The organism is Kitasatospora sp. A2-31 (genome assembly GCF_022288725.1).
Classification (GTDB): Bacteria; Actinomycetota; Actinomycetes; order Streptomycetales; family Streptomycetaceae; genus Kitasatospora.
Map to the genome: position 1 here is coordinate 1 of NZ_JAKNTA010000023.1, position 43,477 is coordinate 43,477.

Sequence of the window (43,477 nt, forward strand, 5' to 3'; positions counted from 1 at the left end):
GGCTCACCCCCCTCTACCCGACGGCCCTGTCCCTCGACTTCCTGACCGGCCCGGCCCGTGCGCACCTCGCGGGCGGGACCCTGGCCCGGGCACTCGCGCCGACGCGCGAGGCGGTGCGCCGCTACGTACCGGACGGGGCCTTCGAGTCGGCGCTGCTGCTGCGTTGCCGGCTCACTCTGGGGATCGTCCCACCGCGTGACGCGCTGGGTGAGTTGATGGACCGTCAGGAGCGTGACGGCTCCTGGCCGGCGTCGGCCCATCTGCGGCTGACCACACCGGCCGTCCACCGGCCGTGGGCCGTCGCCGACGCCGGCCCCGTCCACCTCGACCACCACCGGGTCTTCACCACGGCAACAGCCCTGGCCGCCCTCGCCGCGGCCGCGAGCGGCGACCGGCGTATTCGCTGAGCCGCCGTGTCGTCCGGGTGCCCGCCGGCGGGACCAGGGACGGGCGGGGCTTTCGGCCGACGCGGGAGAACATCCGAGAATCGGTCGCTCGCTTCGGCGTCACCCGGGGCGTCCTGGTGCCGCGCCAGAGAATGTGTTTGCCCTGTTACGTTGTCAGGCGGGGCAGGCTCCAGGGCACGGGCGGCGCGGCGAGGAAGAGGTTCCCTAACGTGACGCTACTGTGGTGAGGGTGGCGGGAATCAAAGCCGACCGGTGGTCCGAGTCCATGTCGGCGGCCTATGAGCAGTACCTCGTGCCGGTGGTCTTCCGGCCTTTCGCCCGGGACCTGGCTGCCAGGGCGGCGGCACTCCGCCCTCGGCGAGTCCTCGAACTGGCTGCAGGGACCGGAGTCTTCACGTCTGCCCTGCTCGCGGCGGCACCGTCGGCCAAGGTGACGGCCACCGACCTGAACGAGGCCATGGTCGCTCTCGGGGCGGCTCGGTCCCCGGGCGCAGTATGGCGGCAGGCCGACGCGCAGCGGCTGCCGTTCCCGGACGAAGGCTTCGACCTGGTGGCCTGCCAGTTTGGTGTGATGTTCTTTCCTGACCGCATCGGGGCCTTCAACGAGGTCCGCCGGGTCCTCTCTCCGGGCGGCAGGTTCCTGTTCAATACCTGGGGCTCGCTTGGGGCGCACGCCTTCGAAGTCGCGCTGCAGGCCGGGCTGGAGCGGGCCCTTCCGGTCGACCCGCCGCAGTTCTTCCGGACGGTTCCGCACGGCTACGCCGACCCCGCTGTCGTGGCCGCCGATCTGGCGGCCGCCGGGTTCGCCGTCGAGGAGGAGCAGGAGCTGACACTTCAGGGCCGGGCTGCGTCGATCGCCGACCTTGCCGCCGGGTACCTCACCGGAACACCGGTGCGCGAGGCCGTTGAGGAGCGCGGCGACGGTCCGGCCGTCCGCGCCACCGTCATCGAGGAGATGATGGCCCGGCTGGGTCCGGGGCCGGTCACCGCCCCGATGACGGCGTACGTCTTCCGCGCTGCGGCCTGAACCGCGGCCCGCGCCGCCGCCAAGGATCGGGAGTAAGTCGATCTCGACGGGGTGCGCCCCCCGGAGGCCATGCTCAGCAGGCGACGTTGGCCCTGGCCGCGACATTGCGTAGCCGTTCATCGGGCTGCATGTCTGCATCCGGGTGGCGCGGGTGCCCGGGCCGCAGTGGTGATTCGAAGGTGGACGCCGCTCGGGTCCTGCTGCCGGCGGAGCGCCCGTACCCGGTCGCCGCGGCCGCAGTGGCCCAACTGCGGGCGGCGGCCGGGCGGTACCCGGACGCGCGGGACATTCGTCGCGTTCAGCGCTTGTGGCCGTTGCCGTGTCCGTCGGGATGCAGGACCACCTTGGTCCAGCCCTCGTCACGGGCGTCGAAGTGCTCGTACGCGGTGGGGGCCTCGTCCAGGCTGAGTTCGTGGGAGACGACGAAGCTCGGCGTCGCCTTCCCGCCGGCGATCAGGTCCCGCAGCGCCCGGTTGTACTTCTTCACCGGTGCCTGCCCGGTCCCCATGCGCTGGCCCTTGAACCACATCATCCCGAAGTCGATCGGGACCTTGCCCTGCGCCTCCAACTCTCCCTGGGCCTCCGCGCCGCCGGGGTCCTCGGGCAGGAACACGCCCACCACGCCGATGTCGCCCGTGAACCTGACCGAGTCGATCAGCCCGTTGAGGGTGAGGCTGGCATCCTCCTCCCCCTGGGGGTCGTGCGCCTGGTAGCCGACGCATTCACAGCCGTTGTCGGCACCGAGACCGAGGGTGGCCTCCTTGACGACCTCCGCCGGGTCCTGCTCGGCGGTGTTGATCGCGATGGCCCCGATCTCCTCCGCCTTGCGCAGCCGGTCGCCCTGGTGGTCGGCCACCCAGACACGGCCGGCACCCCTGAGGAGGGCCGAGTAGGCCGCCATCAGCCCGACGGGACCGGCTCCGAAGATGATCGTCTGGTCACCCGGCTTGACCTGAGCCATCTCGGTGGCGTGGTAGCCGGTGGGGAAGATGTCGGCGAGCATCACGTAGTCGGTCTGCCGTTCGGCGGCGTCCTCGCCCAGACGCAGGGCGTTGAAGTCGCCGTAGGGCACGCGCAGCAGTTCCGCCTGGCCGCCCTGGTAGGGACCCATGTCGGCGAATCCGTAGGCGGCTCCCGCAAGGGCGGGTTCGGGCTGCATGGTCAGGCAGTAGTTGGTCAGCCCCCGCTCGCACTGCTTGCAGAAGCCGCAGGCGATGTTGAAGGGCAGGACCACGTAATCGCCGACCTGGACCTTACGGACGGCCGAGCCGACCTCCACGACCTGGCCCATGTTCTCGTGGCCCAACGTCCTGCCGGTCTCGAACGAGGTGCGGCCCTCGTACATGTGCAGGTCCGAGCCGCAGATGTTGGTGGTGGTGATCTTGACGATGATGTCGCAGGGATGTTCGATCTCCGCGTCCGGCACGTCCTGCACTGTGACCGTCCACGGTCCTTCGTATACCGCTGCTTTCATGAGGACTTCCCTCTTGCCGTTGCATGACTGCGGTACGGCGGTGATGAGACGGCGCAAGGGTCCGCCTCGCGAAGTCGGCACGACGTCGTCCGTGCCTCCGGCGCGCCTCTACGGACCGTTCACCCGGATCGGGTGGAACGGGGGCGCCGCCACCGGCCCGCCGGGCCCAGCTTCGGCGCTCCGGCGGCGTGCCAAGCGACTTCCCGCCGGTCTGGACGCGAAACAACCACTCACCGATGGACGGGCGGCCGGATGGACGACGCGGACGACGCGGACGACGTGGACGACGCGGGCGACGCGGACGACGCGCACCTCGGCACCGCGCCCGCGAGCGGGGGCGCCCGCCCCGCGTGACGCCCGGCCGGGGTCACTCGATGGGGGTGCTTCGGCGGGCGGGGGCGGGCCGGGTGGCAGAGGCTGACGTGGACGGTGACCGCGTTGGTGAGGGTGGTGCCCCGGTGAGGGTGGTCGTTGATCTCAATCGTTGCCAGGGGTACGCACAGTGCGCGTTCCTGGCGCCCGACGTCTTCCGGATGCACGGGGACGAGGCGCTGCTCTACGTCCCGCAGGCCGGCGCCGAGCAGCGGGAGCGGCTCGCGCAGGCGGTCGCGGCCTGCCCGGTGCAGGCGATCCTGGTCGACGACGGGCAGGACGGGCGGCGCACGCTGCCCGCCGGCGCGCTCGCCGACGGCACCGGCGGCCACGGGGATGGTGGGCGGTGAACCGGGACGGCTGGCTGGAGCAATTGCGGCGCGAGGGCCGCATCGTGATCGTGGGCGCCTCCCTGGCCGGGCTGCGGGCGGCGGAGACGCTGCGGGACGGCGGCTTCACGGGGTCGCTGACGGTGGTCGGCGACGAGCCGTACGGCCCGTACGACCGGCCGCCGCTGTCCAAGCAGGTGCTGCTGGGCCTGGCGTCCGCCGAGCAGACCGCGCTGCCGCGCCGGCGGAAGGTGGACGCGCACTGGCGGCTGGGCAACGCGGCGACCGGGCTGGACATGGCCGCGCACCGGGTGCGGCTGGCCGACGGCGACGAGGTGGAGTACGACCGGCTGCTGATCGCGACCGGGGTGCGGGCCCGCCCCTGGCCGTTCGAGGCGCAGGCCGCCCTGGACGGCGTGTTCGTGCTGCGCGGGCGCGACGACGCGGCCGCGCTGGAGCGCCGGCTGCAGGCGGGGCCGCGCCGGGTGCTGGTGATCGGGGCCGGGTTCACCGGTTCGGAGATCGCCTCCGCGTGCCGGGAGCGCGGCCTGCCCGTCACCGTCGCCGAGCGCGGGTCGGCGCCGCTGGTGGGCGCGCTGGGCGGGGTGATCGGCGAGGTGGCGTCGCGGATGCACCTCGACGCCGGGGTCGACCTGCGGTGCTCGGTCACCGTCACGGCCCTGGAGGGGGACGCGTCGGGCCGGGTCCGCTCCGCGGCCCTGTCGGACGGCACGACCGTGGAGGCGGACGTCGTGGTCGTCTCGCTCGGGGCGATCCGCAACACCGACTGGCTCGCCGGTTCGGGGCTGGGCGCCGGCCCGCGCGGGATCGCCTGCGACGCCGGCTGCCGGGCGTTCGACGTGCGCGGCATCGTCACCGACGACGTGTTCGTGGCCGGGGACGTGGCGCGTTCGCCGCACCCGCTGTTCGGCTACCAGTTCCTCTCCCTGGAGCACTGGGGCAACGCCGTCGCGCAGGCGGAGATCGCCGCGCACAACATGATCAGCACCGCGTCGCAGCGGCTGCCGCACCTGTGGGTGCCGGCGTTCTGGTCCTCCCAGTTCGGGGTGAACATCAAGTCGGTCGGGGTGCCGTCGATGGGCGAGGAGATCGTGGTCACCCAGGGGTCGCTCGCCGAGCGGCGCTTCACCGCCGTGTACGGGCACCAGGGGCGGGTGATCGGCGCGGTCACCTTCGACCACGGCCGCTGGCTCCAGTTCTACGAGGACCTGATCGAACGCACCGCGCCGTTCCCGCCCGCGTTCCCGACCATGGACCGGCCCCGGGAGGGCGGCGAGCCGCGGCCGGCCGGCTTCCCCGACCCGTCCGTGCCCACGCACGGCCCCACGGTCACCGTCAGCGGCTACTCCCCGGCCGACCGGACCGTGGGCTTCACCCCCGGCCGGGCCTGACCGGCGTGCCCGGCGCCCACGCGACGCACCCAGCCCACGGCGCACCCGCCCACGCGGCGCACCCGGCCCCCGCGGCGCACCCGGCGACCAGCGCCCACGCGGAGCGCGGGGTGCCCCACGAACCCGAGGACCCCCGATGACCGACCTCACGCTGCTGCAGCAGATCACCGACTACTCCAACCGCCACGACCCGTACCCCCTGTACGCGCGGCTGCGCGAGAAGCCGGTCCACCACGACGAGACCGGCCCGTACGTGATCGGCGGCTACCACGCGGTGCGCGCGCTGCTGCACGATCCGCGGATCAGCTCCGAGCGCCGCAACCGGACGGCGACCACGGAGCTGCCCGGGCAGGAGGACGGCGACGAGGGCGGCACGCTGCCGCCCAACTTCCTGCGCCTGGACCCGCCCGAGCACGACCGGCTGCGGGCCATCACCAACCGGCCCTTCGGCCCCCCGCACAGCCCCCACCGCATCGACGGCATGCGCGGCGAGCTGCAGACCATCGTCACCGACCTGACCGACGCCCTGGACGGCGACGAGATCGACCTCGTCGAGCGCTTCTCCTACCCGTTCCCGGTGACCGTGATCTGCCGCCTGCTGGGCGTCCCCCGCGAGGACGAGAGCCGCTTCCACGGCTGGGCCGACACCCTCGTCGCAACCCTCGACCCCCAGCCCGGCCAGGACGTCACCGAGCGCGACCGCATCGCCCAACAGGCCCGGATCGAGCTCGGCCTCTACCTCAACGGCCTGATCGAGGAACGCCGCAAGTCGCCCGGCGACGACATGCTCTCCCAACTCGCTTCCGGCGACGCCCCCGAGAGCCGGATGAGCAACATGGAGGTGCTCAGCACCGCCGCGCTGCTGCTCATCGCCGGCCACGAGACGACCGTCAACCTGATCACCAACGGCATGCTCACCCTGCTGCGCCACCCGCAGGTGCTGGAGCGGCTGCGTGCCGACGCGCGGCTGGCGGTGCCGCTGGTGGAGGAACTGCTGCGGTACGAGCCGCCGGTGCAGATGCTGCCCAACCGCACGCCGATCACCGACATCGAGTTCGCCGGCACGACCATCCCCAAGGGGTCCTCGATCTGGCTGATGCTGGCCGCCGCCAACCGGGACCCGAAGCGGTTCGCGGACCCGGACCGCTTCGACCCGGACCGGGTGGACATCCAGCACCTGGGTCTGGGCAGCGGCATCCACAGCTGTTTCGGGGCGCCGCTGGCCCGGCTGGAGGCGCAGCTGGCGCTGTCCGAGCTGGCCCGCCGGCTGGAGCGGCCGCGGCTGGTGGAGGATCCGCCGCCGTACCGCACCAACGCGGTGCTACGCGGGCCCCGGCAGCTGCGGATCGCGATCGACGGCGTGCGGCCGTAGGCGCCGGCGGCCTGGGCGGCCGGGCCGCCGGGCCGGTGGGCCGGTGGGCCGGTGGGCCGGTGGGCCGGTGGGCCTGCCCTGGGGCTGTTCGCCGGCGCTGCGACTGATTTTGACCGTGCGTCAGGCACGGTGAGGCGGTGGGCCAGGGGGCGGGCCGTGGCGCCCGGTCGGGGGTGACGGCGGTCAGGACCGCGGAGGCGCGGACGGGGGGTCCGCCGCTTCGACGGCCTTGACCATGGGGGCCAGCTCGGGGTTGCGGGCGGCGTCGTCGAGCGCCTCCCGCAGGGCGGCGTCGTTGGTGGGCCGGGCCTGCTCCAGCAGCTCCAGGCCCGCCGGGCTCACGTCGGTGTAGATGCCGCGGCGGTCGGTGGGGCACAGGTAGCGGGCGAGCAGGCCGCGGTCCTCCAGGCGGGTGACCAGGCGGGTGGTGGCGCTCTTGCTGAGGACGACCGCGTCGGCGACCTGGTTCATCTGCAGGTGCCCGCCCACGCCGTCGTGCTGGCGGCTGAGCACGTCGAGCAGCGAGTACTCGCGCACGCTCAGGTCGTGCCGGGACTGCAGGGCCCGCTCGATGTGCGCCTCGATCCGGCCGTGCAGGAGGGAGAGGGCGGCCCAGCCGTTGGCGAGGGCGGTCAGCGCGGGATCCGTGGCGGCCATGGGCGCGGGCCTCCTTCCGGGGACGACGTCGGGACGGCAGGAGTCCAGGATACGCCCAATCCAGAAATAACCGCGGTGGACAATATGGAGCGCATGCAACTATTGTCGAAGCACGTAAGACGCAGTAGCAATCGTATGGAAGGTCGCGTCATGCCCCTCGCGCTCCTCGCCCTGGCCATCGGAGCCTTCGGGATCGGCACCACCGAGTTCGTCATCATGGGCCTGCTGCCCGAGATCGCCGGCGACTACGGCGTGTCCATCCCCAGCGCCGGTCTCCTCGTCACCGGCTACGCCGTCGGCGTCGTCCTCGGCGCGCCGCTGATGACCGTGCTCGGCACCAGAATCGGCCGCAAGACGATGCTGATGCTGCTGATGGGCCTGTTCACCGTCGGCAACCTGCTCTCCGCGCTCGCCCCGAGCCTCGGCGTGATGCTCGCCGGGCGCATCGTGGCCTCACTCGCCCACGGCGCGTTCTTCGGCATCGGTTCGGTCGTCGCCGCCGACCTGGTCGCCCCGCAGAAGAAGGCCGGCGCCATCGCCACCATGTTCACCGGCCTCACCGTCGCCAACATCGTCGGCGTGCCGCTGGGTACCTTCCTCGGCCAGACCTTCGGCTGGCGCACCACCTTCGCCGGCGTCGCCGCGCTCGGCGTGGTGGGCCTGCTCGGCGTCGCCAGGCTGGTACCCGCCGTGCCGCGCCCGCAGGGCGCCCACCTGCGCCGGGAACTGGGCGCGTTCCGCAACCCGCAGGTGCTGCTCGCGATGGCGATGACCGTCCTGGGCTTCGGCGGCGTCTTCGCCGCGATCACCTACATCGCCCCGATGATGACCCACGTCGCCGGCTACTCCGACGGCGCGGTGACCTGGCTGCTGGTGCTGTTCGGCGTCGGCATGTTCCTGGGCAACCTGATCGGCGGCAGGTTCGCCGACCGCAAGCTGATGCCGCTGCTGTACGTCACGCTCGGCGGACTCGCCCTCGTGCTGGCGCTGTTCACCCTCACCGCCCACCACAAGGCCCTCGCCGCGGTGACCGTGCTGCTGGTGGGCGGGCTCGGCTTCGCCACCGTCCCGCCGCTGCAGAAGCGCGTCCTCGACCAGGCGCACGGCGCCCCCACCCTGGCCTCGGCCGTCAACATCGGCGCGTTCAACCTCGGCAACGCACTGGCGGCCTGGCTCGGCGGGACCGTCATCTCCGCCGGCCTCGGCTACACCGCCCCGAACTGGGTCGGCGCCCTGCTCGCCGCCTCCGCCCTCGCCCTCGCCCTCTGGTCCGCCGCCCTGGAGCGCCGCACCCCCGCCGGCCAGACCACGGACGCGGCGGCGGCGACGGCGTCCGGGCAGACGGCGTCCGGGCGTGAGGCCGTCGCTCGTCCTGCTGCGATCCCCGTCCACCACTGAGCCCCCTTCCCCCTTCCCCCTCCCCTCTCCCGGAAAGCACAAGCCATGAGCACCACCACCGCCACCCCGCACACCGCCGCCGCCGTCGTCCCGCTCACCACCGCCGACGCCGAGACGCTGCTCGCCGCCGCCCGCACCGCCGCCGAGGCGGCCGGAGTCCCGGTCAGCATCACCGTCCTGGACGCCGGCGGGCACCTGCTCGCCTTCCGCCGCGACGACCGCGCCGTGCTGATCTCCGGCGAGACCAGCACCCGCAAGGCCTACACCGCCCTCCAGCTCGACGCCCCGACCGCCGACCTGACCGCCGCCGTCCAGCCCGGCGCCCCGTTCCACACCCTGCCCACCGCCCTGGATCGCCCGCTGCTGTTCATCGCCGGCGGCCTGCCCGTCCACCGCGACGGCCGCCTGATCGGCGCCCTCGGCATCGGCGGCGGCGCCCCCCGAACAGGACCACGCCTTCGCCACCACCGCCCTGCGGGCACTCGCCTGACCCCGCCCCCGCACGCCGGCCGGGCACCGTGGATGAACGGTGCCCGGCCGACCGCGGTCCGGGACAGGGGTGGGGGGCGGGGCCGGATCGCACTCGCGCGGGCCCTCGGCAACCCGGCCATCGCCGCGCCCGCCTCGACGACGCGGCCACCGTGGACGTCGGGCTCGCCGAGGCCGCAACCGCCGCCCTGGAGCGGCACCACTCCCCCGGCGGGACACCGGCGTTCCGACGTTCACCAGCCGGGCCTTCCGGCTGTCCGGGCCGGGTCGGCCGGTCAGCCGATCCGGCCGAGGTGGATCACGACGATCGTGACGGTGGTCCCGGTGATCTCGTACAGCACGCGGTAGCGTCCGATGTGCATCCTGCGCAGGTCGGGCGAGCCGTACTCCGCAGTGCCTGCCGGGCGCGGGGAGTCGGCGAGCAGGTCGACGGAGTCCATGACCTGCCGCAGGCCCTCGGGGTCGTCGTTGAGGAACCGGGCGGCGGCGTTGATGGCCGGCTCGTCCCAGATGATCGTGTAGCTCAAGTGGAGGGCCCCAGGCCGAGCCGGGCGCGGACCTGCTCGTGCGGCACGCCCGTCGTCTCGCCCGCCGCCTGGCGCACCCGGTACTGGGCCAGGGCGAGGGCGTCCTCCAGCTCAGCGAGCTCCTGGGGGTTGATGAGAACCGCGGCGGGCTGGCCGTGGTCGGTGATGGTGATGCGCTCGCGGGCGTGGGAAGCACGCCGCACCAGCGACCCCAGGCAGGCCCGGGCCTCCGTGATCGGCAGGGTGTCACTCATGTACAGAACTGTACACTTCCCGCTTCTTCTGTACGGGAGATCGCCGGGTGGAGGCGCGGGCGGCAGGGTGGCGGCGGACGCCGGCGGAGCTCGGGCCGTAGGACACGGCGACGTGGTCGGCGGCCAACAGGGGTGAGCAGGAGCACCGTGGCCCGGCTCGCGGCCGGCGCCGCCCCGAACCGCCTTTTCAGCGGGATCTTGCGAGGAACCCCGGCCCATTAGGACTCCGTCGGGAAATTCGCAAACCGGGTAGACGATCAAGCTGCCAGGTCGAGCGTGGCCAGGTGTGAAGTGCGGGTCATGCCGAGTGGGGTGTCGGTGAGCCAGGCGTTGAGCCGGATGAGGTTGATCGCGGTGGCGGCGAGTACGTTGCCGAGGTGGGTCTTGGGCAGTCCGGTGTAACGGGTGCGGCGGATGCCGGTCCGGCGGACAGCCTGCGAGATCGTGCCCTCGACACCGGCCCGGACGTCGTACCGCTTCTTCCAGCCCTCGGTCTGCTGCTCTTGGCGGCGCCGCCAAAGGACTTGTTGCTGTTCGCGGGGCAGGAGCGTCAGCTGGCGGCCATACTTGCCATTCATGAAGATCGTGACGCAGGTGAAGCTGATGCCGGAGGCCGACCAGGCCGCCGCGCTGCGCTCCACCCTGCGCACGCTCAACGAGGCCGCGTGCTGGGTGTCCGGCATCGCCTTCGAGCACGATGTCCCGCGTGAGTACGAGCTGCGCAAGCACACCTACGCAAAGTTGAAGGCCCGTGGAATCGGGGCGCAGGCCGCGCAGCACGTGATCAAGAAGACTCGTGACGCCTACACCACGTTGAAGGCGAACATGCGGGCCGGGAACCTTGGCAAGCCCGGCAGCAAGCGCCGGACCAAGGCCGAGACCAAGCCGATCGCCTTCCGCCCCGAGGCCGCGCAGCCCTACGACGACCGCTGTTTGAGCTGGCAGTACGACCAGCAGACCGTGTCCATCTGGACCATGTCCGGGCGACTCAAGGGCGTGCGGTTCGCGTGCTCGCCGGACGCTCTCAAGACTCTGCGCGACCACCGCAAGGGCGAGAGTGACCTGATCGAGCGCGACGGCGCGTTCTACCTGATCGCCGTCTGCGACGTGCCCGAGAAGCCGCTCAACGAGAACCCGGATGGGTTCCTCGGAGTCGATCTCGGCATCGTCAACATCGCCACCACCAGCGACGGCACCCGCCACGCCGGGCGCGGCCTGAACCGCCACCGCAAGCGTCAGCTCGACCTGCGGAAGACGTTGCAGGCCAAGGGCACCAAGTCCGCAAAGCGACTGCTCAAGAAGCGCGCCCGTAAGGAAGCCCGCTACGCGGCGGACGTCAACCACTGCATCTCCAAGACCATCGTCACCACCGCTGAACGCACCTCACGCGGTGTCGCTCTGGAAGACCTGAGCGGCATCCGCCAGAGGGTACGGCTCCGCAAGGACCAGCGGACCTCTCTGCACTCGTGGAGCTTCCACCAGCTCGGCCAGTACATCGAGTACAAGGCCAAGCGCGCTGGCGTGCCGCTGGTGTACGTCGATCCGGCGTACACCAGCCAGACATGCTCCGAGTGCGGACACATCGACCGGAAGAACCGGGCGAACCAATGCGAGTTCGCGTGCCGCGCCTGCGGCGTCATGATGCACGCGGACCTCAACGGCTCCCGCAACATCGCCGCTCGCGGCGCTGCTGCGTGGACAGCGGGGCGTCAGTCATGCGTCCCAGAGCCAGCCTGACGGCAGCTCTCAGACGTGGGAGGCCACGCGACAGCCAGTCGCGCCCTACTCACAAACCCGATCCTTTAGGGCCGGGTCAAGTTGACAACGGAGGACGACACCCTGCACAGTGCCGATCTCGCCGAGAGGCTCCTGTACGCCGCCCTCACCCGGCTCGGTCCACCCGACCTCCCACCGGCAGGTTGAGCGCAGGACGGCGCTGCGGGCCGCTGCGCCACCCTGGGCCGACGGCCGACGGTTGCCTTGCCCGGTGCGGGGGCGAACCGGGCCGGCGGCCGGCGGGGGGCGGGGTGGTCAGGGTGAGGGGCGTGGCGGTGCGGGCCGGTGGGGTGTGTGCCCGGGGCGGCGCAGTTCGGTGTAGACCGACCAGAGGACGGAGACGGCGGGGACGGCGACCACGGCGCCGATCACGCCGGCGGCGATGCTGCCCGCGAGGACGGAGATCGCGACCACGACCGGGTGGAGGCTGACCGCCCAGCTCATCACCAGCGGGTGGAGCAGGTGGCCCTCGATCTGGCCGATCACCACGATCAGCAGCAGGACGACGATCGCGATCACCGGGCCGCGGGCGGCCAGGGCGACGAGGGAGGCGATCAGCATCGCGATCGGCGAGCCGACCAGGGGGACGAAGGAGGCGAGGAACTCGAGGACGGTCAGCGGCAGGGCGAGCGGCACGCCGAGGAAGAACAGGGAGATGCCGACCATGATCGCGTTGGTGGCGGCGACGATGAAGATGCCGCGGGTGTAGCCGGCGAAGGTCCGCCACCCCGCGCGGCCGCCCCGGTCGAGGTGGTCGCGGGCGGCGGGCGGCAGTTGGAGGGCGACCCACTGCCACATCCGCTCCCCCGAGTGCAGGAAGAACACCGACATGAAGAGGGCGAGCGCGGCGCCGGTCGCGATCTCGAACACCCGGCCGGCACCGCTGACGGCCGTGCTGATCAGCGTCGAGCGGTGCTCGGTGACGAAGTCGGAGACCTTGCGCTGGAGGTCGTCGAAGGTCGACGGTGCGAGGCGGAAGGGTGCGCCCTCCAGCAGTTTCTCCAGCCGGTCCAGGCCGCCCTGGAACTCCTTGGCCAGGCGGGACACGTCGTCCGCGACGCTCTCGCCGATCAGGGCCAGCAGCCCGGCCGGGACCAGGATCGCCACGGCCAGCCCGACCAGGACGGCGAGCGGGCGGGGCAGGACGCGCGCCGCCAGGTCGACCAGCGGGCGGACCACCGAGGTGATCACCAGGGCGAGGAACCCGGCCAGGGTGATCAGGTGGAAGCGCCCCAGCACCATCAGCACCAGGTACCCGACCGCGGCGACGACGAGCAGCCGCCACGCGTAGTCGGACAGGCGGCGCAGCACCGGGCCCGCGCCGCGTGCGGACGCCGCCGTGGGGCGGGGCGTCCGCACCGGGCCGGGGCGCACGGAGCGGGGGCGGGGGGATCCCGGGCGCCTCACCGGCATGCCGCAGGGCCGTGCGCGGCGCGTCGCCGGGTGGTGCGGCGGGCGGCCGGTCCCGCGGGGCGGCTGTGGGGGTGGGGGGTGCTGGGGTGTGAAAGCGGCATGTGCCCTGGATAGCGGGCGGGGCGCCGCGCGGGCTGTTCCCGCGCCGACACACCGGCTCTCCGGGTGATCCGCGGGCGGTGCGGCTGGAGCACTGCGGGGGCGCTTTCGGGCGGGGTACCGGTGCGGGCGGGCGGCCGTTGCGGTGTCAGTCGACCAGTCGGGGTGCGAAGTAGTCGCGCAGGCGGGCGATCCGCCCGTCGCGGATGCGGAAGATCTGCACCAGCGAGACGACCTCGTCGTCACCGTTCCCGGTCCCGTTCCCCGGTCCGTCGAAGACGGTGTCGATCTCGGCGATGAACACGTCGGGGTCGGCGGTGGTGTGCAGCACGTACCCGGACTTCGCCGGGTTCGGGGTGCGGCCGCCGCCGTCCTGCGCCTGCTTCGCGTAGTAGTCCGCCATCGCGCTGCGGATCTCCTCCCGGCCCACCAGCCGCCTGGGGAAGGCGGCGCCGGGCGGCACGAGCGGGGCCTCGAAGACGGCGTCCTCGGTGAAGTTCGCGGCGAGCGCGTCGGCGTCGCGGCTCATGGCCCCGGCCATGACGTAGCTCTGGAAGATCTCCTGCGGCGTTCGGGACACGGCGGTCTCCCTGGACTGGCTCGGGCTCGGACTCAGGTGGCCACATCATCACACCGGCGCGGGTGGGTGGGCGGTTTCCGGCGACGCCGCGGACTGCGGGCCGCGGCGGTGCCGGCGCCGTGCCACCGGCGGTGCCGCGTCCGTGGCGGCACCGCCGGTGGGTGCTCCCCGCCGTCCCGGCGGCGACGTCCGGGGTCAGGCGGCGAGGCCGAGGCCGAGGGTGACGGCGACCGGGACGAGGTACAGGAGCGGGAAGGGCACGGTCTTGTACGAGCGGGCCCGCACGTTGGTGATGACGGCGCCGAGGAAGTAGAGGATCAGGCCGACTGCGGCGGCGATGCCGATGGCGGGGATCGCGAGGCCGACCAGCAGGCCGGCGGCGCCGGCGAGCTTGGCCAGCGCGAGCGGGGTCCACCACGAGCGGGGCACGCCGTACTCGACGAGCGGCTGGGTGACGAACTCGGCGCGGCGGGCCAGCGAGAAGCCGGAGAAGCCGACCCAGAGGGCACTGACGACGGCGAGGACGACGTAGGCGACAGACACGGTGATACCCCTGATTCCTGAGGACGGAAGCCGGCGGAAGAGCCCCGTCCCGCTTCGCTGCACTTGCTCGAACACTCCTTTGACCCGCCGCCCGCACCGGATGTGACAGCCCGCCGGAAGAAGTTTTCGCGGGCCTGTGCGGCGGGGCTCTCGCACGGCCGGCGCCGGGGTGGCGCGGGAGGTCGATGGGGCCGACTTCCCACGCCACACCCGTGCGGTCGCGGGGCCCGTGCGGTGGTCACGGCCGGACGGGGCTCTGGGATCATGGGCGGGTGAGTGGACCGGTGGAGGTGTGGCGACTGCCCGCGCGGGAGTTCGCGGCAGGGCGCAGGGTGTTCGCCTGGACGGTCGGGCCGGACGGTCGGCTGGCCGTGTTGCTGGGGTCCGAGGAGGACCTGACCGTCCGGCAGGGGATCGGCTACGTGACCTTGCCCTGTGACGTCGAGCTGGTGACGGTCGAGGGCGGGAGCGAGTGGCGCACGGCGCTGCCCGGGGTCACGGTCCATCCGCACCACGTCGCCCTGCTGCCCGGCGGCCGGACCCTGCTGGCCGCCGCCTGCGCCGACGAGCTGCCCGACGGGTGGGAGCGCAACGCCGTCGTGTACGGCCCCGACGGGTGGCCGGTGCGGGAGTTCACCCTCGGCGAGGACGTCCAGGCGATGGTGACCGACCAGGCCGGGCGGATCTGGATCGCCTACGGGGAGGAGGGCGTCTACGGCCACCACCCCGCTTCGCAGGACGGCCTGCAGGGCCTGGACAGCGCCGGCCGCTCGCTGTGGCGGCCCCGGCGGGCGGAGCTCCCCGACTACCCGCAGGACGGGATCGCGGCCGCCACCGAGGGCCGGGCCGTCTGGCTGGCCTGGCTCGCCCAGGAGAAGGGGAGCTTCCTCACCCGGGTCGACCCCTTCGACGGCACCTCGTCGACGGTGGCGCTGCCCGTACGCCTGCCGACCGGGTTCGCGGTCACGGGTGACCGGGCGCTCTTCCTGCGCCACCCCGGCGAGCTGGTGCGGTGCCACCGCGTCGACGGGGCGTGGCGGGAAGTGCGGCGGGAACGGCTCGACCTGCCCGGCGAGCTGGACGGCACCCGGGCGTTCGGGCGCAGCGGTGTGCTGTGGTTCCGGATGGGCAACGGCTGGTACCGGGTGGAGGCGTAGCGGCCGGTCGGGTCGGTGGGCGCAAGCGTGCACCCCCCGACGGAAAGGCCTGGGCTCGGTGCGGTCCCGAAGGCCCTTGACGGCCCGTCGCGGTAGGGCGGGCCGTCAAGGCTGGTGCGTGGGGACGGGCGGGGATGCCGTTCCGCGGCGCTGCGGAGCGGTCAGTCGAGTCGCTTGAGCCACCAGAACAGCAGGCCGATGGTTCCCGCGCCGAGGCCGTAGGCCGCTCCGCCGGCGGCCTTCAGCGCCAGCAGCCTTCGGTAGCGGCGGCCGGTGGTTCGGGGGACACGCGGCTTGCCTTCCGCGGGTGCTTCGGGTGTCGGCTTATCCTTCGTCATGAGACCTTCCTGTCGCTGAGCAGGGGTGTCCTGGACGAGGCCCCCGCCCCCTTCTCTCCAAGATCCGGGCGGGGGCCTCATCTATTTCGCACGCTAGATATGCATCTACGAACTTTCAATTACCAAACGCGCGAATCACCCTAGTGTCGCAATGGATTTGCGCAGCTCCGGGAAGCGGTCGCCAGCGAGGCTCTGTGACGTCACTTCCTGTGCCAGGCGGTCATGTTCGGGGCGAAGTCAGCCAGCACCGTCCAGCACTCCAGGCGAACCTTCCTTCGAATTCCGGGGGCATTGCTTCGCCAATTCCGGCACGCCGTACGAGAGGCGCCGGGGCCAGGGAACACCGAATGACATTTCAACGCAAGGGGGCAATTGATCGGCAATTCCGCATTTCGGGGCAATAGGGGCGCGCGATCTGGCCGGCGCCCGGCCTGGCCACCCGGCCCGTAGGCACCCAGCGCAGTCGAAAGGTCACAAGACGCTACGGTAGGGGTGTGCGGGGCCGGCCGGTGGCCGGGGTCGCCGTCTTGGGGCGCCGTGGTCGGCCTGCCCCGTCCTCCGCCCGACCCATCGAAGGAGCGATCCTGCCGTGGCCGTCCCGACCCTCGCTCCGTTCCTCGCGCCGGCCGAGTTCGCGGCCACGCTGCCGCCGCACGCCGTCTCGGCCTCCGTGCTGCTGAGCGACGGCGCCGGCCGCATCCTGATGCTGCACCAGGCCCGCGGCTACCCCGGTCATCCCGCGTGGTGGCAGCTGCCGGGCGGCCTCGGGGATCCGGGTGAGGACCCGGTGGCCACCGCGCGGCGTGAGACGGCCGAGGAGACCGGCATCCGTCTGAGTGCGGTGCTGCGCCCGCTCGTGGTCGACTACCGCTCCGCCGCGGACGGCTGGCCCCCCGTCATCGACTTCGCGTTCGACGCCGGTGCGGTGGCGGCCGGCCGGGAGGTGCGGCTCAGCGCGGAGCACGACGCCTGGGCCTGGCGGACCTACGACGAGTGGCTGCCGGAGCTGCAGCCGGAGCAGACGGCCTGGTTCGCCTCGCTGCGGCGGGCCTGCCGCACGGCCTCCACCGCGGTGCTCGTCGACGGCCGGGACGTCACCGCCGGGCCGGGCTGAGCGGGTGCCGCGCGGGCGGCGGCGCACCGTCGGTCAGTGCCACGGGGGTGTCGGCGTTCCGTCCGGGTCCAGTCCGTACGGCCACCTCCTCGTGCGGAAGGAGGTGAGCAGGCCGGCGCCGGTGCGGTGGCGGGCGTCGGCGCCGTCCAGGTCCCCGGCGTCGGTGACCTGCCGGGCGAGGGCTTCCGCCGCGTCGCCGTCGCCCGCCCGTGCGCGGATCAGGGCCAGCTCGGCGAGGGCGTCGAAGCTGCCGGCTTCGGCGGCGTGGCGGGCCAGTGCCTCGGCGGCTTCGTGATCGCCGTCCTTCTCCCGCATCAGGGCCAGGCAGGTCAGGGCGTAGGTCTCGCCGGCGTCGGCTGCCTGCCGGTAGAGGGCCTTGGCGGCGTCCCGGTGGCCGGCCTGGCCGCGCAGGCGTGCCAGGTTGACCAGGGCGACGATGCTGCCGGCGTCGGCGGCCTGGCGGAACAGGGCCTGGGCCCCGTCCCCGTCGCCGGTCATCTCCCGCATCCGCGCCAGGCTGGTCAGGGCGCCGGTGTGGCCGGCGTCCACGGCCCGGCGGAAGAGGGCCTGGGCGCCCTGCCCGTCGCCGGCCGCCGCCCGTTCCTGTGCCAGCTCGGCGAGGGCACGGCCGCCGCCGTCCTGTGCCACCTGCCGGTAGAGGGAGTCGGCGCCTTCCTGGTCCCCGGCCTTCTCCCGCAGCCACGCCAGGCCGGCCAGGGCGCCGGCGGAGGCCGTACTGCCCGTCGTGCGTCCGGGAGCGCCCCCGGTGGCGCCCGTGGTGGCGGCGACCTGCCGGAAGAGGGCCTCCGCGCCTTCGGGGTCCCCGGTGCCGGCGCGGCGCCAGGCCAGGCCGGTCAGGGCCTGGGCGTGGCCGGCGTCGAGGGCCTGCCGGTAGTAGGCCTCGGCGCCCGCCCGGTCCCCCGCCCTTTCCCGTAGTCGCGCCAGGTCGATCAGGGCGGCGCTGTCCCCGGCGTCAACGGTCTGCCGGAGGAAGGCCTCCGCGCCCTCCCGGTCGCCGGCCGCTTCCCGGATGCGCGCCAGATGGGTCAGGGTGCCGAGGTGGCCGGCTTCGGCGGCCCGGCCGGCCAGCGCCTCGGCGCCCGCCCGGTCCCCGGCCTCCTCCCGCAGCAGTGCCAGATCGGTCAGTGCGCCGAGGTGGCCGGCTTCGGCGGCCCGGCGGTAGAAGGCCTCGGCGCCTTCCCGGTCCCCGGCCTTTCCCCGCAGCCGCGCCAGGCTCATCAGGGCGCTGATGTCGCCGGCGTCGAGGGCCTGGTGGTGGAGGGTCTCCGCGCCCTCCCGGTCGCCGGCCGCTTCCCGGATGCGCGCCAGATGGGTCAGGGTGCCGGTGTCGCCGGCCTCGGCGGCCCGGCGGGCCAGCGCCTCGGCGCCCGCCCGGTCCCCGGCCTCCTCCCGCAGCAGCACCAGGTCGGTCACCGTACCGAGGTGGCCGGCTTCGGCGGCCCGGCGGGCCAGCGCCTCGGCGCCCTCCCGGTCCCCGGCCTCCTCCCGCAGCAGCGCCAGGGCGACCAGGGCGCCGGTGTGGCCGGCCTCGGCGGCCCGGCGGTAGAAGGCCTCGGCGCCCTCCCGGTCCCCGGCCGCCTTCCGCTGCCGCGCCAGGTCGATCAGAGTGCCGGTGTGGCCGAACTCGGCGGCCCGGTGGCGCAGATGGTGGGCCCATTGCAGGCGGTGCCTGGCCTCGGCGGCATCGGCGAGGCTGTGGAGGTCCTCCGGGTGGGCGAGGTGGGTGTGGGCGGCGTGCCAGAAGGAGGCGGGCGGGCACAGCATGCGGCGAGTGGTGCGGCCGTGCTGTTCGAGGTAGTCGGCGAGGCGGAACAGCGGGCCGGCCGTCACCGCGGGCGCGGCCGGCACGGCCGGCGCAGCCGGGGCGCCCGCGGGCCTGCGCGCCGCGCGGGCGTTGGTGCGCCGCAGCAACGCCTGCTTGCCGTGGACGGGACGGGCGAGGTCGGCGAAGGCGGCTTCGGCCCAGTCCTCGGTGAGCTGTTCCCAGTCGTGCTCGGCGAGGTAGTCGACAGCGGCGTCGGTGAGGAAGCCCTGGGGCAGGAACGGCCCGACGCCCAGGCGGCGGGCGTCCATCGCCGCCTCCAGCAGGGCCCGGGCCGCAGGGGTTCCGTGGTCGTAGCGGCGCAGCAGTTCGGGGGCGCCGGCGAGGTCCTGGGCGAGGCGGCCGTGGGTACGGGCGCGGGTGAGGGCGTCCTGCAGCAGGCGGTCGCCGGCGTCGGCGAGGGCGGCGGCGGTGCGCAGGGCCCGGTCGTCGAAGGTGTCGGGGACGGTGACGGTCCGTCCGGCGAGGAGTTCGCGCACGCGGGTGTGCGGGTCGGGTTCACGGGGGTCGGGCAGGTGGGTGTACCGCTGTGCGTACTCGGGCCACAGGGTGCCGAGGACCAGGACGGGTGCGCGGGCGGGCTCGGTGAGGAGGGTGTGGAGGGCGGCGGCGATCCGCTCCCCCGTCTCCGGGTGGCCGAGGTAGTGCTGGGCCTCGTTCAGCCAGACCACGGTGCGCGGGGTGACGCGTTCGAGGTCGGCGAGTGCGGCCTCGGCCCGGGTCGGGTCGAAGGGGTGCCACAGCCGCCAGCCCTGTGCGGCGAGCGGCTGGACGGCCTCCCAGCAGGCCCTCGTCTTGCCCGTCGAGGACGAGCCGACCAGGACCAGCAGGGCGCTGCGGCCGTCCTGGGCCGCCCGGACGGCGTCGGCGAGGACGCGGTCGTGGGCGCGCGGCACGTAGCCGGGCAGGACCCGCAGCCGCTGGCGTCCGGCGAGGGGGCCGGCGGAGGTGGCGGGGTGGACCTCCAGGTCGTGGGGGTCCCAGGCGTGGATCGGCCGTCCGAGGGCGGGCGGGGTGTCGTCGTCGCCGGGTCCGGTGCGCGGGGCGGTCGCGGTGCTCCCGGCCGCGGTCCCGACCGTGGTCGGCGCGTTCAGGGAGACGTGGACGGTACTGCCCTGGACGACGGGGGCGAGGAAGGTGCCCCCGGTCATGCGGTTGTCGACCTGGGTGCCGGCGCCGACGGCGGCCGGTGGCGCGGTCCACGGCGGACTTGCGGCGATCGCCGCGCTGCGGTGCCCGACCAGCTCGGCGACCCTCCGGTTCGGCTTGGCGGCGAGCCTCGCGGCGGCGATGCGTACCGCCAGCGGCAGGAAGCCGCAGGCGGTGACCACCTCCATGGCGGCCTTTGGCTCGGCCTCGACCCGGTACCGGCCGGCGACGGCGGCGAACAGGTCGACGGCCTCGTGCGGGGTCAGCTCCTCGACGTCCAGGAGGTGCGCGCCGGGCAGTTGCGCGAGCCGGGGGCGGCCGGTGACCAGCACGGCGTTGCCGGGGGCCCCGGGGACGAGGGGTATCACCTGGTGGGCGTCGGCGGCGTTGTCCAGGAGGATGAGCATGCGCCGGTCGGCCAGCAGCGAGCGGTAGAGCGCGACGCGCTGCTCGAAGGAGTCGGGGGGCTCGGCCACCCCCAGCGCGTACAGGAAGTCGCCCAGCACGGCGCCCGGGTCGGCCTGGTCGCGGCTCGCGCCGCGCAGGTCGACGTACAGCTGGCCGTCGGGGAAGTCAGCGCGGAGGCCGTGCGCGACGTGCACGGCCAGCGTCGTCTTGCCGACGCCGCCGATGCCGGCGAGCGCCGCCACCACCGGGGCCTGCCCGGATCCGCCGCGCAGGATCGCGCGCAGTTCGCGGACCAGGTCGGCGCGCCCGGTGAAGTCCGCGATGTCCGGGGGCAGTTGGGCCGGTGGCGGGACGGTGGCGGGCTCGTCGCGGTCGACGTCACCCGGCCACGCCGGGAGAAGGGCGGGGTCGCCCGCGAGGATGCGGGTGTGCATCGAAGCCAGCCCGGCGCCCGGCTCGAGGCCGAGTTCCTCGATCAGCAGCTTGCGGGCGTCGGCGTAGACGCCCAGGGCCTCGGCCTGGCGGCCGGCGCGGTAGAGCGCGAGCATCAGCAGTTCGCGCAGGCGCTCGCGCAGCGGATGCTGCCCCGTCAGCTCGTTCAGCTCCGCGATCACCTCCGCACCGTGCCCCAGCTCGATCCGGGCCGCCAGCAGGAGTTCGGACGCGTCGATCCGCTGCTTCGCCAGTTTGATCCGCAGCGTGTCGGCGTGGAATCCGGGCAGGGCCGCCAGGGCTTCGTCGCCGTGCCAGAGCGCGAGTGCGTCGGAGACCGCCTCGGCGGTGGCGGCGTGGTCGCCCGCCGCAGCGGCTGCCCCCGCCTCGGCGAGCAGGCTCTCGAAGACGTGGAGGTCGACGGCCGTGCGCGGCAGTTGCAGCTCGTAGCCGTCGCTGACGCTGACCAGGACGGCGTCCGCCCCCGGTGCCGATCGGCCGGGCACCAGAACTTTGCGCAGCCGCGAGACGTACGTGCGGACGGCGGCCACGGCCTGGGACGGGGCCGGGTAGTCCCACAGGCTGTCGACGATGTCCTGCATCGACATGCGCCTGCCGGCGCGCGCCGCCAGCATGGCGAGGACGGCCCGCTGTTGGGGGGAGCCGAGCGGCAGCTCGGTGGTCCCGCGCCAGGCGCGGACCGGGCCCAGGAGGGAGATGCGCAGTTCGTCGGGCGCGGGCGCGGGGCGGGTCTTCGGGCCTGGCTCCGGGGACGGCTCCGGGGCCGGCTCGGCGGACGGCTCCACGCCGGCCTCCCCCGTCGGGGCAGGCCGGGCGCGTCGCAGTTCCCAGGCCTGGGTGCCGCGGCCGGAGCGTTCCAGGGCTTCGGCCAGTTGCAGCCGGAACCGCTCATGTGCGGGGAACTCGGCGGTGAGGGAGCGCAGTTCGGGGATCACCGCGGCGGGCCGGTCAAGGCGCAGGTCGGCGTCGATCCGCAGTCCCAGCGTCTCCAGTCGCAGGGCCTCCAGCGCCTGCCGTTCCTCCTCCAGCCGCCCGTGGGTACGCACGCCGCTCAGTGCGGGGCCGCTCCAGCAGGCCAGGGCCCGGTCGAGGAGCTCGCGGGCCGGTTCCGGGTGGTCCTCGGCGAGGGCCTGGCGTCCCTGCTCGGCCAGCGCGCGGAACCGGGTGCCGTCCACGCGGGCGGGATCGACGGCGAGCAGGTAGCCCTTGTGCTGCGCCTGCAGGAGCGCGGGCGCGTCGGCGTGCGCGGCCCGCAGGTGGGTGCGCAGCCGGCTCACCAGGGAGTGCAGTTGCGCGTGCGAGCGTGAGGGTTTGAGAGCCGCGTCGCCCCAGATGTCGGTGATGAGCCGGTGGACGGCGACGGGTTGTCCGGGGGTGAGCAGCAGGGACGCGAGCAGGGCCCGGCCGTTCGCGCTGCCGATGGCCACGTCGGTGCCCTCGACGGTCAGTACCACGGGCCCCAGCAGCCGGGCCTCGGTGCGCATCGTGTCGTCGCTCACCGGGAGTCCTCCGGTTCGCCGGAGAGGATCCGCTCGCGCTGGCGCAGCAGTTGTTCGGGCCGGTGCGCGTACTGCCGCTGCCAGGTGCGCAGTTCCTCGTCGAGCAGTTCGAGTGCGCGGCGGCGGGCGCCGGCCCGCACCAGCGCCGTCGATAGCAGGAGCACGATCCCGTCGTCGCCGGGGTGTTCCAGGTGCAGCTGTTGGAGGTCGGCGACCGCTTCGGAGACCGCGCCGAGTTCCAGGCGGGCGCGGGCGGCGCGGGTGCGCAGGTCCCGGCGGACGTCGAGCAGGCCCTGGCGGACCGCCCGCACGTAGGGCGTGGGCTGCAGGTCTGCCAGCGGCTGTCCGCGCCACAGGGACTGTGCGGCAAGGCACATGTTCAGTACTTCCCTGGCGCTTCCCTCGGCCTCCAGTTCCCGCCCGCGGTCGGCCAGTCGGTGGAAGGCGAGGATGTCCAGCGCTTCGGCTCCCATGTGGAGTGCGTAGCTCGCCTGTTCGGGCGAGTGGCCCGGGTAGCTCGCGAGGTGCGGGTCGGAGGCGTCGGCCGGAGTGTGCTGGCGCAGGTGCCGGCGCAGGTGGTGGACGTGGCCCTGGATCACGTTGACGGCGGTCGTCGGCGCGCCCGCCGGCGGCCACAGCCGCTCGCGGATCACCGCGACCGGGACGGCCTGCGAGCGGGCGAGCAGCAGGACGGCCAGCAGGGCCCGGCGCTGCGGGGGGCCGAGGGTGATCGTGAGTGGGCCCCGGCGGGCGGTCACCGGCCCCAACAGGGCGAACTGAAGGTCTGCCACCACGCCTGGCACAGTAACAGCTTGCTCAGTATCCGTTAAGTGCGCGGGCAGTCGCGACGTTTCGCGAACGTTTAGCGGTTGGCGCGATGCTTGATGCAGACGTGTGGTGACTTGCCCAGTCCTCCGTCGTTGCAGGTGAGGACCCTCGGGGGTGGTAGCCCGGGGGGTCTCGCCCCCTTCGGCATGCCCCGGTGTTGCCGGCGCCGCTGTCGCCGCCCCTGCCGCGTGGGCTAGCGTCGGCCGCAACGTCAGTGTGCGGCACGGCGGTTGGCCCCTCCTACCAGGGGGCCGCGCCACCGGTTCCGCCTTCGCCCCGCACTGCCGGACCGGACTGGGCTCGTCACAACAAAAGGGGTCTCCACATGCAGGTCCAGATGTCCGCTGTGCTCGTGGCCGGGGTCGTCGCCCTGGCGTTCTTCGCCCTGGTGGGCTTCCTCGTGTCGGCGTCGCGCGGTGCGCGGCGCCAGGTGGCCGTGCTGGCGGTGGTCGTCACGCTGCTCGGGGTGCTGCCGACGATCCTGTACGCGTTCTCGGTGATCGCCGCCCCGGTGGGCGCCGCCGGCTGACGTGCGTGCCCGGCGCGTGCCCGGCCCCGCAGGCGTGCGGGGCCGGGCAGGCGTGCGGGGCGGGCAGGCGTGCGGGGCCGGGCACCGCGTTCGGCTCAACGTCCTTGGTGATGATCTGTGTTGGGGATCCATGGAGGCTCGGGCATGGTCGCGCCTAGGATCGAGGTCATGGCCGATGATCCCTACCCTCCCCGCAGTCCCTTCGACCACGGGTTCCTCGACACGGGGGACGGCAACCGCATCTACTACGAGCAGTTCGGCAGCCCCGACGGCAAGCCGGCCCTGAGCGTGCACGGCGGCCCGGGCTCGGGCGCGTGGCGCAAGCCGCCGACGGCCTGGGATCCCGAGCGCTACCGGCTGATCCGCTTCGACCAGCGCAACTGCGGCCGCAGCACCCCGCACGCCAGTGACCCGGCCGCGGACATGGGCCTGAACACCACGCAGCACCTGATCGACGACATCGAGCGGCTGCGCGCGCACCTGGGCGTCGAGCGCTGGCTGCTGTACGGCTCCTCCTGGGGCTCGACGCTCGCTCTGGCCTACGCGCAGCAACACCCCGGGCGGGTCAGCGAGATGATCATCCCGGCGGTGACGACGACCCGCCGGGCCGAGATCGACTGGCTGTACCGGGGCGCGGGACGCTTCAAGCCGGAGGCGTGGGACCGGTTCCGCGACGGCGTCCCGAAGGGCGAGCGGGACGGCGACCTGCTGGCGGCCTACGCGCGGCTGATGGAGAACCCCGACCGGGCCGTGCGGGAGGAGGCCGCCGCGAACTGGTTGGCCTGGGAGGACGCGGTCATCTCGAACGAGCCCAACGGCGTGCCCGGGATGTACAGCGCCCGCGAGGCCGACGAGCGGATCGCGTTCGTGCGGATCTGCGCCCACTTCCTCAGCCACGGCGCGTGGTTGGAGGAGGACCAGTTGCTGCGGGGCGCCCCCACGTTGGCCGGGATCCCCGGGGTGCTGGTCCACGGCCGGCACGACATGGGCAGCCCGGTGCAGACGGCGTGGGAGCTGGCGAAGGCGTGGCCGGGCGCGCGGCTGCACATCATCGAGGACTCCGGACACGCCGGCAGCAACGCCCTGCGCGACGTGGTCCGGGCGGCCATCGAGGAGTTCAAGACCCGCTGAGCGCCGGCCGCCGCGGTCGGGCCCGCGGGCCGGCAGGAGGGGCAGCCCCCGGGCGGTGGGCGGGAGACGGCGTCGGACAGAGGCCCGGGTGGTGGCGGTGGTGGGGCGGGCTGCGCGGAACCGTCAGTCCGGTCTGCGCTGCGGCGGGGGCGGGCCGGCCATCGCCCAGCGGATGAGGCGCACCACGGCCCGGCCCGCCGGCCGGACGAGCGCGGGCTCCAGCAGCGGCACGGTGGGCGGCAGGCCCAGGAGCCGGCGGGACTCGGGCGGGAGCAGCGAGACGGCCGCGCCGGCGAGGGCGGTGTAGGCGGGGCGGGCCGGCAGCGGCAGGGGCGGGTGGAGCAGGAGGAACCGGGCGGTGTCCCGCGCCTGCGCCGTGGCGTCGAGCTCCGGCCCGTACGCGCGCAGGCGGGCGGCGAGTTCGGCGCGGTTGCGTGGCGGGTCGACCACGCCCAGTGCCGAGGCGACGCGGGCGGTGTCGGCGAGGTAGCCGTCGCAGCCGGCCGGGTCGAGGGGCGCGACCCCGAAGGCCTGGTGGGCCCGGAGGAAGCTGTCGACCTCGGCGGCGTGGACCCATCCGAGCAGGTGCGGGTCGCCCGCCCGGTAGCTCTGCCCGGCCGCGGTGGTGCCGCTGATCCGGGCGTGGACGGCGCGGACGCGTTTCACCGCGTCCTGCGCGTCCTCGGCGGTGCCGAAGGTGGTGACGGCCAGGAACGTGCTGGTGCGCTGGAGGCGGCCCCACGGGTCGCTGCGGAAGCCGGAGTGGGCGGCGACGGCCGCCATGGCCAGCGGGTGGAGGGACTGCAGGAGCAGTGCGCGCAGCCCGCCGACGAACATGGCCGCGTCGCCGTGGACGGTGCGGATCGGCCGTTCCGGGCCGAACCAGCGTGGTCCGGGCCGCCCGTGTATGCGCTGTCGCACGGCGGGACCGTCCGGGCCGGCCACCCGCGCGAACAGCTCGGCTCCCAGCCGCTCCCGCAGCCCTTGCGTCGATCCGCCGCTCCGGGCGGCTTCCGCATCGTCCACACGGGTCTCCTGCCCCGTGGCGGCCCTCTTCCCCCGCGCGGGCGGCGTGTTTCTCGTCCGCCCGGCTGCTCGGCCGCCCGCCGCCCGCCGCCGGCTGCCGGCTGCCCGGCCGCCTGGGCGAGCAGCCGGCGGAGGGCGACCGGGCGACCGGACGGCGCCGAGGGGGTCAGGGGCGGGGCGAGGAGGACGGCGAGGCGGGGCCTGCCGACGCGCCGCCGCCGGGGGCGGCGAGGGCGGAGGCCGCGACCGCCTGGGTGCGGGCGGCGGCCTGGTCCAGCGGGAGGTGCTCGCCGCCGGCGGGGAAGAAGTCGATCGAACCGACCGCGCCGTAGTTCGCCCAGAAGCAGGTGGTCATCGGGAACGTCGCGGCGACGTTGTGCTGGCACTTCACCACCAGGGCGCGGGTGGTGAACAGCCGCGCCTCGCCGACGCGCTCACGGCCGTAGCCCGCGCTCAGCTTCATCGTGTGCTCGAAGGACTCCTCCAGCGCGGCCCTGGGGTCGGCGACCGCGGCGAACAGCTTGGTGCGGGCCGTGAAGTGGGGCACCGTCGCGGTGTGGGCGCCGCTGCTGAGCCGAAGGCGCGGGTTGCCGAAGCACGACGCGTCGGTGTGGTCGTCGCCGTCCGCCCCCGCGGGCGCGGGCAGGCCGTCGACGCCGAAGACGTTCATGTCCAGGTCGCTCCCGAAGTGGAAGCCGCCCTCGCCCTTGGCGCAGGTCATACCGTCCAGCTTCGGCACGTCGACCCTGGTGTAGCGCGTGCCCGGGTCCGGTCCGAGCTTCTCCGCCTTCGGCGCCGCGGCCGCCGTCACAGTCGCCGCGCCCCCACCCGCCCCGCCGGACCCGCACCCCGCGACCAGCGCCCCCAGCGCCAGCACGGCCGCCGCGATCCCCCGATTCCGCATGTCCTGTTCGTCCCTCTCGCCTACCCCGGTGGGTGATCACCGGTAGATGATCATCGCGATCCTAGGGCGCCCCACGGACACCCCACGCCACGGGGGTGCCGGGCGGCGCCCCGGGGCGCGGCCGAGGCGTCAGGAGCGGGACGGGCGGCTGCGCGCCGGGCAGGCAGCCGGGCAGGCCGGCGCGGGGAACGGGCGGGTGTGCGTCAGGCGGCGACGTTCAGGGTGAGCTCGGCGGTGTGCAGCCCGCCGGCGGTCTGGAACTGCAGGAAGACCCGCCAGTTCCCGGCCTCGGCGAGCATGGCGTGGAAGGTCAGCACCGGGCCGCCGCCGTGGTCGGCGGCGACCTTGTCGGCGGGGTGGAGGTGGGCCAGCGCCTGGTCACCCTCGTGGAAGGCGGTGAGGTGGGCGTAGCTGTCCAGGTAGGGCTGGAGGTCGGTGACCGGTTGGCCGTCCCTGGTGACGGTGGCGGTCAGCCGGTAGGCGCCGGCCATCGGCTCGCTGGTGAGGGCGACGGTGTAGCCGTCGACGGTGGTGGTGGCGGCCGGGGCGGGCAGCGGCACCGCCGTGCTCGTGCCGGGCACCGTCACGGTGCGGCTGAGCACGAGTTCGGTGCTGCGGCGGGAGGCGGGGCTCGGCAGGAACGAGGCGTACAGCCGCCAGGTGCCCGGGGTGAGGGCGGCGAGGTCGGCGGTCCAGGTGCCGTCGGCGGCCATCTCGGGGTGCAGGTGCTGGAAGCCGGTCAGGTCGGAGCGGATCGCGTAGAAGTGCAGCTTCCTGGTCTGGTGCACCTCGAAGTCGGTGACCGGTCGGCCGTCGGGGCCGGTGATGGTGAAGGAGTACGCCGCGGGCCGGTCGGCAGGCAGTTCGGTGGCGGCGGCGTCCAGGCGGTAGCCGTCCCGTTCGGCGGTGAGGCCCCGGTCGCCGCCGGCCGGATCGGGTGCGACGGCGGCGGCCGGGGCGGCGGTGACCGCGGGGGGTGCGCCGGCACCGCGCTGCGCGCCGGCCGGCGCGTCCGCGGGGCGGGGCTGGGGGGAGGGGTCGCAGGCGACGATGGCGGCGAGGAGCAGCACGGGGACGCAGGACAGCACCGCCCAGCGGCGGGCGAGGGCGCGGGGGTCGGCGGCCATCAGCGGCAGCCCCCTGCCGTACGGGCGCGCTCGGCAGCGGCAGCGCGGTCGGTACGGCGGTGACATGCCATGGTCGTTCTCCCCATTCTTCTGGTCGGCCGGTGCCGCTCGGAACTCGGCCCCACACGACAGGAGACCGCCAGCGGCCGGCGCGATAACCAAAAGTTCGGATCGGATCCGTTCGGATCCAGTCGGCTCGGGAGACGCGGGGTCGGTGCGACCCGGTGGCGGGCCTCTCCGGGGCCGATCGGCCTGTCCCGTGGCGGTCAGACGACTGGGAAGTCCCCTGCCTTGACCCCTGCGACGAACGCCGACCATGCGGCGGTCGGGAAGACCAGCGCGGGCCCCTGGCGGTCCTTGCTGTCACGCACAGGGATGCAGTCGTACCCGTCCGCCACTTCCAGGCAGTCGCCGTTGCCGCCCCCGCTGTAACTGGACTTCCGCCAGCCGCCGAGCGTTGACGCATCGGGAATGGCATTCTCAATGCCGATCATGTCCGTGTTCCTCTGCTGCCGCCCGTACGAGGGCTAGTGACTCCAGGTGCGACGTTGCATCGCTCAGGGCAAGATCGTAAGCCGACCGGCAGGCGTTCACCAGGGTTGGATCATCCATCAGGTTCCCGGTGCACAGTCCCTCAACATAGGCGACTGGGGCAGCGTCGGCGAAGGTCATCAGGGACACCATGCCCTCCATGAGAGAATGCTCACCGACTCTGAACGGCAGCACGTGAAGACGCAATCGTCCGGCAGCCGCCATGTCTGCGATCTTGCGTAGTTGCTCCGCCATGACCTGCGGGCCTCCCACACGCCGCCGGAGCACTGCCTCGTCCAACAAGGTCCACACAACGGGGCCAGACGGATCATCGAGGATGCGGGCACGCTCGATGCGGTTGACGACGCGTCGGTCAAGTTCGTCGGCCCGGTGGTTCGGCCTGTACGCGCGGAACACCGCACGCGCGTAGGCGTCTGTCTGGAGCAGGCCCGGGATCAGTAAGGCGCCGTATTGCTGAATCTGTGCGGCCTGCTGCTCCAACTCTGCCGCTACGGCGAAGTGGTCGGCGTACTTGGATTCGAGATCTTGAAGCCAACGGGCGAAGAACCCGTCGGTACCGAGCGCCTGATCGATCCGCTTCGCGTCATCGAGGTTGGGCAGCCGGCGCCCGGCCTCAAAGTGGCTGATCAGAGTGGGAGAGCACACAACGGCCTGAGCCAATTCGTCCTGCGTCATTCCCAGGGCTGTGCGCCGAATCCTCAGCTCCTCCCCGTACTTCTCCCTCGCGGTGCGCGGCCTGATGCCCGCTGCCATGAGATCAACTCCCGCACTTGAAACAAGCGTTGTCAGCCTCGTCCTACTGGAATGGTAGCGAGGCTGGGCCGACGCTGTGAGCAGTGCATCACAGAGCGAAGTTTGGGCGAGGTCCCGGCGGGGGCGGCGCGGCAGGGCGCTTTCGGTGACAGGTCGAGGATGGGTGAGGCATGAGCGGAGTGGAGAGCACCAGCACGGCGCCGGAGGTGGGGGCGGAGTTCCCGTATCCGGTCACGGTGGAGATCAAGGGCGCGACGAAGGCGGCGACCTTCACCCGGCTCGCCGACGCCGTCGAGGCGGTGCGCAGCAGTGTGGCCCGGCTGCCGCTGGAGGAGGCGGACGCGAAGCACCTCGGGGAGATGTTCGCGCCCGAGTCGCTGGGGCGTATCGCCCGTCAGTTGGACGACTTCGGCGCGGTACGCACGGCCGCGTGGGTCGGGATCGAGGCCTACGTCATCTACCTGCGTCCGGCGCAGACGCGGTGAGGGCCGGCCTTCTGACCCGAGCGTGGAGCCGGGGGTGCGGTACGAGGCCGGTGACTGGTGGTTGTGGCTTGCCCTCGCAGTCGCAGAGCAGGTTGAGCGCCTGATCCATCGTGATGCGGGGTGACCTCTCGCCAGATGCGCGCAGCGGTTGGGGCGGGACGTGCGGCCCGGGCTCCGTGGTGACGGTGACCGTGACAGCCGGACGGAAAGCGGATTGCGGGAACCGCCGAAGGCCTGCGCGGGTCAGGGCCGCAGGCCGGCGAGGAGGGCGTCGAGGGCGAGGTCGAAGCGGGCCTGGTGGTCGGCGGGGGTGCCGAGGCCCTGGGCGACGGCGGCGGCCAGGACGGGGAAGTCCGCGAGGTCGAGGTCGCCGTCGCCGGCCTGCTCGGGGTGGCCGGGGGTGTCGGCGGCCTCGGCCAGGCAGTGTCCGATGACCAGCATCGCCACCGAGTTGACGATCCGCAGCGCCTGCACGGGGGTGATGCCGGCGCGGGTGAGGGCGGCCGCCGTGTCCTCGACCGCCTGCAGCGCGGTGGCCGAGCGGACGGGGCGGGTGGCGACGAGGGGGATCACGCCCGGGTGACGCAGCAGTTCGGCGCGGAAGGCGACGGCGAACTCCCTCAGCCGCAGCGGCCATTGGTCGGCCGGGCCGGCGGTGTCGGGTTTGACGGAGGAGACCACGAGTTCGACGAGGCCGTCGAGCAGGGCGGCCTTGTTGGGCAGGTAGTGGTAGAGCGTCATCGCTTCGACGCCGAGTTCGGTGCCGAGCCGTCGCATCGACAGCTTCTCGATGCCGTCGCGGTCGGCGACCTCCAGGGCGGCGCGCAGCACCTTCTCCCGGGTCAGTCCCACCCGCTTGCCGGTGGTCTCCATCAGCGGCCCCCTTGACATTCTTACGGCGTAAGGCGAGAGTAGCAGCCATCGCAGCCTTACGGCGTAAGAGAGCGCCGGCGGGAGACGGACCGAGCCGAGAACGACCGACAGGGGCGGACCATGGACAACACCCGGCAGGAGCAGAACAAGCAGCTCGTCATCGGCTTCTTCGCCGCGCTCAACGAGTACCGGCTCGACGACCTCGGCGACTTCCTCGCCGCCGACATCGTCGACCACAACAAGGTCATCCACGGCGAGCCGGACGAGCCCGGTGCCGCGTTCGCCGCCATCGCCATGCAGCTCGAGGCGCTGAAGCCCTACCACGCCAGGGTCGAGGAGCTGATCGCCGAGGGCGACAAGGTCGTGGCCCGCATCACCCAGAGCGGTATCAGCTCCGGCGCCCACCCCCGGATGCCCGTGCCCACCGGCCGCAGCTTCGAGAACGAGGCGATCTTCGTCCTCACCGTCCGTGCGGGCCGCATCAGCGAGCTGCGCGGGGTCTCCGACCGCCTCGGCCTCTTCCTCCAGCTCGGCTGGGACTGGCCCACCGTCGACTGAGCGCCCGGCGGCTCGGACGGCTGCCGGTTCACCGCCCTCCTCGACGGCCCGGACCCCCCGCTCGGCCACCATCACCCCCCGACCGGCACCTCCCGCCCCCTCCCCCCGGAACGGCACTCGGCCCGGCCACCTTCGCGGTGGCCGGGCCGAGGCGCGTGAGAGGCGGTGCCGGCTCAGCGGGCGGTGCGGCGGGTCTGGGCGTGGTGGCGCAGGGCGTCCTGGGACTCGACGTACTTGATCAGCAGACGTGCCAGCTCCAGGCGGTCGTGCGCGCTCCAGTCGGCGGTGATCTGCTCGTAGGCCGCGCGCTGGTGGCGGCGGAAGCGGTTCATCAGGCCCTCGCCCTCGGGGCTGAGGAGCAGGACCGTGCGCCGGCCGTCCTGCTGGGAGGCGGCCCGGACCAGGTAGCCCGCCGCGATGCAGTCCGACACCATGCGGCTGCCCACCGAGGGGTCGACGCCCAGGTGGTCGGCAACGGCGCCGACCGTCACCTCGCGGCCGCCCTCGTGCGCGGCGTCCTCGACGATCCGCAGGACCAGAGTGCGGCTCAGGTCCTTCTGGGAGATCGGGTCCTCGACGTCCAGGAGCGAGGAGCGCCGCAGCCTTCCGAGGGCCGGCCCGACGGCGTCCAGCAGTTCCTCGTCCGTCCCCACTTCGCGCTTCGTGGTCATGCCGCCAGCCTAGCCGCATAGGTGACCGATGGCAGACATGTGTTGACACGAAAACGTGTGCAGGACATCATGCATATGTAGACAGGCATTGAACGGCTGAACGGTGCGGATCCCGCTTCCGGATGCGGCCGTGGCCGCATCTCTCCCGGATTCCGCGGACTCCCCGCATCCCGCGAGCCCCGTGCATCCCTCGATCGAGTCCCACCAATCCCGCGCATCTCACGAGCGAAGGACCTTCCCATGACCAGCACCACCCTCGTCACCGGCGCCCGCGGCAAGGTCGGCCAGGCCGTCATCGCCCGCCTGCACGCCGCCGGCCGCACCGTCCGCGCCGCCAGCGCCCACCCCGCCGAACTGACCGTCCCCGACGGCGTCGAGACCACCGAACTCGCCCTCGACCGGCCCGAGACCTTCGAGGCCGCCCTGCGCGGCGTCGGCCAGGTCTTCCTCTACCCCCAACCCGCCGGCATCCACGAGTTCACCAGGGCCGCCGAGGCCGCCGGCGTCGAGCACGTCGTGCTGCTCTCCTCCTCCTCCGTCCTCGGCCCGAACGCCGAGAACGACCCGCTCGCCGGCCACAGCCTCCACGTCGAGCGCGCCCTCGCCGCGTCCGGGCTGACCTGCACCTTCCTGCGCCCGGACGCCTTCGCCAGCAACTCCCTGGCCTGGGCGTACCCCATCGGCCGGAACCTGCCGGTCCAGCTCGCCTACCCCGACGCGCACATCGCGCCGATCCACCCCGAGGACATCGCCGACATCGCCGCCGAGGCACTGACCGCCACCTCCCTCACCGGCACCGCACCCACCCTGACCGGCCCCGAGTCGCTCACCTTCCGCGAGCAGCTCGCCATCGTGGCCGACGCCCTCGGCCGCGAGATCCCGGTCGAGCAGATCACCCGCGCCGAGGCCGAGCAGCAGATGGGCCGTCACATGCCCGCGCCGATGGTCACCTCGCTGCTCGACCTCTGGGAGGCCGCCGACCACGGACCGGCCGCCGTCCACGACACCACCCAGACCCTCCTGGGCCGCCCCGCCCGCACCTACCGCCAGTGGGCCGGCGAGAACACCGCCGCCTTCACCCACCACTGACCCCTGCGGCCAGGGCCGCCGCAGCGGCCCCCGCCCCGTCCCGAGGGACCCCCATGACCACCGCCTCACCGAAGGCACCCGCCGACGCGTCCCGCCCGGCCCCCACCGACCCGCTGGAGACCCGCATGAAGCCCATCGGCTACTGGCTCAACCGCACCGACCAGGCCCTCACCTCCAGCATGAACGCCCTGCTCGCCGAGTACGGCCTCACCCGCCTGGCCTGGCAGGTCCTCAACGTCATCGCCGACGACCCGCAGGCCACCGACACCAGCGTGCGCACCGTCCTGGCCGCCAACGCCTCCCCCGCGGAACTGACCGCCGCCATCACCGCCGTGCTCACCGACCACTGGGCCACCCGCCCCTCCCCCGAGCACCTCGCCCTCACCGACGCCGGCCGCGCCCGCCTCGCCCTGGCCGGCGAACGCGTCGCCGCCTTCCGCCAGGCCTCCACCGCCGGCATCACCCCCGAGGAGTACCGCACCGCCGTCAGCGTCCTGGAACGCATGACCCAGAACCTGACCACCGGCCCGGAACACTGAGCCCGGCCCCAACCGGCCCCCCTGGCCCACCGGCCCCCTGGCCCACCCCCCGAGGGGAGGTGGGGCCGGACGCCGTACCGCGACGGTCGGCCCCGAACCGACCGGGCCGCCCCACCTGGGCCGGTCGGGGGACGCCGTCCGCCTGTCGACGCCCGGTGGCGCCGGGTGACGCCGGGTGCGGCGCACACTCTCCCTGACGGTCCGTCAGAGACCTGCGGCTCAGCGGGAGGCAGCGTGCACCGGTCCCGACACCTCCCCCCGGCCCGGGCCTGGGCCGCGCTGCTGCTGGGTGTCGCCCTGCTGTCCGGCGGACCGGGCGCCCCGCACGCCGGCGCGACCGGCCCGCAGGGAGGCGGCCCCGACGCCGCAGCCACGCCCGCCACGTCCACGCCCGCCGCGCACGTGGTCGTCGACGACCCGGCGGGCTCCGTCAATCCGTACGTGGGCACCCGGCCCGACGCGCCGGACTGGGGCAACGGTGGCGCCGCCGGCAACACCTTCCCCGGCGCCTCGGCCCCGTTCGGCATGCTCCAGTGGAGCCCCGACACCGCCACCTACCAGCACGGCGGCTACGCCTACGACGACCCCCGGATCAGCGGCTTCAGCCTCACCCACATCTCCGGGGCCGGCTGCGGCGACTACGGGACCACCCCGTTCATGCCCGTGCTCGACCACACCCCCGTGCCGTACACCGGGTTCGCGCACGCCGACGAGCGGATCGCCCCCGGCTCGTACGAGGTCGCCCTCGCCAACGGGATCCGGGTCGAACTCGCCGCCACCCGGCGCACCGGCATCGCCCGCTTCACCTACCCCGCCGGACACACCCCCTCGCTCACCGTCGACGCCGGCCGGGCCTTCAACGACGCCTCCGGCGAGGTGACCATCGGCGAACGCACCATCTCCGGCCACACCGACAGCGGAGGCTTCTGCGGCACGGACAACCGGTACCGCATCTACTTCCACGCCGAGTTCGACCGGCCGTTCAGCCACGCCGACATCGGCAGCACCGGCCTCGGCGGCACCGACGCCGGTGCTGTGGCCGACCCCGGGCGCCGCACCGGCGCCGGCCACAGCACCGGCGTCGCCCCCACGCAGCCCCGGGGCGCAGCGGCCCCCGGCGGGGCGACGCCCCAGCGGACGCCCGTCGAGCGGCCGCTCGACGCCTCCGGCGCCCAGGCCGTCGTCTCCTTCGCCACCGGAGCCGACAGCGGAACCGACACCCCAGCCGGCACCGGCACCGCCGCCGGCCGCACCGTCACCGCCCGGGTCGGCATCTCCTTCGTCAGCCTCGACGGCGCCCGCGCCAACCTGGCGGCCGAACAGCGCGGCGCCGGCCTCGAGCGGATCCGCGCCGAGACCCGCGCGCAGTGGAACCGCCTGCTCGCCCGGATCGCCGTCGACGGCGGCACCCCCGCCCAGCGGCGCATCCTCTACACCGCGCTCTATCACGCGCTGCTGCACCCCGGCGTGTTCAGCGACGCCGACGGCCGCTACCTCGGCTTCGACGGGCACATCCGTACCGCCCGCCCCGGCCACACCCAGTACGCCGACTACTCGGGCTGGGACGTCTACCGCTCCCAGATCCAGCTGGTCGCGCTGATCGCCCCCGACGAAGCCGCCGACATCGCCCAGTCCCTCACCGACCAGGCCGCCACGGCCGGCTACTTCGACCGCTGGACCCTGGCCAACGGCGGCACCGGCGTCATGGTCGGCGACCCGCTGCCCGCCATGGCCGCCTCCGTCCACGCCTTCGGCGCCACCGGCTTCGACGCCCACCGGCTGCTGCGCCTCGCCCTTGACGGCAGCCACGACGAACGCGAGCGGCCCGGCCACCGGCCGTACGGGGCGCTGGGCTTCGTCCCCGAGGGCACCGACGACGTCTGGGGGCCGGCCGCCACCACCCTGGAGTACACCAGCGCCGACTTCGCCCTCGCCCAACTCGCCGCCCGGCTCGGCGACTTCCCCGCCCACCAGGGCCTGCTGCGGCGCTCCGCCAACTGGCGCAACCTCGTCAACGCCGACAGCCGCCACCTCCAGCCGCGCCGCGCGGACCACAGTTGGCCCTCCTTCCGCCCCGAGCAGAGCGAAGGCTTCGTCGAGGGCAGCGCCGCCCAGTACACCTGGATGGTCCCCTACAACCATCGCGGCCTGTTCGACGCGATGGGCGGCAACGAGGCCGCCGCCGCCCGGCTCGACGCGTTCTTCACCGAACTGAACGCCGGCGGCCGCTCCCCCCACGCCTACCTGGGCAACGAGCCCTCGCTCAACACCCCGTGGGCGTACGCCTACGCGGGCCGGCCGCACCGCACCCAGGACGTGGTCCGGCGCGCCCTCACCACGCTGTTCGCCGACACCCCGGGCGGCGAGCCCGGCAACGACGACCTCGGCGAGATGTCCGCCTGGGCGGTGTGGGCGGCTCTCGGGATGTACCCGCAGGCCCCCGGCCGGGCCGAACTCGTCCTCGCCAGCCCGCTGTTCCCCCGCATCACCGTGTACCGCGGCGGCAGCGGCCGCACCATCGACGTGAGCGCGCCCGGCGCCTCCGAGAGCGTCCGCTACGTGCACGCGCTGCGCACCGACGGCCGTTTCACCCAACGGCCCTGGGTGAGCGAGGACTTCGTCCGCCGGGGCGGCACCCTCGCCTTCACCCTGGCCGCCGACCCGGACCCCGCCTGGGGCGCCGACCCCGCGGACGCGCCGCCCTCCTTCGACGTGGGCCCCGCCGCACCGGCGACCGGCCCGCTCACCACCCCCGGCCACGCCTGCCTGAGCGCCGGCGCCCCCGGCGCCCCCGGTGCGGACGGTGCGGACGGTGCCGCCGGTGCGGACGGTGCGGACGGTGCCGCCGGTGCGGACGGTGCGGACGGCGTGCCGGTGCGGCTCACCGCCTGCACCGGCGGCGCCGACCAGCGCTGGACGGCCGCCCCTGACGGCACCCTGCGCACAGGCGGAGGCTGCCTGGACGTCACCGGCGGCCGCCCGGACGCCGGCACCCCCGCCCAGCTGTGGACCTGCAACGGCACCGGCGCCCAACAGTGGTGGCCCCGCCCGGACGGCTCACTCCTCCACCCGCCCTCCGGCCGCTGCCTCACCGCCACGGCACCGGCCCCCGCGCTCCACCCCTGCGACGCCACGAACCCGGCCCAGCACTTCTCACTCCCCCACTGACCCGGCACAGTCAGCCGGGCGTAGCGGACCTCGGACGGGCTCCCCTCCGCCGTCGGACAGGATCAGGGCGTCAGGTCGATGATCCGGACCGGCTGCGCACTCCAGCGCCGCGGGTCGACGGTGGCGACCACGGCACCGGCCGGGCGTTCCGGGGTCGGCGCCGCGGCGTGGCGGGTGGCCTGCTGCGCGGTCACCGGGTGTCGGTCGCTGCGCCGCCGGGGCCGGCGGTGCAGCCGGTGGCTGCGTGTTCCCAGATGACGATGTCGGCGGCCCGCAGGGGGCTGAGGGGGCGGCCGTCCGGGGTGGTGACGGGGGCGGCCAGGTCGGTCAGCCAGGCGCGGTGGCGGCGCAGGTCGTTCTGGAGCAGCGGCCAGAGGGTGCGGGGGGTGTCCTGGTAGGCGCCGGTGGGTGGGGTCAGGCCGGTGTAGAAGCGGTGGATGCTGCGGTCGAAGATCGGGACGAGGCGGGGCCGCTTGCGGTGGAGGATCTTGGTGACGGCGACGGCCTTCACCCCGGCCACGTCCCGGCTCGCGGCCAGGGCCCGGTCCACCAGGGCCCACGGGCCGGCGGGGTCGTCGAGCGCGAGGTCGAGGAAGTCGGCCGTGGCGCAGGCCTCGTCGTCCAGGACGGCCTGCATCGCGCGCAGCAGGCCGGCGCCCGGGCCGTCGGGCTGGAAGAGGGGGACGACCTGGCGGTGGCCGAGCGGGACGCTGAGGAGGGCCGGGGCGAGGCAGTCCACCGGTTCCAGTGCCGCGGGGTCGCCCTGGCGGTCGTAGGTGGCGAAGGCCCGCCGTCCGCCGGGGTCGGTGTAGTCGTGCAGGTGGCGCTGGGCGCAGGCGTGCAGTGCCGCGATGCCCGGCATGCGGTCCCCCTGGGTTGGTCTGGGCCCGGGCCGGTGCGGCCCGGGCCTCTCCTGTATCACAGGGCCCGGGGGGTGGTGGTCCGTTCGCCGGGTCCTACGAGGGGGCGCGGGTCAGTTCGCACCTCCCGTCGGTGCAGGAGCGGCGCAGCCGGCCGGCGGAGACGGTTTCGGCGAGGCCGATCGCCCAGCACATCGGGCAGCCGCGTAGGGCGATGAGGCCGACGGGGGCGAGCAGCAGGCTCGCCGGGCCGGTGGCCGGCAGCAGGGCCAGGGAGGCGGCGAGGGCGCCGAACCCGAGGGCGCCGCGGGCCAGGTGGCGCGGGACGGTGGCGCTGGCGAAGCCGCCGCGCGTGGGTGCGGCGCGCCCGCCAGGGGCCTCGGCGGGGGTGTCCGGTGCAGCGGGGGTGTCCGGGGTAGGGGCGGGCGTGGTGGTGCGGGTCGCGGTGGTGCGGGTCGCGGTGGTGCGGGTCGCGGTGGTGCGGGTCGCGGTGGTGAGGTCGAGCTTCATGGTGCGTTCCCCCTCGGGGCGGCGGCCGGTTCTTCGCGCAGGGCCTCGCGGACCGTCGAACGGGCGCGGTGCAGGCGGGACTTCATCGCGGCGGTGCTCAGGCCGAGCCGGTCGGCGACGGTGCGGCCGGGCAGGCCCTGGATGTCCCGCATGACCAGCACCTGCCGCTGGTCGGCGGGCAGGGCGGCGACGGCGGCCGCGACGCGTTCGGCCTCCAGGCGCAGCAGGACGTCCTCCTCGGCGGACCGGGCGGTGGTGCCGGTCCGGGCGGCTGCGTCGTCCCGGTCGGGGTCGCCGGCCGGTGGGCGGTGGAGCAGGCCGCGGGTGCGGCGCAGGCATTCGTTGCGCACGATGCGGAACATCCACGACGCCAGCGCCCCGGAGGCGCGCAGCATGCCGATCTTGCGGTAGAGGATGATCAGCGCTTCCTGGGCGGCGTCCTCGGCGTCCTGGGGTGTGGCGCACAGCGAGTGGGCGAAGCGCTGGACGTGGGGGTGGGAGCCGTGGATCAGGGCGGTGAGGGCCTCGGCGTCGCCGCGTTGTGCCGCGGTGACCAGGGTGGCGCCGGGCCAGCTGTGGTCAGCCACGCTGACGCCTGCGGCGGCGCAGCAGCGTGACGGTGCACGCGCACAGCAGCAGCGCGCCGGCTGCGACGGCGATGACGACGGCGGTCATGGGGGTCCTCCCGGTGGGTGGGGTGCGTGGCGGACGCGGTCGTCCGCACGGCGTACGGCTATGAGAGGCACGGCGGGCGCGAAAGGATTCACCCGGGTCGGTGCCGGTGGGCGCCGTCGGCCAACGCACGGGGTTGATCGTATGAACATCACCTGAACCGGGCTCAGGGGCCCCCGGTCGGCTGCCTAAGCTGCGGCCGTCAGTCTTGATCACTCCAGTCGGAGAGACCCCACCATGCTCATCCTGTCCCTGCTGTTCCTGGCCGTCGGCGTCGTGCTGCTGATACTGCGGTGGCGCGAGGTCGGTTCCTGGCCGGTCACCCTGGGCGGCATCGTCGCCGGCGTCCTCGGGCTGCTGCTGGGGCTCACGACCTTCGTGCACGTGGTCGAGCCGACCGAGGTGGCGGTGCCCACCAGCCTCGGCAAGGTCGGCACCACCTGGCAGCCGGGGCTGCACTTCAAGTCGCCGCTGACCGACGTGACCACCTTCTCGACCCGGCCCGCCGATCTCGACCTGACCGGTGACTCCACCGTGGAGGTCCGCTCCTCCGAGGGCGGGGTGCTGTTCGCCGACCTCACGGTGAAGTGGTCGATCGACCCGCAGCACACCGTCGAGCTGTTCAAGCTGGCCGGCAGCGCGGAGGCCGTCCAGCAGCGGCTGGTCTACCCGGACAGCCGGGAGATCGTCCGCAACGTCTTCGCCCGCCACACCAGCGTCGAGGGCTACAGCTCGCAGCGGGAGGCGATCAGCTCGGAGATCGACAAGCTGATCACCGCCCGGCTGGCCCCGCGCGGGATCCTCGTCAACGGCGTCAACCTGCGCAACGTGCGGCCGAGCGACGGCCTGCAGAAGGCCATCGACCAGAAGATCGCGCAGGACCAGTCCACCGCCCAGGCGGAGGCGGCCGTGCGCACGGCCAAGGCCGAGGCGGAGAAGCGCAGGATCGAGGCCGAGAGCACCGCGGCCGCCAACGCCGCGATCGCCAACTCGCTGACCGACAAGATCCTGCTGAGCCAGTGCATCGAGGCGTTCAAGGCCGCGGCGGAGAAGAACCCCGTCTACGCCAGCCCGTGCGGTGCCGGTGGCACGCCGGTCATCGTGGACGGCACCAAGCGCTGAGACCGCCGGGCGGCGGACCGTGCGGGCTCAGGCCTGCGGGGTCTGGGGCGGGCCGTCGGCCCGGCCGTCGCCGCGAGGCCCCTCGGCGAGGTCGTCCTGGTCGGCGGCCGCGCGCACCAGGTCGGGCAGCAGCTCCGCCACCGCCGCGGTCAGCGCCCCCAGCGTCCGGCCGTCGGGGAGCGGGTGCCACAGCAGGCACACCTCGGCGTCGAGGAAGGACACCGCCGGCGCCCCGACGGCCACCAGCCGCTCCGCCAGCCCCCCGTCCAGCAGCGCCTCCTCCAGGGCGGCGGTGTCCTGGCCGCGCGGCCCGTAGACCAAGCCCTGCGGCCACCGGATGTGCTGCGCCGCGCTGCTCCAGTCACGCTCCAGCGTGGCCCGCGGCAGCGGCTGCGCCACCTTGGTGCAGACGGCCAGCCACAGGTCCACGTCGCGCTCCAGCTGCTTGACCAGGACCGAGACCGTCGCCTCCTTGCCCGTGAGCGGCCCGGTCAGCGTGAGCGGCCCGCTCGCCGTCTCGCTCGCGCGGGTCCGGGCGGTCAGCCAGGGGAAATGCGCCAGGTGGCCCTGCCAGCGCGGCGCCTTCAGGTCGTGCAGGCGCCAGCCCGGCTGCTGCGCCAGCCCCTTGATCCCCGTGCCCACCCGCGTGGCGCCCACGGCCTTCTTGGTGCCGCGCGCCGCCATGACCACCGCCACGACGAAGGTCAGCCCGCAGCCCAGCAGGAACAGCATGCCACCGATCATCTGATCTCCCCGGGGCTCCCCCGCACAGCCAGGGGCGGTGCGTGATCGTCCGTCATACGGCTACCGGTGGAGGGGACACGCACAGCGCGCTCGCCGGTTCCGCCTCGCCCGGATTCCCCCGGCCGAATCGCGGGCGGCGCGGTCACGCACGTCCGGGACGGGGCCGGGGGGCCGGGGGCGGGGGCGGGGCGGCGGGGGCGGGGCGGGGCGGCGGGTGTGGGCGAGGATGGCGCCCATGGACGACGCCTTCACCCTTCTTCGCCGGGCCGCCGACCTCCTGTCCGAGGAGGCCGCAGCGGCGGGCGACGGCGCAGCGGCGGCCAGCGGGCTGACGGTCGCGGATATTCACACCGAACTAGACTTGTGTGAGTGGGAGTTGGCGCTCTACCTGCTCGCCGAGCTCGCGGACGCCTGTCCGGCGTCCGTCGCGTTCTGGGAGCTGCTCGCGGAGGCCTCCCGGCAGATGATGCTGGAGGACAGCCGCCGCTGGTGCGAGTGGCGTGCCGGGGAGGCGCGGCACGGCACCGTCCGGGCGCGGCTGGCGATGCGCCGCCCTGGTGAGGGCCGTCGTCGGACGGCGTTCGCGGGGGACGGGCAGCTGCGCCCGCTGTGGGACGTCGGCCTGCGCACCGCGGACGGGCGGTGGATCCTGGACACCGCGCGGATCTGGGTGGAGGGCGTGCCGCGCCTCGGCCCCGGGGAGAGCGCCGATGTCCGTCTGGCGCCCTTGCGGCCCGAGCTGTGGCGGCACCTGGGGCCCGGTGCGGTGATCACGATGCACGAGGGCCAACCGGTCGAGGGCACGGCCACGGTCCTCGAGGTGTTGCCCGGGCGCGGTTGAGGCGGGCCTGAGCGGTCGCGGGAGGTTTTACCAAACGGTCGACCAACTGTCCGCCCGGCTCGGATAGCGTCCCGGTATCCATTGATCGCGCTGCGGGCGCCGTGCCTTCCCGGGCAGGGCCGCCCGCTGAAAGGGCATGCCATGAGTCTGGTCAACGTGTTCGAGGCGGCGTCCGCGCTGCCGACGTCGTGGAACTCGCGCCTGCTGGGCCAGGTGGGCACGGCCGGTGTGAAGGTGCTGCGCATGGACGGGCAGCCGGTGGCGAGCGAGGTCCATGCGATGACGGAGGTGCTGTTCGTGGTCGTGGGCCGGCTGGAGCTGACCGTGGACGGTGTGGAGGTGACGGTGGGTCCGGGCGAGATGTACTGGGTTGCGGCCGGCACGCACCACGCGGTGCGGCCGGGCAGCCGGGGCACGCTGGTGATCGTGGAGGTCCCCGAGGAGTAGGGCGCTCAGGCGGACCGGGCGGTCCCGGAGGGGGTGCGGGCGCGGTGGAGCAGGTAGAGCCCGGAGGCGGCGGCGAGGACGGCCATGCAGGCCGCGAAGACCAGGCCGGCGTCGGCCAGGCCGAGTGGTTCGCTGAGCAGGCCGACGCCGATGACCGGGATGGAGATGCCGAAGTAGGCGACCACGAACAGCGCGGAGAGGGCGCCGCCGCGGTGTTCGGCGGGCGAGGCCGCGGCGACCTCGCCCACCGCGCCGCGCAGTCCCATGCCCTGGCCGGCGCCGCCCACCAGGGCGCTGAGGACCAGCGGGGCCAGGGTCGTCCAGGCGAGGGAGGCGGCCAGCAGGGCAAGTCCCGCGATCAGGACGAAGCAGCCCAGCGGGATGGCCCGCGCGGTGCCGAGCCGCGGCACCAGGAGCTGGCCGAGGGTGGAGGCGAAGAACGCGGTGAAGACGATCAGGCCGACGACGGCGTGGTTGTCGATGCCCAGGTCCTCGGCGAGGAACGCCGGGCTGACCGAGGTGAACACCCCCAGCAGCGCGAACCCGGCGAACGCCGCGATCCCCGCCGGGACGAACACCCCGCGCACCTCGGGCGGCAGCGTCGGCCGGTGCGGGCGGGCCGTGCGCAGCGGGTGGGCGTCCTGGACGGTCTCGGGCAGGAACCAGGTGACGGTGAACGAGGCGGCGAGCAGCACCAGGTGGACGACGAAGGGCAGGACGAGAGGGTCGGGTGCGTACTCGGCGAGGAGGCCGGAGAGCAGGGGTCCGCAGCCCAGGCCGCCCATGTTGGCGGCGGTGGCGACGAAGCCGGCGCGGGCGCGGCGCTCGGGTGGGGCGAGTTCGAGGACGTAGGCGGTGGCGGTGCCGGTGAACAGGCCCGCCGACAGGCCGGAGAGCAGGCGGCCCAGGCAGAGCAGGGGCAGGCCCTGTTCGGCGAGGAAGGCGACGGCGCTGGCGGCGGCGAGGGCCAGTCCGCACAGCAGGACGGGGCGGCGGCCGACGGAGTCGGAGACGTTGCCGACGAGGAGGAGGACGCCGATCACGCCGAAGGCGTAGACGGCGAAGACGACCGTCACCATCAGTTCGGAGAAGCCGATCTGTTCCTGGTAGAGGCCGTAGAGGGGGGTGGGGAGGGTGGTGCCGGCCATGCAGACGGCGAAGGCGGCGGCGGCCCCGAGGTAGCCCCGGCGGGTCTGCCGGGGTTGGTGTCGCTGCGGGGGCCGGGGCCGGTGTCGTTGCCGGGGCCGGTGGTCGGTCATCCGCCCACGGTAGGCGGCCGGCCCCGCCGTGGGCCGTCCGGGCGGGGCCCGGCTGGGCCGGATGGCGGCCCCCTGCCACCTGGCCAGGGGGTGGCCGGGGTGTGGCGGCCACGGGAGTCGCCGTAGTGCGCCGAGTACCGGTTCTTCACCACCACCGGCTCCTACAGCTGGCACTTCCACCTGGCCAACGCCTGGGAGGGCATGCGCCCCTTGGCCGCCCCCGACCTGCACGAGGCCCTCGACCGCTTCGCGAGCGGCCTGTTCTGGGACGGCCCCTACGACCCTGCTGCGGAGGACACGGACGACTCCGCCGCGCCGGCGCGCGGCTTCCCCGCGGACCCGGCCCCGTGGCGCCCATGCTGACGGGCCACCGGACGCGGGTCGCCGGACGGCCGACCGCCGAGACATACAACAGGAAACGCAATCCCGACCATTCAAGGCCCGATTAGGCCGCGCTTCATGGCAATACGAAACGCCCCCGCCGGGTGAACCTGCGGGGACGCAAGGAAGGGCCTGTGGGCCCACGGGCCACTCTATGGCTAATCCACGATGAATAGGATCAGTGTGAAGAGAAGCGGAGCCGAGGACAGCGCAATGAAGAACCAACCAGTAATCATAAAGAGGGCCGGCGGACCTTCCTGGGAGGATCCCCTCCGGGGCTTCATGAAGTAGTCACTGATTCCCCGGCAGTCCATAACC

At 73.9% G+C, this 43,477-nt stretch carries 45 protein-coding genes and 1 pseudogene; 21 read left to right on the forward strand and 25 right to left on the reverse strand.

Translation table 11 applies throughout. From position 1 onward, the window contains the following. Both MCM47_RS36135 and MCM47_RS36140 read left to right on the forward strand, forming a co-directional pair. Nucleotides 1-407: hypothetical protein (locus tag MCM47_RS36135; RefSeq protein WP_238951257.1), on the forward strand; the 407-nt coding region annotated here is incomplete at its 5' end. A gap of 265 nt (nucleotides 408-672) precedes the next feature. Then, nucleotides 673-1,434: a class I SAM-dependent methyltransferase gene (locus tag MCM47_RS36140; protein ID WP_238951305.1), complete on the forward strand. Its 762-nt coding sequence runs from the start codon at nucleotides 673-675 to the stop codon at nucleotides 1,432-1,434. Nucleotides 1,435-1,732: 298 nt separating this feature from the next. Here MCM47_RS36140 and MCM47_RS36145 read toward each other — a convergent pair whose 3' ends face one another. Beyond that, complete coding sequence (locus MCM47_RS36145; RefSeq protein ID WP_238951258.1) at nucleotides 1,733-2,908, reverse strand: glutathione-independent formaldehyde dehydrogenase; 1,176 nt, start codon at nucleotides 2,906-2,908, stop codon at nucleotides 1,733-1,735. 458 nt (nucleotides 2,909-3,366) lie between these two features. Between MCM47_RS36145 and MCM47_RS36150 the strand changes: the two genes are divergently transcribed. The 3 genes from MCM47_RS36150 to MCM47_RS36160 all read left to right on the forward strand — a co-directional run bounded on the left by MCM47_RS36150 (nucleotide 3,367) and on the right by MCM47_RS36160 (nucleotide 6,393). Beyond that, the gene (locus MCM47_RS36150; RefSeq protein WP_238951259.1) at nucleotides 3,367-3,630 is read left to right on the forward strand and encodes a ferredoxin; all 264 of its coding nucleotides are present in this window, start codon (nucleotides 3,367-3,369) and stop codon (nucleotides 3,628-3,630) included. Continuing rightward, nucleotides 3,627-5,021, forward strand: coding sequence for an FAD-dependent oxidoreductase (locus tag MCM47_RS36155; RefSeq protein ID WP_238951260.1), 1,395 nt, complete (start codon nucleotides 3,627-3,629; stop codon nucleotides 5,019-5,021). The genes MCM47_RS36150 and MCM47_RS36155 overlap by 4 nt, the downstream gene beginning before the upstream one ends. A 136-nt stretch (nucleotides 5,022-5,157) precedes the next feature. Continuing rightward, the gene (locus MCM47_RS36160; RefSeq protein ID WP_238951261.1) at nucleotides 5,158-6,393 is read left to right on the forward strand and encodes a cytochrome P450; all 1,236 of its coding nucleotides are present in this window, start codon (nucleotides 5,158-5,160) and stop codon (nucleotides 6,391-6,393) included. Nucleotides 6,394-6,576: 183 nt separating this feature from the next. Here the strand turns inward: MCM47_RS36160 and MCM47_RS36165 are convergent, their stop codons facing one another. Next, complete coding sequence (locus tag MCM47_RS36165) at nucleotides 6,577-7,050, reverse strand: MarR family winged helix-turn-helix transcriptional regulator (RefSeq protein WP_238951262.1); 474 nt, start codon at nucleotides 7,048-7,050, stop codon at nucleotides 6,577-6,579. Nucleotides 7,051-7,200: 150 nt separating this feature from the next. On the opposite strand from MCM47_RS36165, the gene MCM47_RS36170 reads away from it, so the two are divergent. Together MCM47_RS36170 and MCM47_RS36175 are read left to right on the forward strand one after the other, a co-directional pair. Then, the gene (locus tag MCM47_RS36170; protein ID WP_238951263.1) at nucleotides 7,201-8,448 is read left to right on the forward strand and encodes an MFS transporter; all 1,248 of its coding nucleotides are present in this window, start codon (nucleotides 7,201-7,203) and stop codon (nucleotides 8,446-8,448) included. A gap of 45 nt (nucleotides 8,449-8,493) precedes the next feature. Continuing rightward, nucleotides 8,494-8,938 (forward strand): annotated as a pseudogene (locus MCM47_RS36175) (heme-binding protein). A gap of 274 nt (nucleotides 8,939-9,212) precedes the next feature. Here the strand turns inward: MCM47_RS36175 and MCM47_RS36180 are convergent. The 3 genes from MCM47_RS36180 to MCM47_RS36190 form a co-directional block, all read right to left on the reverse strand. Next, nucleotides 9,213-9,464, reverse strand: coding sequence for a type II toxin-antitoxin system RelE/ParE family toxin (locus tag MCM47_RS36180; protein ID WP_238951264.1), 252 nt, complete (start codon nucleotides 9,462-9,464; stop codon nucleotides 9,213-9,215). Continuing rightward, nucleotides 9,461-9,718, reverse strand: a complete 258-nt coding sequence (locus MCM47_RS36185; RefSeq protein WP_238951265.1) for a type II toxin-antitoxin system Phd/YefM family antitoxin — start codon at nucleotides 9,716-9,718, stop codon at nucleotides 9,461-9,463. The genes MCM47_RS36180 and MCM47_RS36185 overlap by 4 nt, the downstream gene beginning before the upstream one ends. Nucleotides 9,719-9,975: 257 nt before the next feature. Continuing rightward, nucleotides 9,976-10,296 (reverse strand): transposase, encoded by a 321-nt coding sequence (locus MCM47_RS36190; protein WP_238951266.1) that lies wholly within the window; start codon nucleotides 10,294-10,296, stop codon nucleotides 9,976-9,978. On the opposite strand from MCM47_RS36190, the gene MCM47_RS36195 reads away from it, so the two are divergent. Continuing rightward, nucleotides 10,295-11,455 carry a transposase gene (locus MCM47_RS36195; protein WP_238951267.1) on the forward strand — a complete coding sequence of 387 codons (1,161 nt, stop codon included), beginning with the start codon at nucleotides 10,295-10,297 and terminating at the stop codon, nucleotides 11,453-11,455. The two genes, MCM47_RS36190 and MCM47_RS36195, sit on opposite strands and share 2 nt — an antisense overlap. 294 nt (nucleotides 11,456-11,749) lie before the next feature. On the opposite strand, the gene MCM47_RS36200 is transcribed toward MCM47_RS36195, so the two are convergent. From MCM47_RS36200 to MCM47_RS36210, 3 genes are all read right to left on the reverse strand, one after another. Beyond that, nucleotides 11,750-12,805, reverse strand: coding sequence for an AI-2E family transporter (locus MCM47_RS36200; protein WP_308222595.1), 1,056 nt, complete (start codon nucleotides 12,803-12,805; stop codon nucleotides 11,750-11,752). A gap of 349 nt (nucleotides 12,806-13,154) precedes the next feature. Continuing rightward, nucleotides 13,155-13,586: a nuclear transport factor 2 family protein gene (locus tag MCM47_RS36205; protein WP_238951269.1), complete on the reverse strand. Its 432-nt coding sequence runs from the start codon at nucleotides 13,584-13,586 to the stop codon at nucleotides 13,155-13,157. 195 nt (nucleotides 13,587-13,781) lie between these two features. Beyond that, the gene (locus tag MCM47_RS36210; RefSeq protein ID WP_238951270.1) at nucleotides 13,782-14,129 is read right to left on the reverse strand and encodes a DoxX family protein; all 348 of its coding nucleotides are present in this window, start codon (nucleotides 14,127-14,129) and stop codon (nucleotides 13,782-13,784) included. A 272-nt stretch (nucleotides 14,130-14,401) separates the two neighbouring features. Here MCM47_RS36210 and MCM47_RS36215 point away from each other — a divergent pair, with 272 nt between their 5' ends. Further along, nucleotides 14,402-15,286, forward strand: a complete 885-nt coding sequence (locus MCM47_RS36215) for a hypothetical protein (RefSeq protein ID WP_238951271.1) — start codon at nucleotides 14,402-14,404, stop codon at nucleotides 15,284-15,286. Between the two features lie 161 nt (nucleotides 15,287-15,447). On the opposite strand, the gene MCM47_RS36220 is transcribed toward MCM47_RS36215, so the two are convergent. Further along, entirely contained in the window at nucleotides 15,448-15,624 is a 177-nt protein-coding gene (locus MCM47_RS36220; protein ID WP_238951272.1) for a hypothetical protein, read from the reverse strand. A 589-nt stretch (nucleotides 15,625-16,213) separates the two neighbouring features. Between MCM47_RS36220 and MCM47_RS36225 the strand changes: the two genes are divergently transcribed. Next, nucleotides 16,214-16,738 (forward strand): NUDIX hydrolase, encoded by a 525-nt coding sequence (locus MCM47_RS36225; RefSeq protein ID WP_238951273.1) that lies wholly within the window; start codon nucleotides 16,214-16,216, stop codon nucleotides 16,736-16,738. Nucleotides 16,739-16,771: 33 nt separating this feature from the next. On the opposite strand, the gene MCM47_RS36230 is transcribed toward MCM47_RS36225, so the two are convergent. Both MCM47_RS36230 and MCM47_RS43575 read right to left on the reverse strand, forming a co-directional pair. Further along, nucleotides 16,772-22,090 carry a BTAD domain-containing putative transcriptional regulator gene (locus tag MCM47_RS36230; protein ID WP_238951274.1) on the reverse strand — a complete coding sequence of 1,773 codons (5,319 nt, stop codon included), beginning with the start codon at nucleotides 22,088-22,090 and terminating at the stop codon, nucleotides 16,772-16,774. After that, nucleotides 22,087-22,884 (reverse strand): BTAD domain-containing putative transcriptional regulator, encoded by a 798-nt coding sequence (locus tag MCM47_RS43575; RefSeq protein ID WP_238951275.1) that lies wholly within the window; start codon nucleotides 22,882-22,884, stop codon nucleotides 22,087-22,089. Before MCM47_RS43575 ends, MCM47_RS36230 begins: the two co-directional genes overlap by 4 nt. A gap of 371 nt (nucleotides 22,885-23,255) precedes the next feature. Between MCM47_RS43575 and MCM47_RS36240 the strand changes: the two genes are divergently transcribed. Further along, nucleotides 23,256-23,447, forward strand: a complete 192-nt coding sequence (locus MCM47_RS36240; RefSeq protein ID WP_238951276.1) for a hypothetical protein — start codon at nucleotides 23,256-23,258, stop codon at nucleotides 23,445-23,447. A 168-nt stretch (nucleotides 23,448-23,615) separates the two neighbouring features. Then, entirely contained in the window at nucleotides 23,616-24,578 is a 963-nt protein-coding gene (pip, locus tag MCM47_RS36245; RefSeq protein WP_238951277.1) for a prolyl aminopeptidase, read from the forward strand. Nucleotides 24,579-24,701: 123 nt separating this feature from the next. Here pip and MCM47_RS36250 read toward each other — a convergent pair whose 3' ends face one another. From MCM47_RS36250 to MCM47_RS36270, 5 genes are all read right to left on the reverse strand, one after another. Next, nucleotides 24,702-25,604, reverse strand: coding sequence for an oxygenase MpaB family protein (locus MCM47_RS36250; protein WP_238951278.1), 903 nt, complete (start codon nucleotides 25,602-25,604; stop codon nucleotides 24,702-24,704). A gap of 166 nt (nucleotides 25,605-25,770) precedes the next feature. Beyond that, nucleotides 25,771-26,508, reverse strand: a complete 738-nt coding sequence (locus MCM47_RS36255; RefSeq protein ID WP_238951279.1) for a hypothetical protein — start codon at nucleotides 26,506-26,508, stop codon at nucleotides 25,771-25,773. Nucleotides 26,509-26,711: 203 nt separating this feature from the next. Further along, nucleotides 26,712-27,635, reverse strand: a complete 924-nt coding sequence (locus MCM47_RS42085; RefSeq protein WP_255753278.1) for a FixH family protein — start codon at nucleotides 27,633-27,635, stop codon at nucleotides 26,712-26,714. Between the two features lie 266 nt (nucleotides 27,636-27,901). After that, entirely contained in the window at nucleotides 27,902-28,129 is a 228-nt protein-coding gene (locus MCM47_RS36265; RefSeq protein WP_238951280.1) for a DUF397 domain-containing protein, read from the reverse strand. After that, a complete protein-coding gene (locus MCM47_RS36270; protein ID WP_238951281.1) occupies nucleotides 28,116-28,940 on the reverse strand; it encodes a helix-turn-helix transcriptional regulator in 825 nt (274 codons plus the stop codon). Before MCM47_RS36270 ends, MCM47_RS36265 begins: the two co-directional genes overlap by 14 nt. Before the next feature lie 170 nt (nucleotides 28,941-29,110). Here MCM47_RS36270 and MCM47_RS36275 point away from each other — a divergent pair, with 170 nt between their 5' ends. After that, nucleotides 29,111-29,425: a hypothetical protein gene (locus MCM47_RS36275; RefSeq protein WP_238951282.1), complete on the forward strand. Its 315-nt coding sequence runs from the start codon at nucleotides 29,111-29,113 to the stop codon at nucleotides 29,423-29,425. A 243-nt stretch (nucleotides 29,426-29,668) separates the two neighbouring features. Here MCM47_RS36275 and MCM47_RS36280 read toward each other — a convergent pair whose 3' ends face one another. Beyond that, nucleotides 29,669-30,298, reverse strand: coding sequence for a TetR/AcrR family transcriptional regulator C-terminal domain-containing protein (locus MCM47_RS36280; protein ID WP_238951283.1), 630 nt, complete (start codon nucleotides 30,296-30,298; stop codon nucleotides 29,669-29,671). Nucleotides 30,299-30,418: 120 nt separating this feature from the next. Between MCM47_RS36280 and MCM47_RS36285 the strand changes: the two genes are divergently transcribed. Further along, on the forward strand, nucleotides 30,419-30,856 hold the full coding sequence (locus tag MCM47_RS36285; RefSeq protein ID WP_238951284.1) for an ester cyclase: 438 nt from the start codon (nucleotides 30,419-30,421) through the stop codon (nucleotides 30,854-30,856). A 173-nt stretch (nucleotides 30,857-31,029) separates the two neighbouring features. Here MCM47_RS36285 and MCM47_RS36290 read toward each other — a convergent pair whose 3' ends face one another. After that, a complete protein-coding gene (locus MCM47_RS36290; RefSeq protein ID WP_238951285.1) occupies nucleotides 31,030-31,527 on the reverse strand; it encodes a MarR family winged helix-turn-helix transcriptional regulator in 498 nt (165 codons plus the stop codon). 240 nt (nucleotides 31,528-31,767) lie between these two features. Here MCM47_RS36290 and MCM47_RS36295 point away from each other — a divergent pair, with 240 nt between their 5' ends. The 3 genes from MCM47_RS36295 (at nucleotide 31,768) to MCM47_RS36305 (ending at nucleotide 36,323) form a co-directional block, all read left to right on the forward strand. Further along, nucleotides 31,768-32,616: an NAD(P)H-binding protein gene (locus MCM47_RS36295; protein WP_238951286.1), complete on the forward strand. Its 849-nt coding sequence runs from the start codon at nucleotides 31,768-31,770 to the stop codon at nucleotides 32,614-32,616. A 53-nt stretch (nucleotides 32,617-32,669) separates the two neighbouring features. Next, the gene (locus MCM47_RS36300) at nucleotides 32,670-33,155 is read left to right on the forward strand and encodes a MarR family winged helix-turn-helix transcriptional regulator (RefSeq protein WP_238951287.1); all 486 of its coding nucleotides are present in this window, start codon (nucleotides 32,670-32,672) and stop codon (nucleotides 33,153-33,155) included. A gap of 234 nt (nucleotides 33,156-33,389) precedes the next feature. Then, nucleotides 33,390-36,323 carry a GH92 family glycosyl hydrolase gene (locus tag MCM47_RS36305; RefSeq protein ID WP_238951288.1) on the forward strand — a complete coding sequence of 978 codons (2,934 nt, stop codon included), beginning with the start codon at nucleotides 33,390-33,392 and terminating at the stop codon, nucleotides 36,321-36,323. A 62-nt stretch (nucleotides 36,324-36,385) separates the two neighbouring features. Here the strand turns inward: MCM47_RS36305 and MCM47_RS42090 are convergent, their stop codons facing one another. The 5 genes from MCM47_RS42090 to MCM47_RS36325 all read right to left on the reverse strand — a co-directional run bounded on the left by MCM47_RS42090 (nucleotide 36,386) and on the right by MCM47_RS36325 (nucleotide 38,368). After that, entirely contained in the window at nucleotides 36,386-36,517 is a 132-nt protein-coding gene (locus MCM47_RS42090) for a hypothetical protein (RefSeq protein ID WP_255753280.1), read from the reverse strand. After that, nucleotides 36,514-37,185 (reverse strand): DUF6308 family protein, encoded by a 672-nt coding sequence (locus MCM47_RS36310; RefSeq protein WP_238951289.1) that lies wholly within the window; start codon nucleotides 37,183-37,185, stop codon nucleotides 36,514-36,516. Before MCM47_RS36310 ends, MCM47_RS42090 begins: the two co-directional genes overlap by 4 nt. A 94-nt stretch (nucleotides 37,186-37,279) precedes the next feature. Then, entirely contained in the window at nucleotides 37,280-37,693 is a 414-nt protein-coding gene (locus MCM47_RS44200) for a hypothetical protein (RefSeq protein ID WP_374209269.1), read from the reverse strand. Then, entirely contained in the window at nucleotides 37,690-38,280 is a 591-nt protein-coding gene (locus MCM47_RS36320; protein WP_238951290.1) for an RNA polymerase sigma factor, read from the reverse strand. Before MCM47_RS36320 ends, MCM47_RS44200 begins: the two co-directional genes overlap by 4 nt. Further along, a complete protein-coding gene (locus tag MCM47_RS36325; protein ID WP_238951291.1) occupies nucleotides 38,273-38,368 on the reverse strand; it encodes an LPXTG cell wall anchor domain-containing protein in 96 nt (31 codons plus the stop codon). The genes MCM47_RS36320 and MCM47_RS36325 overlap by 8 nt, the downstream gene beginning before the upstream one ends. A gap of 234 nt (nucleotides 38,369-38,602) precedes the next feature. Here MCM47_RS36325 and MCM47_RS36330 point away from each other — a divergent pair, with 234 nt between their 5' ends. Beyond that, complete coding sequence (locus MCM47_RS36330; protein WP_238951292.1) at nucleotides 38,603-39,487, forward strand: prohibitin family protein; 885 nt, start codon at nucleotides 38,603-38,605, stop codon at nucleotides 39,485-39,487. A gap of 27 nt (nucleotides 39,488-39,514) precedes the next feature. Here the strand turns inward: MCM47_RS36330 and MCM47_RS36335 are convergent, their stop codons facing one another. Further along, nucleotides 39,515-40,219, reverse strand: a complete 705-nt coding sequence (locus MCM47_RS36335) for a hypothetical protein (RefSeq protein WP_238951293.1) — start codon at nucleotides 40,217-40,219, stop codon at nucleotides 39,515-39,517. A gap of 247 nt (nucleotides 40,220-40,466) precedes the next feature. On the opposite strand from MCM47_RS36335, the gene MCM47_RS36340 reads away from it, so the two are divergent. Next, nucleotides 40,467-41,072 carry a hypothetical protein gene (locus tag MCM47_RS36340; RefSeq protein ID WP_308222598.1) on the forward strand — a complete coding sequence of 202 codons (606 nt, stop codon included), beginning with the start codon at nucleotides 40,467-40,469 and terminating at the stop codon, nucleotides 41,070-41,072. 141 nt (nucleotides 41,073-41,213) lie between these two features. After that, nucleotides 41,214-41,519, forward strand: a complete 306-nt coding sequence (locus MCM47_RS36345; protein ID WP_238951295.1) for a cupin domain-containing protein — start codon at nucleotides 41,214-41,216, stop codon at nucleotides 41,517-41,519. A gap of 5 nt (nucleotides 41,520-41,524) precedes the next feature. On the opposite strand, the gene MCM47_RS36350 is transcribed toward MCM47_RS36345, so the two are convergent. Further along, the gene (locus MCM47_RS36350; protein ID WP_238951307.1) at nucleotides 41,525-42,667 is read right to left on the reverse strand and encodes an MFS transporter; all 1,143 of its coding nucleotides are present in this window, start codon (nucleotides 42,665-42,667) and stop codon (nucleotides 41,525-41,527) included. 312 nt (nucleotides 42,668-42,979) lie between these two features. Here MCM47_RS36350 and MCM47_RS36355 point away from each other — a divergent pair, with 312 nt between their 5' ends. Further along, nucleotides 42,980-43,141 carry a hypothetical protein gene (locus tag MCM47_RS36355; protein ID WP_238951296.1) on the forward strand — a complete coding sequence of 54 codons (162 nt, stop codon included), beginning with the start codon at nucleotides 42,980-42,982 and terminating at the stop codon, nucleotides 43,139-43,141. Nucleotides 43,142-43,477: the final 336 nt, after the last annotated feature.

Excerpts from the sequence above, each read along its gene's own strand:
- MCM47_RS36140 (WP_238951305.1), top strand. The coding sequence starts at position 673 with ATGTCGGCGGCCTATGAGCAGTACCTCGTGCCGGTGGTCTTCCGGCCT.
- MCM47_RS36145 (WP_238951258.1), bottom strand. The coding sequence starts at position 2,908 with ATGAAAGCAGCGGTATACGAAGGACCGTGGACGGTCACAGTGCAGGAC.
- MCM47_RS36160 (WP_238951261.1), top strand. The coding sequence starts at position 5,158 with ATGACCGACCTCACGCTGCTGCAGCAGATCACCGACTACTCCAACCGC.
- MCM47_RS36165 (WP_238951262.1), bottom strand. The coding sequence starts at position 7,050 with ATGGCCGCCACGGATCCCGCGCTGACCGCCCTCGCCAACGGCTGGGCC.
- MCM47_RS36170 (WP_238951263.1), top strand. The coding sequence starts at position 7,201 with ATGCCCCTCGCGCTCCTCGCCCTGGCCATCGGAGCCTTCGGGATCGGC.
- MCM47_RS36185 (WP_238951265.1), bottom strand. The coding sequence starts at position 9,718 with ATGAGTGACACCCTGCCGATCACGGAGGCCCGGGCCTGCCTGGGGTCG.
- MCM47_RS36195 (WP_238951267.1), top strand. The coding sequence starts at position 10,295 with ATGAAGATCGTGACGCAGGTGAAGCTGATGCCGGAGGCCGACCAGGCC.
- MCM47_RS36190 (WP_238951266.1), bottom strand. The coding sequence starts at position 10,296 with ATGAATGGCAAGTATGGCCGCCAGCTGACGCTCCTGCCCCGCGAACAG.
- MCM47_RS36220 (WP_238951272.1), bottom strand. The coding sequence starts at position 15,624 with ATGACGAAGGATAAGCCGACACCCGAAGCACCCGCGGAAGGCAAGCCG.
- MCM47_RS36240 (WP_238951276.1), top strand. The coding sequence starts at position 23,256 with ATGTCCGCTGTGCTCGTGGCCGGGGTCGTCGCCCTGGCGTTCTTCGCC.
- pip (WP_238951277.1), top strand. The coding sequence starts at position 23,616 with ATGGCCGATGATCCCTACCCTCCCCGCAGTCCCTTCGACCACGGGTTC.
- MCM47_RS36255 (WP_238951279.1), bottom strand. The coding sequence starts at position 26,508 with ATGCGGAATCGGGGGATCGCGGCGGCCGTGCTGGCGCTGGGGGCGCTG.
- MCM47_RS42085 (WP_255753278.1), bottom strand. The coding sequence starts at position 27,635 with ATGGCCGCCGACCCCCGCGCCCTCGCCCGCCGCTGGGCGGTGCTGTCC.
- MCM47_RS36265 (WP_238951280.1), bottom strand. The coding sequence starts at position 28,129 with ATGATCGGCATTGAGAATGCCATTCCCGATGCGTCAACGCTCGGCGGC.
- MCM47_RS36270 (WP_238951281.1), bottom strand. The coding sequence starts at position 28,940 with ATGGCAGCGGGCATCAGGCCGCGCACCGCGAGGGAGAAGTACGGGGAG.
- MCM47_RS36275 (WP_238951282.1), top strand. The coding sequence starts at position 29,111 with ATGAGCGGAGTGGAGAGCACCAGCACGGCGCCGGAGGTGGGGGCGGAG.
- MCM47_RS36280 (WP_238951283.1), bottom strand. The coding sequence starts at position 30,298 with ATGGAGACCACCGGCAAGCGGGTGGGACTGACCCGGGAGAAGGTGCTG.
- MCM47_RS36285 (WP_238951284.1), top strand. The coding sequence starts at position 30,419 with ATGGACAACACCCGGCAGGAGCAGAACAAGCAGCTCGTCATCGGCTTC.
- MCM47_RS36290 (WP_238951285.1), bottom strand. The coding sequence starts at position 31,527 with ATGACCACGAAGCGCGAAGTGGGGACGGACGAGGAACTGCTGGACGCC.
- MCM47_RS36295 (WP_238951286.1), top strand. The coding sequence starts at position 31,768 with ATGACCAGCACCACCCTCGTCACCGGCGCCCGCGGCAAGGTCGGCCAG.
- MCM47_RS36300 (WP_238951287.1), top strand. The coding sequence starts at position 32,670 with ATGACCACCGCCTCACCGAAGGCACCCGCCGACGCGTCCCGCCCGGCC.
- MCM47_RS36310 (WP_238951289.1), bottom strand. The coding sequence starts at position 37,185 with ATGCCGGGCATCGCGGCACTGCACGCCTGCGCCCAGCGCCACCTGCAC.
- MCM47_RS44200 (WP_374209269.1), bottom strand. The coding sequence starts at position 37,693 with ATGAAGCTCGACCTCACCACCGCGACCCGCACCACCGCGACCCGCACC.
- MCM47_RS36325 (WP_238951291.1), bottom strand. The coding sequence starts at position 38,368 with ATGACCGCCGTCGTCATCGCCGTCGCAGCCGGCGCGCTGCTGCTGTGC.
- MCM47_RS36330 (WP_238951292.1), top strand. The coding sequence starts at position 38,603 with ATGCTCATCCTGTCCCTGCTGTTCCTGGCCGTCGGCGTCGTGCTGCTG.
- MCM47_RS36335 (WP_238951293.1), bottom strand. The coding sequence starts at position 40,219 with ATGCTGTTCCTGCTGGGCTGCGGGCTGACCTTCGTCGTGGCGGTGGTC.
- MCM47_RS36340 (WP_308222598.1), top strand. The coding sequence starts at position 40,467 with ATGGACGACGCCTTCACCCTTCTTCGCCGGGCCGCCGACCTCCTGTCC.
- MCM47_RS36345 (WP_238951295.1), top strand. The coding sequence starts at position 41,214 with ATGAGTCTGGTCAACGTGTTCGAGGCGGCGTCCGCGCTGCCGACGTCG.
- MCM47_RS36350 (WP_238951307.1), bottom strand. The coding sequence starts at position 42,667 with ATGGCCGGCACCACCCTCCCCACCCCCCTCTACGGCCTCTACCAGGAA.
- MCM47_RS36355 (WP_238951296.1), top strand. The coding sequence starts at position 42,980 with ATGCGCCCCTTGGCCGCCCCCGACCTGCACGAGGCCCTCGACCGCTTC.